The 57,671-nt window shown below is 36.8% G+C and carries 55 protein-coding genes and 2 tRNA genes (2 of these 57 running past the window's edge); 32 read left to right on the top strand and 25 right to left on the bottom strand.

Annotated features, from left to right (window positions below):
* On the top strand, positions 1–1,398 hold the 3' portion of the coding sequence (locus D778_RS08780) for an ABC transporter ATP-binding protein (RefSeq protein WP_007649787.1). 366 nt of this gene lie to the left of the window's left edge; the window shows 1,398 of its 1,764 coding nt (coding positions 367–1,764); the start codon falls outside the window, past its left edge; its stop codon occupies positions 1,396–1,398.
* Positions 1,399–1,433: 35 nt separating this feature from the next.
* Here the strand turns inward: D778_RS08780 and cdaA are convergent, their stop codons facing one another.
* The 3 genes from cdaA to folP are packed head-to-tail and all read right to left on the bottom strand — an operon-like array spanning position 1,434 to position 3,747.
* Positions 1,434–2,219: a diadenylate cyclase CdaA gene (cdaA, locus tag D778_RS08775; RefSeq protein ID WP_007649784.1), complete on the bottom strand. Its 786-nt coding sequence runs from the start codon at positions 2,217–2,219 to the stop codon at positions 1,434–1,436.
* Between the two features lie 35 nt (positions 2,220–2,254).
* On the bottom strand, positions 2,255–2,923 hold the full coding sequence (locus tag D778_RS14195) for a hypothetical protein (RefSeq protein WP_155949929.1): 669 nt from the start codon (positions 2,921–2,923) through the stop codon (positions 2,255–2,257).
* Positions 2,920–3,747 carry a dihydropteroate synthase gene (folP, locus tag D778_RS08765; protein ID WP_007649777.1) on the bottom strand — a complete coding sequence of 276 codons (828 nt, stop codon included), beginning with the start codon at positions 3,745–3,747 and terminating at the stop codon, positions 2,920–2,922. The genes D778_RS14195 and folP overlap by 4 nt, the downstream gene beginning before the upstream one ends.
* A gap of 149 nt (positions 3,748–3,896) precedes the next feature.
* Here folP and D778_RS08760 point away from each other — a divergent pair, with 149 nt between their 5' ends.
* The 6 genes from D778_RS08760 (at position 3,897) to D778_RS08735 (ending at position 8,717) form a co-directional block, all read left to right on the top strand.
* Positions 3,897–4,436, top strand: a complete 540-nt coding sequence (locus D778_RS08760; RefSeq protein ID WP_007649776.1) for a DUF1599 domain-containing protein — start codon at positions 3,897–3,899, stop codon at positions 4,434–4,436.
* Between the two features lie 66 nt (positions 4,437–4,502).
* Positions 4,503–5,597 carry a BT_3928 family protein gene (locus D778_RS08755; RefSeq protein ID WP_007649774.1) on the top strand — a complete coding sequence of 365 codons (1,095 nt, stop codon included), beginning with the start codon at positions 4,503–4,505 and terminating at the stop codon, positions 5,595–5,597.
* Positions 5,598–5,694: 97 nt separating this feature from the next.
* Positions 5,695–6,771 (top strand): ABC transporter permease, encoded by a 1,077-nt coding sequence (locus D778_RS08750; protein WP_040491930.1) that lies wholly within the window; start codon positions 5,695–5,697, stop codon positions 6,769–6,771.
* 7 nt (positions 6,772–6,778) lie between these two features.
* Positions 6,779–7,528 (top strand): triose-phosphate isomerase, encoded by a 750-nt coding sequence (gene tpiA / locus D778_RS08745; protein WP_007649770.1) that lies wholly within the window; start codon positions 6,779–6,781, stop codon positions 7,526–7,528.
* A 57-nt stretch (positions 7,529–7,585) separates the two neighbouring features.
* Positions 7,586–8,422: a 50S ribosomal protein L11 methyltransferase gene (gene prmA, locus D778_RS08740; protein WP_040491962.1), complete on the top strand. Its 837-nt coding sequence runs from the start codon at positions 7,586–7,588 to the stop codon at positions 8,420–8,422.
* A 19-nt stretch (positions 8,423–8,441) separates the two neighbouring features.
* Positions 8,442–8,717 (top strand): ATP-dependent Clp protease adaptor ClpS, encoded by a 276-nt coding sequence (locus D778_RS08735; protein WP_007649761.1) that lies wholly within the window; start codon positions 8,442–8,444, stop codon positions 8,715–8,717.
* Between the two features lie 27 nt (positions 8,718–8,744).
* Here D778_RS08735 and D778_RS08730 read toward each other — a convergent pair whose 3' ends face one another.
* The 13 genes from D778_RS08730 to D778_RS08670 all read right to left on the bottom strand — a co-directional run bounded on the left by D778_RS08730 (position 8,745) and on the right by D778_RS08670 (position 18,696).
* Positions 8,745–9,839 (bottom strand): mechanosensitive ion channel family protein, encoded by a 1,095-nt coding sequence (locus D778_RS08730; RefSeq protein WP_007649759.1) that lies wholly within the window; start codon positions 9,837–9,839, stop codon positions 8,745–8,747.
* A 269-nt stretch (positions 9,840–10,108) separates the two neighbouring features.
* The gene (locus D778_RS08725; protein WP_007649757.1) at positions 10,109–10,993 is read right to left on the bottom strand and encodes a pirin family protein; all 885 of its coding nucleotides are present in this window, start codon (positions 10,991–10,993) and stop codon (positions 10,109–10,111) included.
* Between the two features lie 11 nt (positions 10,994–11,004).
* A complete protein-coding gene (locus tag D778_RS08720; RefSeq protein ID WP_007649755.1) occupies positions 11,005–11,313 on the bottom strand; it encodes a hypothetical protein in 309 nt (102 codons plus the stop codon).
* 18 nt (positions 11,314–11,331) lie between these two features.
* A complete protein-coding gene (locus tag D778_RS08715) occupies positions 11,332–12,258 on the bottom strand; it encodes a ClpXP adapter SpxH family protein (RefSeq protein ID WP_040491928.1) in 927 nt (308 codons plus the stop codon).
* 57 nt (positions 12,259–12,315) lie between these two features.
* Positions 12,316–12,651, bottom strand: a complete 336-nt coding sequence (locus D778_RS08710) for a nuclear transport factor 2 family protein (RefSeq protein WP_007649752.1) — start codon at positions 12,649–12,651, stop codon at positions 12,316–12,318.
* Positions 12,652–12,666: 15 nt separating this feature from the next.
* Positions 12,667–13,035, bottom strand: coding sequence for a YceI family protein (locus D778_RS08705; protein ID WP_007649751.1), 369 nt, complete (start codon positions 13,033–13,035; stop codon positions 12,667–12,669).
* 232 nt (positions 13,036–13,267) lie between these two features.
* A complete protein-coding gene (locus D778_RS08700; RefSeq protein ID WP_007649750.1) occupies positions 13,268–14,782 on the bottom strand; it encodes a catalase in 1,515 nt (504 codons plus the stop codon).
* Positions 14,783–14,915: 133 nt separating this feature from the next.
* Complete coding sequence (locus tag D778_RS08695; protein WP_007649749.1) at positions 14,916–15,554, bottom strand: HdeD family acid-resistance protein; 639 nt, start codon at positions 15,552–15,554, stop codon at positions 14,916–14,918.
* Positions 15,555–15,639: 85 nt separating this feature from the next.
* Positions 15,640–16,458 carry a universal stress protein gene (locus D778_RS08690; RefSeq protein WP_007649748.1) on the bottom strand — a complete coding sequence of 273 codons (819 nt, stop codon included), beginning with the start codon at positions 16,456–16,458 and terminating at the stop codon, positions 15,640–15,642.
* A gap of 59 nt (positions 16,459–16,517) precedes the next feature.
* Positions 16,518–17,330 carry an SDR family oxidoreductase gene (locus tag D778_RS08685; RefSeq protein WP_007649747.1) on the bottom strand — a complete coding sequence of 271 codons (813 nt, stop codon included), beginning with the start codon at positions 17,328–17,330 and terminating at the stop codon, positions 16,518–16,520.
* Positions 17,331–17,658: 328 nt separating this feature from the next.
* Positions 17,659–18,180: a DUF488 domain-containing protein gene (locus tag D778_RS08680; RefSeq protein WP_007649745.1), complete on the bottom strand. Its 522-nt coding sequence runs from the start codon at positions 18,178–18,180 to the stop codon at positions 17,659–17,661.
* 233 nt (positions 18,181–18,413) lie between these two features.
* A tRNA-Arg gene (locus tag D778_RS08675) sits at positions 18,414–18,487 on the bottom strand.
* Positions 18,488–18,543: 56 nt separating this feature from the next.
* The gene (locus D778_RS08670) at positions 18,544–18,696 is read right to left on the bottom strand and encodes a hypothetical protein (protein WP_040491925.1); all 153 of its coding nucleotides are present in this window, start codon (positions 18,694–18,696) and stop codon (positions 18,544–18,546) included.
* A 118-nt stretch (positions 18,697–18,814) separates the two neighbouring features.
* On the opposite strand from D778_RS08670, the gene D778_RS08665 reads away from it, so the two are divergent.
* Positions 18,815–20,764, top strand: a complete 1,950-nt coding sequence (locus D778_RS08665) for an endonuclease (RefSeq protein WP_007649739.1) — start codon at positions 18,815–18,817, stop codon at positions 20,762–20,764.
* Between the two features lie 67 nt (positions 20,765–20,831).
* Here D778_RS08665 and D778_RS08660 read toward each other — a convergent pair whose 3' ends face one another.
* The 3 genes from D778_RS08660 to D778_RS08650 are packed head-to-tail and all read right to left on the bottom strand — an operon-like array spanning position 20,832 to position 24,452.
* The gene (locus tag D778_RS08660; RefSeq protein WP_155949928.1) at positions 20,832–22,646 is read right to left on the bottom strand and encodes a M56 family metallopeptidase; all 1,815 of its coding nucleotides are present in this window, start codon (positions 22,644–22,646) and stop codon (positions 20,832–20,834) included.
* Between the two features lie 4 nt (positions 22,647–22,650).
* Positions 22,651–23,022 carry a BlaI/MecI/CopY family transcriptional regulator gene (locus tag D778_RS08655; protein ID WP_007649737.1) on the bottom strand — a complete coding sequence of 124 codons (372 nt, stop codon included), beginning with the start codon at positions 23,020–23,022 and terminating at the stop codon, positions 22,651–22,653.
* A 2-nt stretch (positions 23,023–23,024) separates the two neighbouring features.
* Entirely contained in the window at positions 23,025–24,452 is a 1,428-nt protein-coding gene (locus tag D778_RS08650) for a serine hydrolase domain-containing protein (RefSeq protein WP_155949927.1), read from the bottom strand.
* 141 nt (positions 24,453–24,593) lie between these two features.
* On the opposite strand from D778_RS08650, the gene D778_RS08645 reads away from it, so the two are divergent.
* The 9 genes from D778_RS08645 to D778_RS08600 all read left to right on the top strand — a co-directional run bounded on the left by D778_RS08645 (position 24,594) and on the right by D778_RS08600 (position 37,256).
* Positions 24,594–25,544, top strand: coding sequence for a calcium/sodium antiporter (locus D778_RS08645; RefSeq protein WP_007649733.1), 951 nt, complete (start codon positions 24,594–24,596; stop codon positions 25,542–25,544).
* A 125-nt stretch (positions 25,545–25,669) separates the two neighbouring features.
* Positions 25,670–27,856, top strand: coding sequence for a glutamine synthetase III family protein (locus D778_RS08640; RefSeq protein ID WP_007649732.1), 2,187 nt, complete (start codon positions 25,670–25,672; stop codon positions 27,854–27,856).
* Positions 27,857–28,401: 545 nt separating this feature from the next.
* Positions 28,402–29,055, top strand: coding sequence for a Curli production assembly/transport component CsgG (locus D778_RS08635; protein WP_238307632.1), 654 nt, complete (start codon positions 28,402–28,404; stop codon positions 29,053–29,055).
* A 39-nt stretch (positions 29,056–29,094) separates the two neighbouring features.
* Positions 29,095–30,273, top strand: a complete 1,179-nt coding sequence (locus tag D778_RS08630) for an AIR synthase related protein (protein WP_007649730.1) — start codon at positions 29,095–29,097, stop codon at positions 30,271–30,273.
* A gap of 19 nt (positions 30,274–30,292) precedes the next feature.
* Positions 30,293–31,246 (top strand): DUF3078 domain-containing protein, encoded by a 954-nt coding sequence (locus D778_RS08625; RefSeq protein WP_007649729.1) that lies wholly within the window; start codon positions 30,293–30,295, stop codon positions 31,244–31,246.
* Between the two features lie 179 nt (positions 31,247–31,425).
* Positions 31,426–33,984: an adenosylcobalamin-dependent ribonucleoside-diphosphate reductase gene (locus tag D778_RS08620; RefSeq protein WP_007649728.1), complete on the top strand. Its 2,559-nt coding sequence runs from the start codon at positions 31,426–31,428 to the stop codon at positions 33,982–33,984.
* Positions 33,985–34,453: 469 nt separating this feature from the next.
* Positions 34,454–35,530: a peptide chain release factor 1 gene (prfA, locus tag D778_RS08610; protein ID WP_007649723.1), complete on the top strand. Its 1,077-nt coding sequence runs from the start codon at positions 34,454–34,456 to the stop codon at positions 35,528–35,530.
* A gap of 34 nt (positions 35,531–35,564) precedes the next feature.
* Positions 35,565–36,386 carry an orotidine-5'-phosphate decarboxylase gene (pyrF, locus tag D778_RS08605; protein ID WP_007649722.1) on the top strand — a complete coding sequence of 274 codons (822 nt, stop codon included), beginning with the start codon at positions 35,565–35,567 and terminating at the stop codon, positions 36,384–36,386.
* 72 nt (positions 36,387–36,458) lie between these two features.
* On the top strand, positions 36,459–37,256 hold the full coding sequence (locus D778_RS08600) for an ABC transporter substrate-binding protein (protein WP_040491922.1): 798 nt from the start codon (positions 36,459–36,461) through the stop codon (positions 37,254–37,256).
* 30 nt (positions 37,257–37,286) lie between these two features.
* Here D778_RS08600 and D778_RS08595 read toward each other — a convergent pair whose 3' ends face one another.
* Both D778_RS08595 and D778_RS08590 read right to left on the bottom strand, forming a co-directional pair.
* A complete protein-coding gene (locus D778_RS08595) occupies positions 37,287–37,487 on the bottom strand; it encodes a Lacal_2735 family protein (RefSeq protein WP_007649720.1) in 201 nt (66 codons plus the stop codon).
* Positions 37,488–37,758: 271 nt separating this feature from the next.
* Positions 37,759–38,466 carry a DUF4197 domain-containing protein gene (locus D778_RS08590; RefSeq protein ID WP_040491952.1) on the bottom strand — a complete coding sequence of 236 codons (708 nt, stop codon included), beginning with the start codon at positions 38,464–38,466 and terminating at the stop codon, positions 37,759–37,761.
* A 128-nt stretch (positions 38,467–38,594) separates the two neighbouring features.
* Here D778_RS08590 and D778_RS08585 point away from each other — a divergent pair, with 128 nt between their 5' ends.
* The 3 genes from D778_RS08585 (at position 38,595) to D778_RS08575 (ending at position 43,999) form a co-directional block, all read left to right on the top strand.
* Positions 38,595–42,041: a methylmalonyl-CoA mutase family protein gene (locus D778_RS08585; RefSeq protein WP_007649718.1), complete on the top strand. Its 3,447-nt coding sequence runs from the start codon at positions 38,595–38,597 to the stop codon at positions 42,039–42,041.
* Between the two features lie 228 nt (positions 42,042–42,269).
* Positions 42,270–43,010, top strand: a complete 741-nt coding sequence (locus D778_RS14190; RefSeq protein WP_007649716.1) for a hypothetical protein — start codon at positions 42,270–42,272, stop codon at positions 43,008–43,010.
* 458 nt (positions 43,011–43,468) lie between these two features.
* Positions 43,469–43,999 (top strand): transposase, encoded by a 531-nt coding sequence (locus D778_RS08575; protein WP_007649715.1) that lies wholly within the window; start codon positions 43,469–43,471, stop codon positions 43,997–43,999.
* Here D778_RS08575 and cas2 read toward each other — a convergent pair.
* The gene (cas2, locus tag D778_RS08570; RefSeq protein ID WP_007649714.1) at positions 43,996–44,301 is read right to left on the bottom strand and encodes a CRISPR-associated endonuclease Cas2; all 306 of its coding nucleotides are present in this window, start codon (positions 44,299–44,301) and stop codon (positions 43,996–43,998) included. The genes D778_RS08575 and cas2 overlap by 4 nt on opposite strands.
* Before the next feature lie 14 nt (positions 44,302–44,315).
* The gene (gene cas1, locus D778_RS08565; protein WP_007649709.1) at positions 44,316–45,200 is read right to left on the bottom strand and encodes a type II CRISPR-associated endonuclease Cas1; all 885 of its coding nucleotides are present in this window, start codon (positions 45,198–45,200) and stop codon (positions 44,316–44,318) included.
* A gap of 398 nt (positions 45,201–45,598) precedes the next feature.
* Here cas1 and D778_RS08560 point away from each other — a divergent pair, with 398 nt between their 5' ends.
* Together D778_RS08560 and D778_RS14850 are read left to right on the top strand one after the other, a co-directional pair.
* A complete protein-coding gene (locus D778_RS08560; RefSeq protein WP_007649708.1) occupies positions 45,599–46,138 on the top strand; it encodes a sigma-70 family RNA polymerase sigma factor in 540 nt (179 codons plus the stop codon).
* Between the two features lie 171 nt (positions 46,139–46,309).
* Positions 46,310–46,441 (top strand): hypothetical protein, encoded by a 132-nt coding sequence (locus D778_RS14850; RefSeq protein ID WP_007649706.1) that lies wholly within the window; start codon positions 46,310–46,312, stop codon positions 46,439–46,441.
* A gap of 126 nt (positions 46,442–46,567) precedes the next feature.
* Here D778_RS14850 and D778_RS08555 read toward each other — a convergent pair whose 3' ends face one another.
* On the bottom strand, positions 46,568–47,710 hold the full coding sequence (locus D778_RS08555; RefSeq protein WP_007649704.1) for an acyl-CoA dehydrogenase: 1,143 nt from the start codon (positions 47,708–47,710) through the stop codon (positions 46,568–46,570).
* Between the two features lie 90 nt (positions 47,711–47,800).
* Between D778_RS08555 and D778_RS08550 the strand changes: the two genes are divergently transcribed.
* From D778_RS08550 to D778_RS08515, 8 genes are all read left to right on the top strand, one after another.
* Complete coding sequence (locus D778_RS08550) at positions 47,801–48,868, top strand: anhydro-N-acetylmuramic acid kinase (RefSeq protein WP_040491948.1); 1,068 nt, start codon at positions 47,801–47,803, stop codon at positions 48,866–48,868.
* Positions 48,869–49,033: 165 nt separating this feature from the next.
* Positions 49,034–50,260 (top strand): Glu/Leu/Phe/Val dehydrogenase dimerization domain-containing protein, encoded by a 1,227-nt coding sequence (locus D778_RS08545; protein WP_007649699.1) that lies wholly within the window; start codon positions 49,034–49,036, stop codon positions 50,258–50,260.
* Between the two features lie 12 nt (positions 50,261–50,272).
* A complete protein-coding gene (gene nhaD / locus D778_RS08540) occupies positions 50,273–51,667 on the top strand; it encodes a sodium:proton antiporter NhaD (protein ID WP_007649697.1) in 1,395 nt (464 codons plus the stop codon).
* Between the two features lie 54 nt (positions 51,668–51,721).
* On the top strand, positions 51,722–52,423 hold the full coding sequence (locus tag D778_RS08535) for a MotA/TolQ/ExbB proton channel family protein (protein WP_007649696.1): 702 nt from the start codon (positions 51,722–51,724) through the stop codon (positions 52,421–52,423).
* A complete protein-coding gene (locus D778_RS08530; RefSeq protein WP_007649695.1) occupies positions 52,423–52,815 on the top strand; it encodes an ExbD/TolR family protein in 393 nt (130 codons plus the stop codon). The genes D778_RS08535 and D778_RS08530 overlap by 1 nt, the downstream gene beginning before the upstream one ends.
* Positions 52,816–52,821: 6 nt before the next feature.
* Positions 52,822–53,715 carry a hypothetical protein gene (locus tag D778_RS08525; protein WP_007649694.1) on the top strand — a complete coding sequence of 298 codons (894 nt, stop codon included), beginning with the start codon at positions 52,822–52,824 and terminating at the stop codon, positions 53,713–53,715.
* A complete protein-coding gene (locus D778_RS08520; protein WP_040491916.1) occupies positions 53,715–54,929 on the top strand; it encodes a bifunctional folylpolyglutamate synthase/dihydrofolate synthase in 1,215 nt (404 codons plus the stop codon). Before D778_RS08525 ends, D778_RS08520 begins: the two co-directional genes overlap by 1 nt.
* Before the next feature lie 65 nt (positions 54,930–54,994).
* A tRNA-Val gene (locus D778_RS08515) sits at positions 54,995–55,069 on the top strand.
* Positions 55,070–55,137: 68 nt separating this feature from the next.
* Here the strand turns inward: D778_RS08515 and D778_RS08510 are convergent.
* Entirely contained in the window at positions 55,138–55,989 is an 852-nt protein-coding gene (locus D778_RS08510) for an AraC family transcriptional regulator (protein ID WP_007649692.1), read from the bottom strand.
* A gap of 148 nt (positions 55,990–56,137) precedes the next feature.
* On the opposite strand from D778_RS08510, the gene D778_RS08505 reads away from it, so the two are divergent.
* On the top strand, positions 56,138–57,052 hold the full coding sequence (locus D778_RS08505) for a dihydrodipicolinate synthase family protein (RefSeq protein WP_040491946.1): 915 nt from the start codon (positions 56,138–56,140) through the stop codon (positions 57,050–57,052).
* A 104-nt stretch (positions 57,053–57,156) separates the two neighbouring features.
* Positions 57,157–57,671, top strand: the 5' portion of a protein-coding gene (locus tag D778_RS08500) for an aldehyde dehydrogenase (NADP(+)) (RefSeq protein ID WP_007649690.1). Its footprint extends 1,069 nt past the window's final position; only the first 515 of its 1,584 coding nucleotides appear in the window; its start codon is at positions 57,157–57,159; its stop codon lies beyond the right edge, outside the window.

Here is a 57,671-nt window from a genome sequence, read left to right as displayed (position 1 = left end):
GTTTTAATAACTAGGGCAGTTACTGATATGGAGCGTATTGCAGATGTTTTTGGCGAAGGGTTTTTTATGATTTTTAGGGATTTGCTAACCATGTTGGTAGTCTCCATTGTCATGCTATACATGAATTGGGAACTAAGTTTTATAGTCTTTTTAATGTTGCCACTAGTGCTATATGCAACCAGGTTGTTCCAAAAATACATGAAACGGGCTTTTGAAGAAGTGAGAACCGAAGTTTCAAATTTAAACTCTTTTGTACAGGAGCGTATTACCGGAATGAAAATCCTTCAGTTGTTTACAAGGGAAGAAACCGAATATAAAAAGTTTCAAGAAATAAACTCACGACATAAAAAAGGTTGGCTAAAAACGGTTTGGTACAACTCTATCTTTTTTCCAATTGCAGAGCTGTCTTCCTCGATAACCATTGGACTTATTGCTTGGTATGGCGGATTGAACACCGTTATAGACCAAACAGCCAGTCTGGGTGATTTAACGGCTTTTATCATGATGATACCAATGCTCTTTAGGCCTTTGCGTCAAATTGCTGATAAATTTAATACGCTGCAAATGGGAATGGTAGCAGCCAAAAGGGTTTTTAGGGTTTTGGAAACTACATCGCAAATTGATGATCATGGCACTTTGGAAGTTTCTCATTTCAAGGGTCATATTTCTTTTAAGGAGGTGCGTTTTAGCTATGTGGAAGACGAAGAAGTACTGAAAGGCATTTCTTTTGATGTGGAAGTGGGTGAAACAGTTGCCATAGTTGGAGCAACAGGAGCAGGAAAATCCACCATTATAAATTTGCTCAATAGATTTTACGATATACAAAAAGGAACCATTTGTATAGACGATATTAATATCAAAGAGATAAAACTGGCTTCTTTAAGGACCCAAATTGCTATTGTATTGCAAGACGTATTTTTATTTGCCGATACCATTTTAAGCAATATCACACTCAATAACCCAAACATTTCCTTAGAAGATGTTGAACAGGCAGCAAAAGATATAGGAATTCATGACTTTATTATGAGTTTGCCAAATGCGTATCATTACAATGTAAAAGAAAGAGGCGCCATGTTATCTTCTGGTCAAAGACAACTGATTTCTTTTCTAAGGGCTTATGTTACTAATCCAAGTATTCTGGTATTGGATGAAGCGACATCTTCAGTAGATTCTTATTCCGAACAACTTATTCAAAACGCCACCTATAAAATTACCAAAGGCAGAACATCCATAGTAATTGCACATAGATTGGCTACCATTAAAAAAGCAGATAAGATAATAGTTATGGATGAAGGAAAAATAGTGGAAATTGGCACACATCAAGAATTGCTTAAAATTGAAGATGGTTTTTATAGAAATTTATACGAAGTTCAGTTTTTAAAAGAAGAAGTGCTGTAGATTATAAAATTTAAAAAGTTACTTTTTATTAAAAACTAAGCCAAGTCTTTCTTGATAAGTTGTGTTAACTCTTGCATGTCCTTGAACATAATAAATTCACCATCCTTAAAATAAGAAACCTGGCCAGTTTCTTCGCTCACTACCAAAGCCAAGGCATCTGTTTTTTCTGTGATGCCAACAGCTGCCCGATGTCTTAAGCCAAACCGTTGAGGTAAGTTTTTTTCGTTGCTTACAGGCAAAATAACCCTTGTGGCCTTTACTATATTGTCAACCACTATAATAGCTCCATCATGCAACGGACTGTTTTTAAAAAAAATACTTTCTATAATGGGTTGTGTGATTTTTATACTCATTTCGTCTCCAGTGTTTACCAAAAAATCCAGATTGTTGTTGCATTCAAAAACAATTAGAGCGCCAGTTTTTGTGGAAGACATTTTGTTGCAGGCAGCAACAATGGCATCAACATCTGTTTTATTGTCAGTTTCGGTTTTTAGGAATTTAAGCTGTCCAAAGAATTTCCTGCGTTTGCTAAAATTGGTAGAGCCTACCATTAGTAAAAATTTCCTGATTTCCTGCTGGAAAACCACAATCAAGGCAATAAGCCCAACGCTCATAAACCCTCCCAAAATCTTGCTTAACATTTTCATCTGTAAGGCTTCGGTAAGAAGGTAAATAAAATATATAATCACGATACCAATAAAAATATTGATAGCCACAGTGCCTTTAACAAGCTTATATACATAATAGAGTAGAAGTGCTACAAGTAACACATCTATAATGTCTATAACAGTAAATTTTAATAGGTCGTTAAAAATTTCCAAGCGTTTGGTGTTTTGGTAAATTTAGCAAAATATAGTTAATTAAAGAGAAACTCATCGTTGGCAATTATTAGTTCCTCTTCTTTTAATTTATTTAATTTGGATTTAATACCAATATAGTCCTGAAAACTAAGTTTGTTGTTTAAAAATAATTGTAAGGTCTTTGTTTCGTTAAAGGATGGGAATAGACGTTTTAGGTCTTTTGAAAAAGTAACTAAAGTTGTTTTTAAAGTGTCAATATCCAAACCAATAACTTCTATGTTTAAAGGTGTTTGGCAAACCATAAGGTATTCATTGGGTTTTAAATTATGGTTTTCAGGTTGTTTTTCTTTGTAATATACATTTGTAAACTCAATAAAACCTAGGTTGTTGATACTGGTGTCATGACAGGTGTAATAATTCTTGGCAGCATCGTTTTTATGGATTTCTGCATTGCGCTTTTTGTCCTGCAAAAATTTAATCTTTGGAATTGCTTGTTTCAAGGTTAAGCGTTTGTCTACATTTACCAGCCAGTTTGTGGTACTTATAAGTGTCTTTCTGTTAAGTTCTATACTGTCTTTCTTGGTTTCATCATAAAACAAATAAGCTGGAGAGACATCAATAATTTCAGTGATGTCTGCTTGTTCCATCTCTGGAAGTTGTACTACTTTGTTGTTGTTACAGGATAAGAACAATAACAGGAATACGATATATAAATGTTTCATCATACAGCTTTTAGTTGGTTTAATAGGGTTACACATTCCATGGCTTCTTTAACGTCATGAACCCTTAAAATGGAGGCTCCTTTCTGTAGGGCAACTGTGTTTAAAACGGTTGTTCCATTTAGGGCATCTTTGGGAGCGTTTTTTAAAGTTTTATAAATCATGGATTTTCTGGAGAGGCCTGTTAAAATAGCTTTGTCCAGTGTTTTTAAAAGTTCCAGGTGCTTTAAAAGTTCAAAATTCTGTTCTGTGGTTTTTGCAAACCCAAAACCTGGATCTATTATCACATCTATAATTCCCAGGGCATGTGCTTTGGCAATTCTTTCAGAGAAATAGAACAAAATATCTTTCATAAGATTCTTGTAGTCGGTTTGCTGTTGCATGGTTTGTGGCGTCCCTTTCATGTGCATCATAATGTAGGGCACTTTAAGTTTTGCTATTGTAGGAAGCATGTTTTCATCCAATTTTCCGGCAGAAATGTCATTAATCAATGCAGCACCAGCTTCAATACCATGTTTGGCTACCTGACTTCTAAAAGTATCTATGGAAATTAAAATTTCTGGAAATTCTTTTATAATTAAAGAAATTATGGGCAGTAAGCGTTTTAGTTCTTCAGCTTCTTCAATATGTGTTGCATTTGGTCTGGAACTATAAGCGCCAATATCAACAAAAGTGGCTCCAGATTTCAACATGATATAAACTTGGGAAAGAATGTCGCTTTCGTTTTTGTATTTGCCACCATCGTAGAAGGAGTCTGGTGTCAGGTTTAAAATTCCCATGACTTTTGGAGTGGATAAATCAATGAGGTTGCCTTTGCAATTAATAGTCATATAAGTATTTCAAGTTCAAAATTAATAAAGCAAAATTAATATAATCACAATAAAACATTCGTGTATTCGTGACAAAATAAAAACATTCCTTAAGGAACTTTGAACTCTGAATTATTTAAGCGAAATTTACGCAAAATTCATTTTAATCCATGCAAGATACTTCAAAACAATACGACGCTGTAATAAAAACATGTAGAGACTTATTCATTAAAAAAATGAAGGATTACGGTAGTGCTTGGCGTATTTTACGTTTGCCATCGCTTAGAGATCAAATTTTTATTAAAGCAAAACGTATTCGTGGTTTGCAAGAAAACAAGGTGCAAAAAGTTAACGAAGGTCAAGAGAGTGAGTTTATAGGTATTGTTAATTATTGTGTAATGGCGTTGGTGCAATTGGAAAAGGGCGTGGTTGAGCAACCGGATTTTTCCATAGATGAAGCCATAAAATTATATGATGAAAAGGTGGCTGTAACCAAACAGCTTATGATGGACAAAAACCATGACTATGGCGAAGCTTGGCGAGATATGCTAGTTAGTAGTTTAACCGACCTGATTCTTCAAAAGTTACTGAGAGTTAAACAAATTGAAGAAAATAAAAGAGAAACTTTAGTGAGCGAAGGTCTTGAAGCCAATTATCAAGACATGATTAATTATGCAGTTTTTGCTTTGATTCATTTAAATAATAAATAAACAAATGTCATGCTGAACTAGCCTGCACTGAGCGCAGTCGAAGTGAAGCATCTCAAATATATAAACATGAAATACATAGTAAACATCAGTAGAATTTTAGTAGGCGTATTATTCATTATCTCAGGATTTGTTAAACTCAATGATCCCTTAGGGTTTTCGTATAAACTACAAGAATATTTTAGTGCAGATGTGTTGAACATTCCATTTTTGGAACCATATGCATTGGGGATTTCCATTTTTGTGGTCATTTTTGAAGTTATTTTAGGGGTTTTTCTGCTTATAGGTTACAAACCAAAATTTACAGTTTGGAGTTTGTTGGGAATGATTGTGTTTTTCACTTTCTTGACATTTTATTCAGCTTATTTCGAAAAAGTAAAGGATTGTGGTTGTTTTGGAGATGCCATTCCATTAACGCCTTGGGAAAGTTTTACCAAAGATGTTGTGTTGCTCATACTTATTTTAATCTTGTTTTTTGGCGTAAAACACATCAAACCTATTTTCAGTAAATTGGGTTTAACCGTTGTGGCTTTATTAAGTTTTATAGGTTGTTTATGGTTTGGTTACCATGTGCTGATGCACTTGCCATCTATAGATTTTAGAGCGTATGCCGTAGGCAAGAACATAATGGATGGGATGATTGTTCCAGAAGATGCGCCAAAACCTGTACAGGAATTTACTTGGACCTTTAAGGTGAATGGCGAAGAAAAAGAATTCGTTACCAATGGAAGCTACCCAGAAGTGGATGGCGAATATGTAGGTGTGGAAACCAAAATTATTGAAGAAGGATACGATCCTCCAGTAAAAGACTTTTCCATAGAAACCGAAGACGAAGATTTTACCGAATATTATTTGAATGAAGACCATCTCATAATGATCGTGATGTACAATCTGGACACTGCAGAAAAAGAAGGTGTGGTAAAATTAAAAGCATTTTCAGACGAAGCACTCAAAAAAGGGTATACCGTAATTGGGATGACAGCTTCAGGAGAAGAAGCCAAACAACGCATGAAAGACCAATACAAGCTTAATTTCGACTTTTTCCTTTGTGACGAAAAAGCCCTAAAAACAGTTGTTCGTTCCAGTCCAGGAATTTTAAAATTGCAAAAAGGAACGGTTATACAAAAAGTACATTGGAACGATCTGGAAGATATAAACCTTTAGTTTGTAATTTCAAGAAACAGTTTTCAAAAAAAATGCTAGAACTTGCGCCTTGGCAAAAGAGTTTTGGCTAATAACACAATAACAAACAACAAAGCGCCTGATAAGCTATATATTAAATAAAACCTTTTATGCTTTGCTCACTCTATTTGGAGTAGTTACTGTGATATTCTTTTTATTTAATGTACTTCCTGGAGATCCGGCACAAATGATGCTTGGTCAAAACGAAGACAGTGCACAATTGGAGCTCGTTAAGCAAAAATATGGTTTCGATAAACCCATTAGTACGCAGTATTTTTATTATTTAAACGATTTATCGCCAATCTCGTTTCATTCGCAAACAAAAACGGATTACACCTATTTAAGAGAAGGGAAATATTCAGCAATATCCTTATTTTCAATAGGAAATACAACAACTGTTATAAAATTACCTTATTTAAGGGAATCCTTTACCAAACAAGGCAAAAAGGTGAGTCAGGTGTTGGCAGAAACACTTCCAAATACCTTTGTGTTGGCAGTAAGTGCCATATGTATTGCCCTATTAATAGGTTTGGTATTGGGCGTGGTTTCGGCATTGTACAAAGATACTTGGTTAGACAAAGCCATTCAAATAGTTAGTACAATTGGTATGAGCGTACCTTCGTTTTTTAGTGCCATTTTATTTGCCTGGTTGTTTGGTTTTGTGCTTCATAAATATACCCATTTGGAAATGACAGGCAGTTTATACGAATTGGACGATTATGGCGAAGCCATGCACATTCAATGGAAAAACTTAATTTTACCAGCCATAGTTTTGGGCATTCGCCCTTTGGCTGTGGTTATTCAACTCATGCGAAATTCGTTGTTGGAAGTGTTCAATCAAGATTATATTCGTACAGCTAGGGCTAAAGGCTTAAGCGAGTTTCAAATTATTAGAAAACATGCCATTAAAAATGCTCTAAACCCAGTAGTTACTGCTATTTCTGGTTGGTTTGCCTCCATGTTGGCTGGAGCTGTTTTTGTAGAGTACATCTTTGGATGGAATGGTTTGGGGAAAGAAATAGTAAATGCTTTAAACACACTGGATTTACCAGTAATCATGGGTTCTGTGTTAATTATAGCCTTGTTGTTTATAATTATCAATATTTTTGTGGATATTATTTATGCTTGGTTGGACCCTAAAGTAACTTTAGAATAAAAGAATTATGAGAAAAAACATTGTTGCAGGAAACTGGAAAATGAATAATGATTTAGCTATGACAGAATCATTAATCACTGAACTTAAAAAGCAATCGCAAACGTCCAATGCTGAGGTCATGATTGCACCAACCTTTACAAATCTTTGGCATGCTTTTGAAGCCCTAAGACAATCAAACATTGAAGTTATTGCTCAAAACATGCACTTTGCCGAATCTGGTGCCTACACAGGTGAGATTAGTGCAGACATGCTTAAAAGTGTTGGTGTGCAAACCGTTATCCTAGGGCATAGCGAACGTCGCGCTTATTTTAACGAAACCGATGATTTGTTGGCTAAAAAAGTAGATGCAGCTTTAAAAAACAATATGCGTGTTATTTTTTGTTTTGGAGAAGAACTTGCTGATAGAAAATCGGGAAAGGAAGAAACTGTCGTGGAAGCCCAAATTAAACATGCCCTGTTTCATTTACAAGCAGATGCTTTTAAACATATTATTTTGGCTTACGAACCTGTTTGGGCTATTGGAACAGGTGAAACGGCAAGTCCAGAACAAGCTCAGGACATGCATGCTTTTATTAGAAAAACATTATCCAAAAAATATGGTGATGAAACAGCAAATACAGTTTCTATTTTATATGGTGGATCTGTAAAACCTGGTAACGCTAAAGAAATTTTTTCAAAACCAGATGTGGATGGAGGCTTGATTGGTGGAGCAGCATTAAATGCTGAAGATTTTTACAGCATAGTTAATGCTTTTTGAGAAACCTTGTGAAACTTTGTGATTCTGTTCGAATCTCTATGAAACTTAATAATGATTATGTCTAATACTATATATATTGGTTACTATTTTAAGGTAAATCCTTTGCGGCCAGCTACTGAAATTTTAATAGCTGAATTAGGTTATGCAGGCTTTGAAAGTTTTGTGGAAACCGAAGAAGGCGTGACAGCTTATATTCAAAAGGATGACTGGTATGATGCTATTTTAGAGGATATCCAGATTTTGAATTCAGAAGAATTTGAGATAAATTATTCATTTGAAGAAATAGAACAAGTAAACTGGAACCAAGAATGGGAAAAGAATTTCAGCCCTATTGTGGTTGAAAATGAATGTTCTGTTCGCGCGCCTTTTCATGAAAAACCTGATACAAAATTTGATATTGTTATAGAACCAAAAATGAGTTTTGGAACTGGTCATCATGAAACCACGCACATGATGATTCAACATATTTTAAAAAACGATTTTGATGGAAAATCGGTTTTGGATATGGGTTGTGGCACAGGGGTTTTAGCCATTTTAGCAGAAATGAAAGGAGCCAAGCCAATAGATGCCATAGATTACGATAATTGGTGTTATTTGAACAGTTTGGAAAATGTGGATCGAAATAACTGTAAACACATAACAGTATGTGAAGGAGATGCAAATCTATTGGAAGGGAGGTCTTACGATGTGATTATAGCAAACATCAATAGAAACATATTGTTAAATGACATGGAAGCCTATGTGAAAAGTTTAAATGCAAATGGCACCTTGTTTTTAAGTGGTTTTTATGTAGATGATATTCCGGTTATTGAACAAGCATGCAATAAACATCACTTAAAACTCGTTGAAACTATTGAAAAAAACCAATGGGTTGCTTTAAAATTTTTAAATTAGTAGTTTAAAAGGAATAGCCATGAGTACTAAAGAAAAAATACAAGAACAAGGTAGTGTTGATACTTTAGAACAAAAAAACAATGAGATTGTTTTATATAACGACGATGTAAACACCTTCGATCATGTTATTAACACTTTAATTTATGCTTGTGAACACACGCCGGAACAAGCCGAACAATGTTCCATAATTGTGCATTACAAAGGTAAATGTACAGTTAAAACTGGCGCATACAAAGAACTTGAGCCAAGGTGTTCCATGTTGTTGGATGCAGGTTTAAGTGCAGAAATAGTTTAAACTTCAAAATAAAATTCAAAAAAGACTTTATTCCTTAGCAGTTTTTTCGCTTTTCATAACAAGGGTTCTGTAAGGGAATGGAATTTCTATACCTTCTTTATCAAAACGTTTTTTTATGCTTTCCAATACATCACATCTTAAAGTAAAGGCATCGGAATAATTATTGGCCCAAGACCAGGCCCTTATAGTCATGGAAGAATCATTTAGTTGTGTCAAGGCCGTTTTTACTATTGGCAAACCTTCCATTTTCTCCAGCTCTGTTCGATTGTCTAATATCAAGGGATGATTTTCACATTCTTCCCTCATTATCTGTTTGGCCAAATCGATGTCACTATCATAAGAAATCCCTATTTCAATGCGTTCGCAACATTTTAACTCACCCAAATCATAATTAATCAATTTTTCTTTGTTAATTATGGAATTTGGAATTACAATCATCTTGTTTTCAAAATTTCTAATCACTGTGTGACGTAAAGTAATATCTGTTACTGTACCAACCATGGTGTCTGTCACTTTTACCCTGTCCCCAATTCTAAAAGGTTTAAAGGAAATTATAAACAAGCCTCCCACAAGATTGGACAGAGCTTCTTGCGACGATATACCTACAATTAGGGTTATGACTCCGGCACCACCCAAAGCCGTTTGTGCAACGCCTTTTAAGGAAGGGAAAGCCAAAAGACAAAGCATGCCCCCAATAAAATAGATGCCAGCAAGAACCACATATCTTAAAAACTTAAAACTGGTGGGATCGTGTTGATTTTCTATTTTTTTCTTGATATCTATCTTAAACCACAAATTAACCGTAGTTGCCACAATAATGGTAATGGCCAGGACAATGCCTATATAAAGAGCTGTTTTAAAGTTTTCTATAATTACCCCTTTGTTTTGGTTTTCAACAAAAAGATAACTTAATGCAATAATGCCCAAAACCAACCAAAGCGTGTTTAAGATTCTCTTTAATAAATTGGAAGCTCTAGGAGGATCGTTTGGAAACTTTCGTTTTTTTTCATTAATCAACCATAGGTGTAGTCTATTGGTTAAAATCCTTAAAGCAAATATTAAAGCAATTACAGTTATACTGTAAATAATATCTTGTTTGTGTGTTTCTATAAACTCTATCATATGGATAATTCCTGTGTACAAAATATAACAGATGACTAATTTATTCTTTTAATTTTGAATTTTAAATGTATTTAAATGCTTTTTACCTTTTAAAAATTTTCAAGATAGGTTTTAAATAAGTTGTTATTAAAATGTAACACTTCAACACATTATCCTGATCCAATAATTATTTAGAAGTGCATTGATTGAAATTTCAACAAATGTCACAGCAATTATTTAAAAAGCTTATTAAGGAACATATCTAAGGTAGTTTTGGATGTGCTTAGTGGTTATGCTCTTTTAATGCTAGGATACGGGATATATTCTGTGTTGTCTCCTTTAATTTTATCAAAGGCTTGATCTTTCCATTTTTGTTTGGCTTTTTCAATTAATTCTTTATCTGAAGCCACAAAATTCCAATCGATAAAGCGTTCTTCGGGAAAAGGCTCTCCTCCAAAAATATAAATGGTACTGTTCTCCTGAATTGTAAATTCGCAAAGAGTGCTGTCTTTTGCCACCAGCAATTGTTTGGGTTCATAAATGTTTCCCTCACTCTCAATGGCACCATTTAAAATATACAATCCAGCTTCACCATAAAGTGCATTACCAATATTTACCACTTGTTTGGTTTTACTTTTTATTTCTAGCATAAACAGGTTGCTAAAAATAGGTACTGGCGATTTTTTACCAAAAGCTTCGCCAGCCACTAGTTTAAACTGCAGGTCGCCATCGGTCCATGCAGGAATGTCTTTTTCTTCAATATGTGAAAATTGTGGCTCCATTTGCTCCAAATCTTTTGGCAAAGCCACCCAAATTTGCAAACCATGCATGTATAGTGGCGAGTCTCGCAGATACTCTGGAGTTCGCTCGGAATGTACAATTCCTTTTCCGGCTGTCATCCAATTGACAGCACCTGGTTTTATCTCTATTTCATTTCCAAGCGTATCGCGATGCATAATGCTACCTTCAAATAAAAATGTAAGTGTTGAAAGCCCTATATGTGGATGTGGCAACACATCAAAGTTTTGGCGCTCGTTTAATTTAACGGGTCCCATATGGTCAATGTAAATAAAAGGCCCAACCATTCGTTTTTGGCGAAATGGCAATAAACGTCCTACCATAAATTTACCAATATTGGCAGCTCGTTCTTCTATAATAAGTTTGATGTTTGACATACTATGTAAAATTATTTTTCTGGTCTATTGAGTTTCTGAACCAATTTAAACGATGCATAATCGGCATAAATACCATAGGCATTTACCAACAGGCCTTTTAATTTGCCATCTTTTGATGAAATGGCATATAAAACACTTTCATTATCCACATCAGACATTTCCTGAAACCGATGTTTTTCATCTATAAGGAACTCTTCAGGTTGCAATTGATTTTGGTTTTCGGCACATTCTATACAATCTTCTTTTATGTTGAAATTATAAGTGTAGCCTTTTTTTGTAAGATCATTGATGGCTTCGGATAGACTTGTATATTTTCCCATGTTTAAAGTTTTAAAAGTTTATTTTTTAATCTTCCACATTGCGCCATTTTTTGTGGTTATTTTACTTAAGCATCCTTTTGTTGAAAGGTCATTCAAAATTACTTCACTTTCGTTTCGTGGTGTTCCAGATAATTCAGCATATTCTTTTGCAGTAAGCGATGGATAAGTAGAAAACAAGGTTTCCCAGTTTTTGCTATATTCACTTTTTGTCGCGTTAGGGTTCAATTTTAAAATCGCCATTTCGTAAAACGCATAAGGTCTAGTGCCATAAACGGTTTCGGTATGGCCAGCTTGGTCTATAAAGAAAATTGTTGGGAATCCTCTGACGCCTAATTTCTTTCCTAATTTTAAATCTTCTGCAAAGGCTTCTTTTGCTTTACCCTCAAAATCGGTTTTTAATTGTTCCACATTAAGACCAACCTTCCTTGCTGCAGTTTCCAAGTGTTCCCATTTGGCTATATTTTTCTTTTTCAAGAAAACCATTTCCCTTATTTTCCGCATAAACAATTGGGCTTTGTTTTGGTCTTGATATTGTGCTGCCTTAAACGCTATGGATGGTGGATAGGAGGAATCCAAAGGGTCTTCCAGCCACAGGTCGCCATCAATAGGCATATCGTAATGCAGACTTACTTCGTCCCAATGGCTAGCCACATCTGATGGTTTGCCAATGCCTCCACTATTGTAACTCCAATCGGGCAATAAACCTCCCATTCTATACTCCATATCTATGGCATTACCATATTCCAATTTTAGTTTACGCAATTGTGGTTCAATTCCCCAACACGATGAACAAATGGGATCGGTATAATAAATGAGTTTTACTGTTTTATTTGCGGATTGTACTGTGTTCTTAGATGACGTATTGGTTGTTTCATCTGTTGTCTCACACATCCCAGTTTCTATATCGCATATAAGCGGATTATTATTTGTTGTTTCGTTATTCATGATTTTAGATTTATTTAGTCACCTCTTCCGAAGTTGCAAATTCTTCCATTTTTGTAATCAAATTGTTTTCAACGGTAGAAATCTGGGCCCAATCTTTTTTAGTTCCCTTCCAGATCGTTTCACTTTTTGATGTTCGCGTCCTAAGACCACAACCATATTGTCTTCAACGATATATTGAAGCGGTTCAAAATGGATGATTTCGGTTCTTTCCATAATATTATTATAAAAAGCCCTTACACCTTCCTTTTTCTCAAACCGTCCTTTCGGGATAATTTGTGTCCCATGATAAATCCAAACCGTATCGTCAGAAACGGTTGCTACAAATTTATCGGCATCACCACTGCTAAATGCAGCGAACATATTTTCCACTACTGTTTTTGCTGAATTTTTCATGTGTTTAGTTTTAAATTATTGTTTTGCGAATTGAAGGTGGACCACAATATTCACCTCTTTCCCAATCCCAGCAGCCGTTGGGTCGCAATCAATATCATAATCAAATCTATTGATGGTTGTTTCGGCCTTCATACCCAATTTTTCACCTTGTTGGTTCTTGGCGGTTCCACCATAATGCACGTTGAAAATTACATCCTTGGTAACGTTCTTAATGGTCAATTCACCATATAATAAATACACGTCGCCACCGTTTAAAAATGTTTTTATGGCAGCAAGGTTCATCAAGGAGATGGTGTTGTCGCTTTCCTCACCTAGGGTAACCGTTATGGTATTGTTTTCTTCTTTGTAGTTGCCAAAAATATCGGCTTTGTTTTCACAGAACAATGCATCGATTTTTCCGTTAAAGGCTGCTGGTAAAATTGATACATTTTCGCATTAAAAAACTTCTTCTTCATTTTAGATTTATTTTTGTTAGTACTAGTACTTAATAATCATGTAGCAGTTCCTGCTTCCATTTAAAATCTAAATTGACTAACAAAATCAGGAAAAAAGTAATTTACGGCTTTACCAGTGATATTTAAACGATATCAGTCATTATAGACAAAATTCTACGAGTCTATCCATTACTTGGTCTTGGTGCCCATTTATTATAAGGTGTCATATCGAAGTTATTAACTTCATCCATTGTTAAACCTAGTGCTTTTGCCACACCTTCTCCATATTCTGGATCGGCTTTAAAGCAGTTCCTGATATGTCGGATTTGAATAAATTTCTCTGCGCCACCAACTTGAGCAGCAGTATTATCAAACAATAATTGATCTTTACCATCGGCTTTGATAATACGGAACAAATCGCCTGGTTGTGTAAAGTAATCTTCATCATCATCCCTAAAATTATGTGCATAAGCCGTTCCGTCCAATTCCAAAGGTGGTTCTTTTGTATCTGGTTGCTCTTGCCATTCGCCGTAACTGTTTGGGTTGTAATGTAAAGTGCCACCATGGTTACCATCTACACGCATGGTGCCATCCCTATGATTGGAATGGTATGGACAGGTTGGTTTATTCACAGGAATTTGATAGTGGTTTACACCCAATCGATAACGTTGTGCATCGCCATAAGAAAACAAGCGTCCTTGCAACATTTTATCTGGAGAAAAGCCAATACCAGGCACAACATTTAATGGATTAAAAGCCGCTTGCTCCACATCTTGAAAATAGTTTTCCGGATTTCTGTTCAGTTCAAACTCTCCAACAGGAATTAACGGGAAATCCTTTTTAGACCATACTTTGGTTAAATCGAAAGGATGAAAACGGTAGGTCTTTGCTTCTTCTTCAGTCATCACTTGTACGTACATTTTCCATTTAGGGTACTCCTTTCTTTCAATAGCATCAAAAAGATCCCTTTGTGATGATTCTCTATCCATCCCAACTATTTTCATAGCTTCTTCATCAGACAGGTTTTCAATGCCTTGTTGTGATACAAAATGAAACTTTACCCAATGTCTTACATTATCTTTATTGATAAAACTAAAGGTGTGACTTCCAAATCCGTGCATATGTCGGTAACCTTTTGGAATACCACGATCACTCATGGTAATAGTCACTTGGTGTAACGATTCCGGTAGCAAGGTCCAAAAATCCCAGTTGTTATTGGCACTTCGTAAGTTGGTTTTAGGGTCGCGTTTTACAGCACGATTCAAATCTGGAAATTTCATAGGATCGCGAAAGAAAAATACAGGCGTATTGTTTCCTACCAAATCCCAGATGCCTTCTTCTGTATAAAACTTTAACGCAAATCCACGAATATCCCTTTCGGCATCTGCTGCTCCTCTTTCGCCTGCAACGGTGGAAAACCGACTGAACATTTCGGTCTTTTTGCCCACTCCGCTAAAAATTTTGGCTTTGGTGTATTTGGTAATGTCATGCGTAACAGTAAATGTACCAAAGGCTCCAGATCCTTTAGCGTGCATACGTCTTTCAGGAATGACTTCACGATCAAAATTTGCCATTTTTTCCAGAAACCAGGCATCTTGCATCAATAGAGGACCTCGTGGGCCAGCAGTTTGTACGTTTTGATTATCTCCAACTGGTGCTCCAGTTTGTCTTGTGAGTTTTGGTTTTTCGTCTTTCATTTTAAGTTGGTTTTAATTAATAATGAATGTAAGGTTCTGTTACTTTTAGCTTATAATATGTGATATTTTAGGTTGATTTTTCACAGAAAGCTTTAAAAACTTGCTGAACTGATATCTTTAGTTTTCATTTTTTTTAGTCGTCCCATTCGTCCCGAATCTCATCCATAAGGTCATCATAACGGGCTTTTAGTTCTGCTGAAATGGATTTAGACGATTTGTGGATTTGTCGTAACTGTAGACCTAAGTATATACTAAACAGTCCCGTGAACAAAAAGCTTAATGCCACTAAAACAACAACACTCATACCTGCAAATATGGGATTCCAAATAAGTATGAATGAAAAAACAATCCCTAGAATACCAAGAGCCAATAAAACACCCCAATTTTTACTGCCATATTTTTTTATATCCAAAGCAAAGCTAATGGCGGCAACCGAACGAAATAAAATGATAAAACCTATATAAAAAGCCAGCACACTAATGGATAGGGCAGGATGGATTAACAAAGATGTACCAACAATAAATGTAATGATGCCGAATGCCAAGGACCAACCCCAATTTTCCAATTGATGCCTGTTGGATATTGAAAAGATTATTTCCGACAAGCCACCAAATAAAAATGAAAGCGCAAAAAGAATGGATAAGGTCAATAATGAACCGGCTGGCGATAAAAACACAATGACGCTAACAATAACAAAAAATAATCCTACCAATACAGGTATATACCAATGTTTGATAGCTTCTTTAATAGATTTAAAAAATGTTGTTTCCATGGTTGTTATTTTAATACTTGTTAATTTGGTTATGATATGTGAACCTTTTCCTATTCTTTAAATAAAAGAAGAAACTGGTTCTTGATTACAGTTTAAAAGTTAGTACAGGACGTCTTGAATGGTTTGCAAGATTTTCAGAAATACTGCCTTTGATTAAATGATTTAAACCTTTTCTGGCATTTGTTATCACAACCAAGGCATCAGCGTTTGTTTCGTCTGCATATTGAATCACGCCATCTTCAATAGTATATCCAGCTATGAAGTCTACTTTATTCGATCCACCAGCCATTTTAAATTCTTCTGCTTTTCTTTTGAACTCTTTGGAGCTCAAGAAACCATTGTTAGGTCTGTTGACATATACAGGATGTACCTTGCTTCCTAATTTTGAGAGCAATTGGCTTGCTTTCTTATAAGCGTTTACGCTTTCTAAACTCATGTCTGTTGCCAATACCACGTTGTTGAGGTCGAAATCTTTAGGTTCGGTTTTAACAATTAGTACAGGTGTGCTGCTGTTTCGAACCATTTTCTCAGCATTGGATCCTGCAAAAATACCATCTTGAAGCGTTATGCCTTGTGAACCCATAATAATTAAGTCTGCATTTAATTCTTTGGCTACAGCGTCAACTTCTTTATAAACTTTATGTTTTTTTATTACAGGAATGACATTTATGCCTTCTAAATATTGCTTATCCAAAAAGGTTTCAAATTTTTTTTTGGCCAATGAAAGCATAAACAACATTTCATTTTTGCTTTCATTGCTGGAAATGGAAATTAAAGCATCAGACAATTCCAGCATGTGCAATACATGTAGGGTTGCATCGTGTTTTTTAGCTAATATGGCACCAGTTTGTAGTGCAAATTCTGATTGTTGTGAAAAATCAACAGGTATGATTATGTTTTTCATGGTACTATGTTTTGATTTTTATTTAATTAGTATTTAAGATTTGATTTATATTAATGAACTTAAGTCATTTTTTTAATGTTGTGAACAACGCCTCCATCCACCAAAATATCTGTACTTGTAATAAAACGTGCAGCATTGCTAGTTAGAAAGTAAATAACATCTGCAACGTCTTCTGGTTGGCCATTTCTTTTTAAAGGAGTGGCTTGTTTGATTTTCTCCATGCGTTTTGGATGTTCTTGTGCAGCTTTTAAAGCCATGGGCGTTTCAATGACTCCTGGAGAAACAGATACAATTCTCGCACCTTTTTCTCCCCATTTATTAGCGTTTTTAATTGTTAATAGTTGTACACCTCGTTTGACAAAGTTATACATCACGTCTGAATCATTGTTCACAAATTTGCTTACAATATCAAATGAATCTGATGCTTGTGGATTTACAAGGGCATCATCATATATTTCGTTGGGAGGCACAGTATGTGCCATCATGGAAGCTAATAAAACAGCTACCGAATCCTTTATGGCAAGCTTGTAAAAGGCATCCACTAAAAGTTCTGTCGCCACTAAATCTATGGTGTATACTTTTTTTAGATCCTTAACGGTTCCACTTACACCAGCCGTATGTATCAATGCTTTAAATTCGCCCTTGTTTGAAACGAATTGGATGAGTTTTTCTATGTCTTTTTTAGAGGTGATGTCACAGACAATCCCGGAAACATCAAATCCTTCTTTTGATAGATTTTCAACGGTTTCATTAACCTTGTCTTGCGAATAATCCGTTATAACCAAAGGGTGTTTTTTAAAAGCCCTTGCGCAAGCTTGGCCAATGCCTCCAGCGCCTCCTGTAATTACTATTTGTTTTTTTTGGATATTCATTGCATATTTTTTTGAGGGTTACTCCCTTATTAGGATTTTCTGGTTTCGTTTTACGTGATTTCTTATGTTGGGATTGTAATTTTTACAAACAGATCCATTTGGGTTTTTAGTTACAATTATTACATGTCTTAATAGATCCATTTTGATATAATTGATCACATTCAGGAAACTCTTACAATTTAAGACTTTTAATTAAGATAAGCTAACAAAAAAAGCCCTTTAGGAACTCTGGTAATTTAAAGGGGTGTTTTTTTAAAAGAAATAATTAAGGGTTAATTGACAGCCCACATTTTAAGTCCATCAAAGCTAAAAGGAAACAATAATTTGCTCAATGGTAACTTAATTGACCGTTTGTTATTTTTGCAGGTTGGGTATACGGGTGTTCGGTTTCTTTATCTAGTGCCATGATGTGCAGCACTTCCCACTTGTTGGCTTTTAAGGCATCGGAAATCATGGAACGATGGCAACGCCACCAAACAGCTTCAGAACACATGATGGCAGTTCGGTTTTTACTTGCCAAATTTTCAAGTTCTTTAAGTCCTGTTTTAAATTTTTCGGTGTCCATATAATCGGCATAAGCTCTAAAGGCTGGATGTTTCCACGCTGTGTTTTTCGATTCTGGATTCGCTTTTCTTCGTCCTCCCAAAGTCAACAAATGCTTGTAACTTATATCGTGTTCTTTTAATGTAACTTCCAATACTTCTTTATTGAAATGAGGAAATTTCCTGGATCCCGGAAATTGCCTAACATCTACCAATTGTTCAATTTTAAAGGCTTTAAGCATGTTAATGAATTCTTTCTCTGTTCTGGTAGAATGCCCTATGGTCCATATGGTTTTGTCTTTTTCCATGTCGCTTTTTACCAAATTTACGAATAGTTGTAATGGAAAGGAATTAATTAAAACTAAAGTCTTGTTAAAACGAGATTAAAAGAGCTGTAGCAATTGGATAGAACAAATGTGCATTTTTTCAAGAAGATTTCAAGATTAAATGAAGTCCTAGTTGGAAAGTTACCTTATGAAAACAATGCAACAAAAAAAACGCTCAAGGAACTTGGCGTTTTTTCTTAGGAATTGGTTTTTAGTGACCTCGACAGGATTCAAACCTGTAACCTTCTGAGCCGTAATCAGATGCGCTATTCAGTTGCGCCACGAGGCCGTTTTTGAGGATGCAAATATATTCCTTTTTTAGTTAAACCTCAAAAAAAACTTGAATTAATCCAATGCGTTTTTGGTCACATATAATTTCCAGCCAAAAATGGCCATCTGGAATTTGCTTGCTTTGCTTAAATCCAAACCTTGTTTCGTGAAACTTGGAAGTAAGATTTTATTCAGTTTTGCTAAAAGTTTAAAGAATTTCTTTTTCATAATGGTACAAAGATACATTCCTATTTTTTATCCTAAAAATGTTAAAATTAACCAATTAATAATTTAGAAAACAATATATGGGCAAAGAGTTCTTTACATTTGCTAAAATTTTCCCTACATGAAACAATTAATTACTTTACTAGGATTCCTGTGTTTTTCACACCTAACCTATGCACAAGTGGTCATTAACGAACTGGATTGTGATACCCCTGGAATTGACGATCAAGAATTTGTTGAATTAAAATCTGATGCCCCAAATGCCTCATTGGATGGTTATGTGCTTGTGTTTTTTAACGGGTCTACTTCCGGAGCAGACTCCAGTTATTTTACCATCGATTTAGATGGATATACCACAGATAATAATGGACTTCTTTTAATTGGAAGCGATACTGTAACTCCTTTTCCGCAATTGCTTATTGCAGCCAATGTCATTCAAAATGGAGCAGATGCTGTGGCTCTTTACACTGGGGACGACACAGATTTTCCTGAAGGCACCTTAGCCACACAGGCAAATTTAATAGATGCCTTGGTTTACGGAACTAACGATTCTGATGATACCGAACTTATGGCGCTTTTGGGCGTTTCCGAACAAATAAACGAAGGTCCAGGCAACAATACCAACTCCATACAGCGAAATAACGACGGCAGCTATTTTGTGGGAACACCAACTCCAAGATTGTTAAACGATGGGAGTGGAGAGGTTTATAATGCTATTTCCATAAGTACATCCCAATCACAATATAACGAAGGCGACGTTTTTGATATCGTGTTTACAGCTCAACAAAACGTGACCTCAGATGTTGTGTTTAGCATTACTTTGGATTATTTTGGGTTCAATACATCCGATTTTACGGGAAACACCACACTTACCATTCCAACTGGACAAAATTCGGTGACTACCACTATTACTTTAATTGACGATACAATTGATGAAGGTGATGAAGAAGCACTTGTAAAGTTTTCAAGTTTACAGTGGCCATACATTCCGTACAACAATTTTTTAAAGCTTCGGGTGGTGGATAACGATTTTACGGTTGCACCTTTTGGGACACCTATAAATCCAACTTATGGCAATGTTTCCAGCACACAACCCAATGACTATTACAGTAGTTTGGATGGGTTATCCGATGTGGCTTTGCGTCAAGCATTGCAGGATATTGTAGCCAATCCAAATGTGGTTAGGGCTCAAACTTATGCCGATGTTATTGATATTTTAAAAGAAGCAGACCAAAACCCAGCAAACAGCAATCAGGTATGGTTGGTTTATTTGGAACAAGGAAGACCAAAATTGGATTTTCAAGTCACTTCTGATAATACAGGAACTTGGAATAGGGAGCATACCTTTCCCAGGTCCCGAGCTGGATATTACAGTATTGAAGAAGATGAAATTGCCGATGGTGTGGATGTGTTTTGGGAAACCAAAGCAGATTCCTTACGTCATGGCAATTCCGATGCACATGGTATTCGAGCCGTTGATGGACCTGAAAACAGCAGTCGTGGCAATCAGTTTTATGGACAATATAATGGACCAACTGGAACGCTAGGTAGTTTTAAAGGCGATGTGGCTAGAGGTGTGTTTTATTTGGCAGTACGATATAACGGATTGGAAATTGTTAATGGCTATCCAGAAGGCATGGTAGGACAATTTGGCGATTTACAGCTCTTATTGGATTGGCATAGGAATGATCCTCCAGACGATTTTGAGATGAACAGGAACAATGTCATTTATAATTGGCAATTTAACAGAAACCCTTTTATAGATCAGCCGGATTTGGTGGAATATATTTGGGGGAATATGGTTGGTGAAACTTGGGAACAGAATTTGAGCGTAGAACAGACACAAGAATTAAAAATTAGCGTTTATCCAAACCCAACTCAAGGTAAGCTCTATATTAGTGGCATTGTCCAAGAAACAACCATAGAGATATTTTCAGTGGATGGCAGACAATTAATGACTAAAGACATTTCGGGCAATACTTATATTGATTTAGATTTTTCAAGTGGCTTATACCTATTGAAAATGGCTTCAGAAGGAAAAACAGTTGTTAAAAAGGTCTTGATAAAATAAACTGATTGAGAAGACAAAAAAATCCCAAACCTAAGCTTGGGATTTTTTTATACATTTATTTTTTGTTTTACTTTTTGGTGGTTATCTCAACCACACCATCTTTGGCTTTTTCCCCATAAGCTTCTATGGCTTTATCGCCTTTTAACACATTTACATGGGCAATGATATTTGGGTTTATTTTTTCCATTTCATCTTTGGTTATTTCTTTTCCATCAAGAATAAAAAGAGGTGTTCCGTTGTCACTGGAAATAAAAAAACCTTCTTTTTCTTTCAGTTTCAAAACCTTTACTTTTTGATTCGCACTTGGATCATCTGAGGTAATTTTCAGGTTGTCCACATCTTCATCAGAACTTGTTATTTTTACTTTATAGGTTCGCTCTTTGTTGCCATTTTCACCTGAGGTCCAATTTACTTCGGAATCTTCTTTTGTAACCCAGATGGTTTTACTTGTTAAGCTCCCATCGGTTTCAAATTCAATCACATCCTCATCATCAGAAAGCGTAACTATCTCAATGGTTCTATTGCCTTTTTTAAGGGTTTTAACTTTGGCGTCATCGCTAATAAACATTACGTTTCCATCTTGTTCCACATCTAATTCCACTTCTTTTTCAAGGCCATCTTTTGTTTTGTAAACAAACACATTTTCACTGTCCTTTTCGGTATCTATTTCGGTGATTTCGCCATCTTTGGAGATAAAAACCATTTTTTGTTCCATAGAGTTTGAAGATGCATTGCCAATGGCAATATGATCGCCATTTTTTTCAAAACTAATTTGAATAGGGGCAATGGCTTTTTCTCCATTTAGGTTGTACTTGGCACTGGAATTATTGGATTTCACATCTATTTTTATGGCGATAATCTCTCCAGAGGTATTGCGTTTTACGCCTTTAAACTTTAAGATCAATCCTTTTTTTGAAAGTTGATTTTTAATCTCTTCCAAGTCGGAATCAGTAAAATCCTTGGTAATTACAACCACTTCCTGTGTTGGTTTGGTTGTGTAGTCTAAAGTGTTTAAAGTGTGATTTTGCGTGGCATTTACAAACACTTTTTTTGTGTTGAAGCTCATTAAAAATAAAGCCAATAGAGGAAGGACGATGCCTAATTTCCAGGTGTTTGATCTGTTTGATTTTGATTTGTGTAACATAACGATTCGTTTTTTGATTAATGAATTATAAAAATTATTGGTAACAACCAATGGATGATTTGTGATGGACGCTTTAAGTAATAAACGCTGATAGCTTTTTTTGCATTGGGATTGTTTTTGAGCCTTAAAATCTGCTATAAATTCCTGGTTTTGCTGTATTTCTTTTTTGTACAGCCAACAAATGGGATTAAACCAGAACACCACACAGCTTATTTGGGCAAGTAAAACATCTATGGAATGATATTCCTTGGCATGTGCTTTTTCATGGGAAATAATATGTGATAATTCTTCTTCCCGAAATTGATTTGGGTTGAATACTATCCACTTAAAGAATGAAAAGGGAGCCATGTTGTTAGTAGTCTCAACAAAGGTGAAACCGTTTTCTTTTTTCTGTTTATGAGTTCTTATCAAGGAAAATAACGAGGTGAATTCCACAATCAATTTTCCTAAAAAAAATGCCAGTCCCATAACATACAACCATGTAATGATTTTAGAAATGTTAAATAGATTGCTTGTGTTTTGAGGGTTGGTTTCTACCATCAAAACATTTTCTGAAAAAGCCATAGGCATATATTCCACATACACAGGAATAACCATGAAAGGTAAAAGACTGGCCATTACCAATCCAGACAATAAAAACCATCTGTTGGCATTGAAAAATGTTTCTTTTTCCAAAAACCATTTGTAACAAACATAAAATATGCACAAAACAGCTGAAGCTTTAATGAAATATTCCATGGTTTTATTTTTTATGGTTTGGGTTTTTCTCAATTAAAGCTATAATTTCCTTAAGTTCCTTGACACTAATTTTTTCTTCTTTGGCAAAAAAGGATACCACATTTTTATAAGAACTGTTAAAGTAATTTTCAATGGCAGTACTCATAAAGCGTTTTTTGTATGCCTCCTTACTGATTAAGGGGTAATATTGATGTGTCTTTCCATACGCTTTGTATGCCACAAAGCCTTTTTCTTCCAAGTTTCTAATAATGGTTGAAAGCGTGTTGTAATGTGGCTTGTCATCTTTTATTTCTGCAAGAACATCTTTTACGAAAGCTTTTTCCAGCTTCCATAAAATGTGCATGATTTCTTCTTCTTTGTTTGTGAGTTTCTGCATGATTATTTTTTAAGGTCTTTTAATGCGTTTTTTGCTGATTCTAAATTTGGTCTTATTGTTAATGCTTTTTCATAAGCTTTAATAGCTTCCTCTTTCTTACCTGACTCTGCAAGTGCTTCGCCATAACTGTCCCAACAATTAGCTATGTCAGGAAATAGTTGTGTATTCAACTTAAATAATTTAATCGCTTTGTCAACATCATTGGCTTCATATAAATAGGCGTAGCCTAAAGCATTTATAATAATATCTTTTGGGTCTTTAGGATGGAAGTTTATAGTGAGCTCTTCAAAATTTGCTTTTACAAAATCAGCTCCATTTTTATTGAAAGCCTCTCTAACATTTTGTATGGCTGGTGCTTGAGGTTTATTTGGTGTTTCTCCTCTTGTTAAAGCTAAAATATCCAATGCTATATGTTCTGCTACTGGTTCATCCATATTGGCAAATACAATAATTGTGAAGTCGTTGCTTACAACTTGATAAAGCGCTGTATTAAAACCTTCAAAACCACCAGCTGATCCTGTTGCTTTACCATCAGGTAACTCTTTTAAATAGTTGAAAAAAGAATCGTTAGATTTTGCTTCTTCACTCAAAAGCAAATCATCATAATAATAAGATCTGTAAAATGTCATGATGTCTTCAGTGGTTGATAAAAACCCACCATCAGGATTTGGAATATCTTGCAAAGGAGCAGATTCATCCAATTCGCCAAGTGGTGTGTAATAATAACCATGAGCAATCCTATTTTCTAAACCACTAAAGTCATTTAAATAGGTGTTTTTTAAATTTAGAGGTTTAACGATGCGTTCGTTTACATTATCAAAATAGGATTTGCCAGATACTTTTTCAATGACAGCACCTAATATAACATAGCCTAAGTTTGAGTAATCTTGTTCTGTTCCAGGTTCAAAATTTAAGTCGTATGATTTAGCGCGTTCAACAATAGCATTAAGTTTTCGCTCATTTAGTGGTAAATCAAAATAATTGCGAGTGTGATAATCTGCAAAGCCTGATTCATGGTTGAGTAAATGATTAATAGTAATCTTATTGGCATTTGGATCTTTAAATCCAGGAATATATTGAGTGAGCTTGTCATCTAAATTAAGCTTGCCTTCTGCAACCAATTGTTTTACTACAATAGAGGTGAAGGTTTTATTCATGGAGCCAATATCAAATAGCGTATTAATAGTGTTTGGTGCTTTAGTTTCCCTGTTTGCTAAACCATAGGCTTTATGAAATTGTATGTTTCCTTTTTCAGCAACTAATATGATGCCTGAAAAAATTCCTAAGTCTATATAGTCTTGAACAACAGCTTCTATGTTTTTTGATAGTTCTGCGGAGTCTTCCTTATTTGCTAATTCCTGTTTGTTTTCTTTGTTTTTGCAACCTATTAACATTAAAGATAAAAGAAGTATAACTGTATATGATTTCATAATAAGATATGATTTTTGATTGATGTTCCAAACTTATAACTATTTTTATAGTTATACAACTATTGATATAGTTATTTAACGAAATTTTTAGTTTTCATTAACTTTTCGTAGGAAATGTTATCTTCGCGAAAAATTTAGTTTATGAGTTTAGTTTGGATAGTGCTTGGGTTGGTTTTATTGGTTGTTGGAGGGGAGTTTTTAGTACGGTCTTCTGTATCGCTCTCATTTAAATTCAACATCTCAAAGTTGGTTATAGGTATGACGGTTGTATCCTTTGCAACTTCTGCACCAGAACTTTTGGTAAGCTTACAGGCAGCTTTGGATGGTTCTCCAGATATAGCTTTGGGAAATGTTATTGGGTCCAACATTGCCAACATTGGTCTGGTTTTGGGGATTACGGCTATTATTTCCCCTTTGTCCATAAGCGAGGATTTTTATAAATTGAATTGGCCCATGATGATGCTCCTGTCCATTGCACTATATTTTATTTTGAAAAGTGGATTGATTATCAATTTTACTGAAGGTTTGTTGTTGTTTGTGTCTCTTATCGTGTTCCTTTATATATTGATCAAACGCTCCAAGGAAAAAGATACAGTGGACATTGAAGAAGTAGACGATGCCTTGCAAAAAACATCCAATTTTAAAATAATAGTTTGGTTGTTAATTGGTGGTTTTGCACTTTATTTTGGAAGTGAATGGTTGGTATTAGGGGCTAAGGACCTGGCTTTGTCTTTTGGAGTGAGCGAACGTGTAATCTCTGTAACCATGGTAGCCATAGGTACCAGCGTTCCTGAACTCGCAGCATCGGTAATAGCTGCAGTAAAACAGGAAAAAGCCATTTCTCTTGGGAATTTAATTGGATCCAACATTTTTAATATAGCATCTGTTTTGGGCCTAACGGCCATGATCCATCCAATTGCTTTAGACAGTCAGAAACTATTGACTAACGATATTTTCTGGATGATTGGATTTGCAGCTATTTTAATTCCTTTTATGTTATTGCCTAAAAAATTTGAAATAGGAAGGCTTAAAGGGTTTTTTATTTTCGGAGCTTATTTGGTTTTTATTTATTTGACCTTTACAGGCGAATAATAGGGTTTAAGGTTAAATTTTAGGTAATTATTATAGTTGACCCCTAATTTTTTAGGGGTTATTTATTTGTAAAAACATTTTTTTTATAACTTTGCCCTCAAATATTCAAAACTAACAAACAAATTATGTCAACTTTAAGATTTCACGCTATTAAGAAGTCCCTTAATAAGAAGCCCATTAAAATAGAAGAAAAGGAACGACGTTCCAATATCTTTTGTGCCAATGTTTTTAATGAAGATAAAATGCGTCAATACCTTACCAAAGAAGCATTTGTAAGTGTTATGGATGCCATTGTCAATGGCACCAAAATAGATAGGGTTGTGGCAGATCATATTTCAACAGGTATGAAAGAATGGGCTATTTCCAAAGGGGTTACACATTATACACACTGGTTTCAACCTTTAACGGGAGCAACTGCAGAAAAACATGATGCTTTTTTTGAACCTATAGGTAATGGACGTGCCATTGAAAAGTTTGGTGGAGGCCAGTTGGTGCAACAAGAACCGGATGCTTCCAGTTTTCCTAATGGAGGTATTAGAAACACCTTTGAAGCGCGTGGCTATACAGCTTGGGACCCTACATCCCCAGCCTTTGTTTATGGAACCACTTTATGTATTCCAACTGTGTTTGTTGCTTATACAGGAGAAGCTTTGGATTACAAAACCCCTTTGCTGCGTGCTTTACAAGCTATAGATAATGCAGCTGTTGAGGTATGTAAGTATTTCGATAAAAATGTTAAAAAGGTCAATGCCTCATTAGGATGGGAACAGGAATATTTTCTAATAGACAGAGGATTGGCTGCTTCAAGACCAGATATCCAATTAACCGGCAGAACCTTGTTGGGACACTCTTCAGCAAAAGGACAACAGTTGGACGATCATTATTTTGGTACCATTCCTAATAGGGCCATGCAGTATATGAGAGATCTTGAAACAGAATGTATGTTGCTTGGGATTCCAGTTAAAACCAGACATAATGAAGTAGCGCCAAATCAGTTTGAGTTGGCTCCAGTTTATGATGAAGCTAACTTGGCTGTTGACCACAACTCCTTATTAATGGATGTGATGGATAAGGTGGCAGAACGCCACGATTTCAAAGTCTTGTTCCACGAAAAGCCTTTTGCTGGTGTAAACGGTTCGGGAAAACACAACAATTGGAGTTTGAGCACCAATACAGGTGTTAACTTGTTGGGTCCTGGAAAAACGCCTATGAGCAACCTTCAGTTTTTAACCTTTTTCATAAACACCATTAAGGCTGTTCATGATAACGAAGAATTGGTAAGGGCTTCCATAGCATCTGCTAGTAACGACCATCGATTGGGGGCAAATGAGGCGCCTCCAGCTATCATTTCAGTTTTTATTGGCGAACAATTGACCAATGTGCTGGACGAATTGCAAAACGTTACCAATGGGAAATTGTCCCCAGAAGAGAAAACAGATTTAAAACTGAATGTGGTTGGCAAAATCCCTGAGATTCTATTGGATAATACTGATAGAAATAGAACCTCGCCTTTTGCATTTACAGGTAACAAATTTGAATTCAGGGCAGTAGGTTCTACGGCAAACTGTGCTAATCCAATGACCGTTTTAAATACCATTGTGGCAAACCAGTTAATTGAGTTCAAAAAAGAAGTGGATAACTTAATAGACACAAAAGGCCTAAAGAAAGACGAAGCTATTTTTAACATTTTAAGGGAGTATATTAAAAAGTCCAAAAACATTTTGTTTGAAGGCAACGGTTATGGTGAGGCTTGGGAAAAAGAAGCCAAGAAAAGAGGCTTAAGCAACCATAAAACCACACCAGAAGCCTTAAAAGCCAAAGTTTCCAAAAAAACAATCAAGATTTTTGAAGATTTGGGTGTGCTGAACAAGGTAGAATCCCTTTCAAGATACGAGATCGAGATGGAAGAATATGTTTTGCATATTCAAATTGAAGGACGTGTGTTGGGCGATATTGCCAGAAACCATGTGGTTCCAACTGCTGTTAGATATCAAAACATGTTAATAGAAAACGTAAAAGGCTTAAAGGAAATTTATGGCAACGATTTCAAGAAATTTGCAAAACAACAAATGACCTTGATTGAAGAAATCTCTGGGCATATAGAATCCATAAACTCCAATGTCACCAAAATGATAAACGAGAGAAAAACAGCCAATCACATAGAAGATATAGATAAAAAAGCGGATGCGTATTGCAATAAGGTAAAACCTTTGTTCAACGAGATTAGGTATCATTGCGATAAATTGGAATTACTGGTGGATGATGAGCTTTGGCCACTTACAAAATACAGGGAATTGTTGTTTACCAACTAACTTTTCTTTTGTTAAAACACATACATTTTAAAAGTCCTGGGAAACAGGACTTTTTTGTCTTAAATAATCACGATGTCGTTTATCTGATTTAATTTGTAAGTTAACGAAAAGTTCACTTATGGCTCTTGAAATAGGCTGCTTTTTAGTACTTTAGCAGAGCTATTAATCAATTATACAAATTAACATGAAAAGGCTCATTATAAGTGTTCTTATGCTTATGGCTGCAACCTTTATATTTTCACAAAGAAACAGTGAGAAGCATAAGGATAACGCTCAGAAGGATTTAATCGTTCATCAACAAACAAAACTTTTAAAATAACGTTGCTTTTTTTATTTTAAGCAATTGCTTATTTAAATATTGACCTTTTAATTAAGGTTTTCCAAGCACTGATTTTTTTTCAGATATTTTTCTTGAAAAATCAGTGTTTTTTTATGGAATAAAATCAGTGTTTTGTTCAAGCTTTCTTAAAAACGGCTAAGTAATTGATTATTTGCTATATTGCAGCGATAAATTGCTAGATGGCAATTCTAAAATATTTTAAAAAATGAAGAAAAGACAACTTCAAGTCCAATGCTTGTTTATACTGTTAATTGGATTGAGTGGTTTCAATGGATGGGCTCAAAAAAAAGCTGTTTTAAAACAGGAGTTCCATAGCTTAAGAGGGAATAACGTAGTGGATGTGGCTATTGGGTCCTCGGTTCCAAATGGGGACTATGCCAATGCCATGTTTGAAATTTATATGCACCTTGGTTATAAGAGATACATCATCCCTTATTTAAATGTCAACCTAAGCTATAACAAATTCAATTTGGCTTATAAAGATGTATTGAACGAAGGCTTTATGTCTTTTGATGTCAATTTGGAAACGACCTTATTCCCCTACAGCAGGTTTTCACCTTATGCTTATATTGGTGGAGGTTTGAATGCTGCGAACTATTTCGATCAAACTGCTGCTAAAATGCAGGGAGGCTTGGGGTTGGAATACATTGTGACAGATAAAATAGGTGTTAAGTTGTATTCAGATTACAATTATGTTTATAGCGATGAGTTGGATGGCAGGATTTATGGGGAATCGGACGATGTGTATTGGAGAATGGCCCTTGGGCTGAATTTTTACTTTGGAGGTTCTAAAAGAAAAGTTAAAACTAATGAAAACGAGCCTACAATCATCAATTCCAATCCCATTATTAACAAATAAATAAATAACTATTCTTACTTTTGCCCTCAAACCACTGTCATGAGCGAAGAAGTAAGCAAAAGATATGCGCAAAGAGGTGTTTCTGCCTCAAAAGAAGATGTACACAAGGCTATAAAAAACATCGATAAAGGGCTGTTTCCCAAGGCTTTTTGTAAAATTGTTCCAGACTATTTAACCCATGATGATGCATACTGCTTGGTCATGCATGCCGATGGTGCAGGTACCAAAAGTTCTTTGGCCTATATGTACTGGAAAGAAACCGGAGACTTGTCGGTTTGGAAAGGAATTGCGCAAGATGCACTTATCATGAACGTGGACGATTTACTGTGTGTGGGCGCAACAGACCATATCATGCTCTCTTCAACCATTGGAAGGAATAAAAACCTGATTCCTGGTGAGGTTATTGCTGCAATTATCAATGGAACGGAAGAACTTATTTCAGAATTAAACTCTTTTGGTGTGACTATTCATTCAACAGGAGGCGAAACTGCCGATGTTGGTGATCTGGTTAGGACCATTATTGTGGACTCCACGGTTACGGCCAGATTAAAGCGCAGTGAGGTTATTGATAACGCCAACATAAGACCAGGGGATGTTATTGTGGGCTTGGAGTCTTTTGGACAAGCTTCATACGAGAAAAGCTATAATGGAGGTATGGGCTCCAACGGATTGACCTCTGCAAGACACGATGTGTTCCACAAGTATTTGGCAGAAAAATACCCAGAAAGTTACGATGCTTCAGTCCCTGATAATTTAGTGTATTCCGGACAAGTAAGGCTTACAGATGCTGTAAAGGATTCGCCCATAGATGCCGGAAAATTGGTGTTGTCGCCAACCAGGACTTATGCACCAATTATAAAAAAAATATTATCCAAACATCAAAGTAATGTCATTCATGGCATGGTGCATTGCAGTGGTGGGGCACAAACCAAGATTCTCCATTTTATAGATAAACTTCACGTTGTAAAAGATAATATGTTCCCTGTTCCTCCGTTGTTTAAGCTTATTCAGGAGCAATCCAAAACAGATTGGAAGGAAATGTATCAGGTGTTTAACTGTGGCCATCGTATGGAGTTGTATGTGTCGCCCGAAGTTGCTCAGGACATCATTGATATTTCAAAATCCTTTCAAGTGGATGCTAAAATCATCGGTCGTGTTGAAGCTTCTGAAAAAAAGAAACTTACTATCAATAGTGAGTTTGGAGTGTTTGTTTATTAGTTTTTTAAAAATCAGATTCATGAAAAAGTTTTTGTTCATTGTATCTTTCATTAGTTGCCAATTTGTTTTTTCTCAACCAGATTCATTGTTTTTCAAAACAGAAGATATCACCATACCAAAATGGACCCATAAAAATAAAGCCAGTGCGCTTATAAGCGAGGTTGCTTTTGTTAATTGGAACGCAGGAGGAAGTAATTCCATTTCTGCCTTGTTCAATTTTGAAAGTATCTTAAAATACAGGTACAAACACTTAATTTGGCAAAGTATTTTGATTTCCCGATATGGAATCAATAAACAAGAAAATCAAGGCTTGAGAAAAACAGACGATATTTTGGATGTCAGTTCTACTTTAGGTTATAAAAAAAACGAATACAGCAATTGGTTTTTTTCTTCAAGGTTTAATTTTAAAACACAGTTCACAAAAGGGTACAACTATCCAGACGATACCAATGTGCTGTCCAGATTTATGGCTCCAGGTTATCTGTTTATAGGTGGAGGCATGGAATATGGAAAAAATATAGAAGAACTCTCAATCTATTTTTCCCCTTTAACCATGAAAACCACCTTTGTATTGGATGACAAGCTGGCAAATGCTGGGTCATTTGGTGTTGCGCCAGCAGTGTATGATGACGAAGGAAATTTGGTGCAAAAAGGAGAACGCGTTAGAAACGAAATAGGCATTCTTTTAACCAGTGTGTATGAAAGGGAGATCTTTCAAAATGTCTTGCTTTCCAATTATGTAAGTTTTTATACAGATTACTTAAATGAATTTGGAAATATTGACGTTGATTGGCAAATTAATTTCGATTTTAAGGTGAACAGTTTTATAAAAGCCAATTTTGGGTCGCATCTTAAATACGATAACGATGTAAAAACAATCGTGGAAACAGATGTTGAAGGTGACTATGAAACCGTAGGAGCCTTGGTGCAATGGAAGCAAATCCTTGGTGTTGGAGTGGTTGTTGACTTTTAACTTAAAATAAAAAATTTGTTAACTTTTTATTGTTAATAAATTTTTAAACACCTAAAAAACAATACGTTACATTTTTTTCTTGTAAACTTTATGATTTTAATCATGTTTTAAGTGCTAAATTTTTGTTTAATTTACATGAAATTAGAAAAACAAAAATATTTTAAAACAAGACCGAAAAAATGAGTGTACAAACCCAACCAAAAGTGCTTCCTACAACCTATTCACAAGACGACGCCTTTGAAGCTTCTGTGAAATATTTTAATGGAGACGATTTAGCTGCTCGCGTATGGATCAATAAATACGCCTTAAAAGATTCTGAGGGCAATTTATACGAACTGACTCCAAACGATATGCATAGGCGAATTGCAAAAGAAATTGCAAGAATCGAGTCGCGTTACCCAAATCCATTGTCCGAAGAGACCATCTTCGACTTAATTAAAGATTTTAAATACATCGTACCACAAGGAAGTCCTATGGCTGGAATTGGTAATCCTTACCAAATAGCTTCGCTTTCCAACTGTTTTGTTATAGGAAACGAAGGCAATTCCGATTCCTATGGTGGTATCATGAAAATTGATCAAGAACAAGTACAACTTATGAAACGTCGTGGAGGTGTTGGTCACGATTTGTCTCACATTCGACCTAAAGGCTCTCCTGTAAAAAACTCGGCGTTAACTTCAACAGGTATCGTGCCTTTTATGGAACGTTATTCTAATTCAACAAGAGAGGTTGCGCAAGATGGTCGTCGTGGAGCGCTCATGTTATCGGTGTCTATCAACCATCCGGATTCCGAAGATTTTATAGATGCTAAATTGGAACAAGGTAAAGTTACTGGAGCCAATGTTTCGGTTAGAATTGATGATGAATTTATGAAGGCTGTAAAAGCTAATTCAACCTATACTCAGAAATATCCAATATTCAGCAGCAACCCTAAGTTTTCAAAAACCATTGAAGCCAATAAGCTTTGGAAAAAAATTGTTCACAACGCATGGAAATCGGCAGAACCTGGTATTTTATTTTGGGATACCATCATTAAGGAATCGGTTCCAGATTGCTATGCCGATTTAGGTTATAAAACCGTATCCACGAACCCTTGTGGCGAAATCCCATTGTGTCCTTATGACTCTTGCCGATTGTTGGCCATGAACTTGTTTTCGTATGTTGAAAACCCGTTTACGGATAAAGCTACTTTTAACTTCGACTTGTTTAAAAAACACATTCATGTGGCACAACGCATCATGGACGATATTATCGATTTGGAATTGGAGAAAATCGATGCCATTATCGCTAAAATAGATGCTGATCCAGAATTGGATGAAGTTAAAGCGACCGAAAGAAACCTATGGTTGAATATTAAAACCAAAGCCAACGAAGGTCGTAGAACCGGAATTGGTATTACTGCCGAAGGTGATATGTTGGCAGCTTTAGGTATAAAATACGGAAGCAAAAAAGGAAATGCCTTTTCTGTTGAAGTACATAAAACCCTAGGGATAGAAGCCTATAGAGCATCTGTTTACACTGCAAAAGATAGAGGGGCATTTGCCATATTCGATGCTGAACGTGAAAAAAACAATCCGTTTATTCAACGTTTAAAAGAGGCTGATGATAAGTTGTATTACGAAATGTTGGAGCATGGACGCAGAAACATTGCGCTTTTAACGATTGCGCCAACAGGAACAACCAGCTTAATGACACAAACGTCTTCAGGAATTGAGCCGGTATTTATGCCAGTTTACAAGCGTAGAAGAAAAGTTAATCCTAACGATAAAAATGTACGTGTGGATTTTGTGGATGAGGTTGGGGATTCTTGGGAAGAGTATGTGGTGTTTCATCACAGATTCAAGCAATGGATGGAAGTTAACGGCATAGCTACCGATAAGAATTACACTCAGGAAGAACTCGATAAAATAGTTAAAAAATCCCCTTATTACAAAGCCACTTCCAACGATGTGGATTGGATGAGCAAAGTAAGCATGCAAGGTGCTGTGCAAAAATGGGTGGATCACTCCATCAGCGTGACTATCAATTTGCCTAATGATGCAACTGAAGAATTGGTAGGTAAATTGTACTTAGAAGCTTGGGAAGCAGGTTGTAAAGGAGTAACTGTTTATAGAGATGGTTCCCGTTCAGGTGTATTGATTTCCAACGAAGAAAAGAAAGAAGATGAGCAACAAGAAACCTTAACAGCCTTCCCTACAAAAAGGCCACAAGTTTTAGAAGCTGATGTGGTACGTTTTCAAAACAACAAGGAAAAGTGGATTGCCTTTATAGGTTTGATTGATGGTAAACCTTACGAAGTATTTACTGGTTTGGCTGATGATGAAGATGGTATTTTAATACCACGTTGGGCAAACAATGGCTTGATCATTAAAAACAGAAACGAAGACGGAACATCGCGTTACGATTTTCAATATCAAAACAAAAGAGGTTACAAAACCACTATTGAAGGCTTGTCGCATAAATTCAATCCAGAATATTGGAACTATGCCAAATTGATTTCAAGTACCTTGCGTCATGGAATGCCAATTGATAAGATAGTCGATTTAATCAATAGCCTGCAACTGGATAGTGAATCCATCAACACCTGGAAAAATGGTGTGGTTAGAGCGTTAAAGCGTTATGTGGAAGATGGAACACAAGCCAAAGGGCAAACCTGTACCAATTGTAGTTCAGGGAATTTAATTTATCAAGAGGGTTGTTTAACTTGTAAGGACTGTGGTTCTTCTAAGTGTGGATAATCACATATATAGAATTTAATGGTATAAGGGAGGTTGTTTACAGCTTCCCTTTTTTTATATAAATGCTTTTATGAAAGAAAGATACGCAATCATGATCAGAACGTCAATTATAAATATTGCGCAGAAAAGTTTTAAAGTTGAAATGCCAAGGTTGTTGTAAAAAATCAATTTGCGTTTGGCATGGGTTTCGTTTATCAAGTACCACAATAAAATGGTTAAAAACAGTTTGGTGAGTATGGCAGGAACAAGTTGGGGATTTGCAAACGTGATCACGATATTAATTGCAAACGACCAAATAAAATAGGGTTTGTAAAATAACCATATGGCTCCAAAACGCTGCATCATGGTATAAAAACGACTTTTTTTTGAAAATATTTCCTAAGAAATGATAGAGGCTAAAATTCAGGAATTTAAAAAATTCCAAAATCCATAAATTATCGTATTTTTGGCACACAATTTAGAATGGTACATGTTAGATAAATTACAAATAGTAAAGCAACGTTTTGATGAGGTTAGCGATTTAATCATCCAACCAGATATTATTTCAGATCAAAAACGTTATGTGGAGTTAAATAAAGAATACAAAGATTTACGTGTGTTAATGGACAAACGTGAGCAGTATATAACCCTTACCGAGAACTTAAAAGAAGCTGAGGACATTATTTCTGATGGAAGTGATCCCGAAATGGTGGACATGGCCAAAATGCAATATGAGGAGGCCAAAGAAGGGATTCCGAAATTGGAAGAAGAAATAAAACTCCTTTTAATACCCAAAGACCCTGAAGATTCCAAAAATGCCGTAGTTGAGCTACGCGCAGGAACAGGAGGAGACGAAGCCAGTATATTTGCAGGCGATTTATTTAGAATGTACACCAAATATTGCGAAAGCAAAGGATGGAAAGTGGATACTGTGGATTTTAGCGAGGGCACCAATGGTGGGTTCAAGGAAATTCAGTTTGAGGTGACTGGCGAGGATGTTTATGGCACCTTGAAATTTGAAGCAGGTGTGCATCGTGTACAGCGTGTGCCACAAACAGAAACCCAAGGACGTGTGCATACAAGTGCTGCTACTGTTATGGTGTTTCCGGAAGCTGAAGAGTTTGATGTGGAAATCAACCCAAAAGATGTACGAATAGATTTTTTCTGTTCGTCTGGACCAGGAGGACAGTCGGTGAACACAACCTACTCGGCTGTGCGATTAACACATATTCCCACAGGATTGGTGGCTCAATGTCAAGACCAAAAATCACAGCATAAAAACAAAGAAAAAGCGTTTAAGGTATTGCGCTCCAGATTATACGATATCGAGCTGGCCAAAAAGCAAGCCGAAGATGCTGCCAAACGTGGCTCTATGGTAAGTTCAGGAGATAGAAGTGCCAAAATTAGAACTTACAATTATCCTCAAGGACGTGTTACAGATCATAGAATTGGTTTAACCCTTTACGATTTGCAAAATATAGTAAATGGAGACATACAGCGTATAATAGATGAGCTTCAGTTGGCTGAGAATACAGAAAAGTTAAAAGCAAATACAGATATTATTTAAAACCTGGCCTCTTAATTGAGGCTTTTTTTATAAGATGACAACACAGCAACTCACAGAACAAATCAGAAAAAAGAAATCCTTTTTGTGTATTGGATTAGATGTTGATTTAAACAAGATCCCTCAACATCTATTGCAGGAAGAAGACCCTATTTTTGCTTTTAACAAAGCCATTATAGATGCCACACATCAGTTGTGTGTGGCTTACAAACCCAATACTGCCTTTTACGAAGCTTATGGGTTAAAAGGATGGAAATCTTTAGAGAAAACCATTCAATATCTCAATGCAAATTATCCAGAAATCTTTACGATAGCAGATGCCAAAAGAGGCGACATAGGAAATACCAGCAGCATGTATGCCAAGGCTTTTTTTGAAGATTTGGGCTTTGACAGTGTCACGGTAGCTCCTTATATGGGCAGGGATTCAGTTGAGCCCTTTTTGGCTTTTCATGACAAGCACACCATTATGTTGGCCTTAACGTCCAATGCAGGCGCATTCGATTTTCAAACGCTAAAGGTCAATAATAAAGAATTATATAAAGAAGTTCTTGAGGTGTCTAAGACCTATAAAAACTCTAGGAACTTGATGTATGTGGTTGGAGCAACCAAAGCCACGTTTTTAGCAGACATTAGAAAGATTGTTCCAGATAGTTTTTTGTTGGTGCCAGGAGTTGGTGCTCAAGGTGGAAACCTTCAGGATGTCTGTAAGTATGGATTAAACAAACATGTTGGCTTACTTATAAACTCTTCTAGAGGCATCATTTATGCTTCCAATCAAACGGATTTTGCTCAAGCAGCTGCAAACAAAGCCAATGAGCTTCAACAGGAAATGGAAGTGATTCTCAACAGTCAATCCTAGAAGTGATAATGACGTGGGATTTTTTTTGTTTAATTAAGAGATTGGCACAGAAAAATTTAAATTTTATTCGCAATGACAATAGTGGACCAACTAAATAGAACAATTCAAATAATGCATGTCCCAAAACGGATTGTGTCTTTAGTGCCATCCCAAACAGAATTGTTATGCGATTTAGGTTTGGAGCCTTCCCTTGTAGGCATTACAAAATTCTGTGTGCATCCAAAACACTTACTCTCCGACAAGCAGGTGGTTGGAGGTACCAAACAGGTGCATTTCGATAAGATAAAAGCGCTTCAGCCAGATATCATTCTTTGCAACAAGGAAGAGAATACCCAAGAAATGATAGAGGTTTTGGAGACCATAGCTCCCGTTCATATTAGCGACATTCATACCCTTGAAGATTGTTTGGAATTGATACACATGTATGGCAACTTGTTTACAGTGGAAGATAAAGCAGGGAAACTAGTTGCAACCATAAAACAGGAACGACTAAAATTCCAGGAGGATATCAAGGGCTTAGCTCCATTAAAAACTGTTTATTTTATTTGGAAACATCCATGGATGGTAGCCGCAAACCACACCTTTATCAATAACTTGATGCAGGAAGCTTTATTTGAAAACCTGTTTCAAAACTTAGAGAGGTATCCAGAGATTGATTTGGATAAAGATATCGATGGGCAGGTTGAAGTTATCATGCTTTCAACAGAGCCATTTCCGTTTAAAGATTCGCATGTAACAGATATGAAAAACAAGTTTCCCCAGGCAAAGGTGTTATTGGTAGATGGCGAATTGTTTTCTTGGTATGGTTCTAGATTGGCAAAATCTTTTGAATATTTTAAAGCGCTAAGGTTTGAATCTTTAAAAGGATAAAGACTTTTAGCACTTAAAAAAAACAAGTAATTACAACAAGCGTTGTTTGGCAGGTTCCCTGTTTAGATACTTTAACCTGTTCAGTTTGTTTAACAACTTGATGGCTTTAAATTCCGAAATGTCGCTCAAGGCACAATCTGTTTCGCGTAGGTTGTATGCCTGCTCAATGAGTTGTTTGTAACGATTCTGTAACTTGATTTGGTTTTGTCTGATTTTGTTTACATTTTCCATTGCTCACACCTTTGAATAATAAATATATTTAAAATTATATAAATCAGCAAGTTAACAATGTGTTAATTTTGTGTTTTGTTAATAAAAAAAAATCGATTCAAGTAGAATCGATTTTTTTAACTAACTAACTAACTTAATTCAAATTCTCCACAAGACGCGTGAAATTTTCTTTTTTGAAATAAAATCAATACAAAGATGGTGTTTTTTACGAGGTTTTATGTTAGCTAAATATCAATAAAACTTAAAGTTTAAATTAATGCGATAATGCCGATTAATCCTGAAGGGCAAAAACCTGTTTCAGTAAATTGGTGGTCCTGGAAGTGTATTTGGTTCTAATCTCTTTTTCTTCCACGGCAATCATTTTGTAAACCCCTTTTAAGGCTTCTTGAGTCACATAATCGGTTAAATCTGGGTTTACATTGGATGTAAATGGAACAGCGTTGTACTTATTGATTAAATTGGACCAGATTTGATCGGCTCCCACTTTTTGAAACGATGCGTTTATAACCGGATGGAACTCGGTATATAACGCTGCTTCTGTTTTGCCTGCCAAATAGCGTGTAGCGGCATCGTCATTTCCCAATAGAATGGTTTTGGCATCGGCAAAGGAGATGTCTTTTACAGCGTTTACAAAAATAGGGGTAGCAGTGGCTACGGCATCTTCGGCTGCACGATTCAAGACTTTCAAGCCTTCATCTGCCAAGGATCCCAGTCCAATATCTCGAAGGGTCTTGTCTACTTTTTGCAACTCTTCCGGGAGTAGGATTTTCACTAAGTCGTTTTTATAAAACCCATCTGTTTGGGTAAGTTTGCTTACTTGTTTTTCTATGCCTTGATCCAAGGCTGCGCGTAAGCCAGCTGCAATCTCGGTATTGCTGATGGTTGAGGTGCTTTCCGGTAATTGGTTGACAGCCTCTTGTAATTCGGCACAAGAGAACAGAGTCATACATACTAATAAAACTGTACATTTTTTAATCATGGTATCTTTTTTTGACAAATATACCATGATTGATTTTAAAATACCATAAAAGATTATAAACTCAAACTAATATGGTGGTTTTATTGAATATTGCTTAAATTTGTGCCACTAAAAAAATAAGATTTTATATGAAGCCTATAGCACCTTATACACCCAAACATAAAGTACGAATTGTAACTGCAGCCTCCTTATTTGATGGGCATGATGCCTCTATAAACATCATGCGACGCATAATACAGGCAACAGGTGTGGAAGTGATTCATTTGGGACATGACAGAAGTGTTGATGAAGTTGTAAACACTGCCATACAAGAGGATGCCAATGCCATTTGTTTGACGTCTTACCAAGGAGGACATAATGAGTATTTTAAATACATGTACGATTTGTTGAAGGAAAAAGGTGCTGAGCATATCAAGATTTTTGGTGGTGGAGGCGGTGTTATTTTACCATCGGAAATCAAAGAGTTGATGGATTATGGGATTGCCAGGATTTATTCTCCAGACGATGGCAGGGAAATGGGTTTGCAGGGCATGATTAATGACTTGGTTGCCCAATCCGATTTTGCAGTAGGTGATCACTTAAACGTAGAGCTGGAGGAGCTTCAAAAGAAAAACCCCAAAGCCATAGCCCGTGTTATATCTTCGGCAGAAAACTTCCCTGAGGTTGCCAAGGGCACTTTGGAACAGATACATGACAAGAATAAGAACTCCAAGACACCCGTATTGGGCATTACAGGAACAGGTGGTGCTGGAAAATCGTCTTTGGTAGATGAATTGGTGAGACGTTTTTTAATAGACTTTCCAGAAAAAACTGTTGGTTTAATTTCTGTGGATCCCTCCAAACGTAAAACAGGAGGCGCACTATTGGGAGATAGGATTCGCATGAACGCCATAAACAACCCTAGGGTTTATATGCGTAGTTTGGCTACCAGACAATCCAATTTAGCCTTGTCCAAATACGTTCATGAAGCCGTGGAGGTATTGAAAGCAGCTGCGTACGATTTGATTATTTTAGAGACTTCAGGTATCGGGCAAAGTGACACGGAAATTATAGAGCATAGTGATGTTTCCTTATATGTAATGACTCCGGAGTTTGGTGCAGCCACCCAATTGGAAAAGATTGACATGCTGGATTTTGCCGATTTGGTAGCCATCAACAAGTTTGATAAACGTGGGGCTTTGGACGCTTTACGCGACGTGAAGAAACAATATATGCGTAACCATCAATTGTGGGAAGTGAATCAGGACGAACTACCGGTTTTTGGAACCATTGCTTCGCAATTCAATGATCCTGGAATGAATACGCTTTATAAAGCAGTCATGGATACCTTGGTGGCAAAGGCTGATGCCGATTTAAAATCGACCTTTCATATTTCCGATGAAATGAGCGAAAAGGTATTCGTGATTCCACCTTCAAGAACACGCTATCTGTCTGAAATAGCTGAAAACAATCGTAATTACGATAAAAAAGCGTTGGAGCAAGTGGAAGTAGCTCAAAAGTTGTATGGGATTTATAAAACCATAGAATCTGTTTCCAATGTCATTGGAAATGAAGCGAAGCAATCTTTTCTTGACAAGAATGGGTTGAATAGTAATGGGATCCTTCGCTACGCTCAAGATGACAGTGACAAAGACTTTTTGAGCTTGTTGCTTAAAGAATTTGACCGTGTGAAATTGGATCTAGATCCTTACAACTGGGAAGTGATAACTGGTTGGGATGATAAAGTGAACAAATACAAAAATCCTATTTACTCATTTAAAGTAAGGGATAAAGAAATAAAAATTGAAACCCATACGGAATCCCTGTCCCATACACAAATTCCAAAAGTGGCTTTGCCAAAATACCAAGCTTGGGGAGATATTTTAAAATGGTGTTTGCAAGAAAATGTACCAGGGGAATTTCCATATGCTTCAGGCTTGTATCCATTTAAGAGAACAGGCGAAGATCCAGCCAGAATGTTTGCTGGTGAAGGAGGTCCAGAGCGTACCAACAAACGGTTTCATTATGTAAGTCAAGGCATGCCTGCCAAGCGTTTGTCTACAGCTTTTGATAGCGTTACCTTATACGGAAACGATCCGGATTTGCGACCAGATATTTACGGAAAGATAGGAAATGCAGGAGTGTCCATTTGCTGTTTGGACGATGCCAAAAAACTGTATTCAGGCTTTAATTTAGCAGATGTGATGACCTCTGTTAGTATGACCATTAATGGTCCAGCACCTATGTTATTGGGCTTTTTTATGAATGCAGCTATAGACCAACAATGTGAGCTTTACATTAAAGAGCATGGATTGGAACAGGAGGTTGAAGCAAAAATAGCAGCCTTATACAAGGAAAAGGGTACAGAAAGACCCAAGTATCATGGAAAACTACCGGAAGGGAACGATGGCTTGGGCTTGATGCTTTTGGGGGTTACTGGCGATCAAGTGCTTCCGGAGCAAGTATATCAAGAGATCAAAACCAAAACCATAGCACAGGTAAGAGGAACGGTTCAAGCAGATATATTAAAAGAAGACCAGGCGCAAAACACCTGTATATTCTCTACGGAATTTGCATTGCGTTTAATGGGTGACGTTCAGGAATATTTTATAGAACATAACGTGCGTAACTTCTATTCGGTTTCTATTTCAGGATATCATATAGCCGAAGCAGGAGCCAACCCAATCACGCAATTGGCTTTAACCTTATCCAATGGGTTTACCTATGTGGAGTATTATTTAAGTAGAGGGATGGACATCAATAAGTTTGGTCCAAACCTATCCTTCTTTTTCTCCAATGGTATTGATCCGGAGTATGCTGTTATAGGACGAGTTGCCAGGAAAATTTGGGCCAAGGCCATGAAACATAAATATGGTGCCAATGAGCGTGCTCAAATGCTTAAATATCATATCCAGACATCAGGACGTAGCTTGCATGCCCAAGAAATTGACTTTAACGATATTCGTACCACGCTACAGGCCTTATATGCGATATACGATAATTGCAACTCCTTGCACACCAATGCCTATGATGAGGCCATTACCACGCCAACCGAAGAATCTGTGAGACGTGCCATGGCCATTCAATTGATTATCAATAAAGAGTTAGGTTTGGCTAAGAACGAAAATCCATTACAGGGCTCTTTCATCATAGAGGAGTTGACCGATTTGGTAGAGGAAGCCGTATTGATGGAATTTGATAGGATTACCGAACGTGGAGGGGTTTTAGGTGCTATGGAAACCATGTATCAACGCAGTAAAATACAGGAAGAGAGTTTGTATTACGAAACCTTGAAACACAATGGTGAGTTTCCGATTATTGGTGTGAACACGTTTTTGAGTTCGAAAGGATCTCCAACGGTATTGCCTGCAGAGGTTATTAGAGCTACCGAAGAAGAAAAGCAGCTACAAATTAAAACCTTGGAGAATTTGCATAAAACCTATGATACAAAGGCCTTGTTGAAAGACCTTCAGCAAAAGGCGATTCATAACGAAAACATTTTTGAAGCCTTGATGGACGTTTGTAAGGTATGTTCTTTAGGAGAAATTACTACAGCTTTATTTGAGGTTGGAGGACAATACAGACGCAATATGTAAGAGAAGTAACATAATTATTATATGAAAGTCCCGGGAAGTTTCCTGGGATTTTTTTTGGAGCATCTGTAAGTAAAAGTCGATATAAAGTCGGCATATAGTCGACATATACTCGGTATATATACGGTTTATATTTGTAATAAGATAGTTTTAAATTTGATATATATTTCACGTATATATTTGATTTTTAAGGATTTTATACTAACTTTATTGAACTAAACAATATATATTATGGCAACGTATCGAGGTATTATATTTATTAAAGGGACTATAGGTGGTATTAATTTTTACGATCGTTTGGGCAAACCTACGCTAAGGGAAGGAGGAGGAGGTTTTACCAGAGAAGCTATTAAAAATAGTCCGAGAATGGTTCGGGTTCGTGAAAACAATGATGAATTTTCTGAAGCTTCACGGACCAATAAATATTTTAAGCGTTCCATAAGGCCTTTTACAATAGGGTATAAAGATGGTACCTTACATAGTAGGTTGATGCAGTTGTTTACAAGGATCAAGGATGCGGATCTGGTTTCCAAGCGAGGTGAGCGTCAGGTATCATTAGGCATGGCAACCGATACAGGGAAACACTTGTTGCAGCATTTTGTGTTTACACCCAAACGGCCCAATTTATTTCCCTGTAACTATGAATTTGATTGGAACAGCTTGACTTTACATGTTACTGGATTTCAGGCAGCTCATGCCGGTTTTCCAAAAGAGGCCTCTTATATGGAAGTGCTTTTGGGGTTGATACGTTTTGATTTTGAAACCAAAAGCTATACGCAGGTGATAGAAGCTCCTTTGATCCTAGAACGGGATTATATGGGAGATGCTTTTAGTATACCTGTGTCTGCACTGCCAAGTGGTACTGGAACAGTGTTTGCCATAGCTCGTGTGGCGTTTTACCAAATGGTAAATGGCGAAGGCTATATGTTGTCTGGAGGACATGCTTTTGGGGTCCAGGTTGTTGGGATTTAGGTGTTTTATTTAATTTGTTAAATTGAGAGGTATCTCTATTTAATTGGGCAGTTCTTTTTATTTAAAAGAGCTGTTTTTTTTTATGAGAATGGCTTTTTAGGACAGCTCACGAGCTTTAAGGGATAGCTCACGAGCTTTAAGAGGATAGCTTTCGAGCTTTAATAGGGCAGCTCGCGAGCTTTAAGCGGACAGCTCACGAGCTTTAAGCGGACAGCTCACGAGCTGTCCGTACGGGGAATTTAAATAAAATTTGTGAATCATTTTTAAATATCTGATTTTGAAAGGCATTATATAAAAATTTTAAAAGGGTGAGATATTTGGGCATGTTCTCGAGCTTTAAGAGGGCAGCTCACGAGCTTTAGGCGGACAGCTCACGAGCTGTCCGTACGGGAATAATTTTTTATATTTATTATTAATCTTTTTTAAATTTTAATTTGAAGCGCAGAAAACGAAATAGAATGAAGGGATTTGATTATTCCAGTGATAATCTATATTTCGTCACTATTTGTGTGAAGGATATGTTATGTTGTTTTGGTGAGGTTGTGGAGATGGATTGTGATGGAATGGGGGCAGGTCGCGACCTGTCCGTACGGGATGGCCTGGAAAATCATGTTGAAATCAATTATGTCATGAAATTAAATCTTTATGGTTTAATTGTTCAAGAGCGTTTAGGTTGGTTGCCTGTTCAATATCCTTATGTGGCTATCCACAATTCTGTCATCATGCCAAATCATTTGCACCTAATCCTTGAAATAGATAGTTCAAGTGTTTCAAAAGAAATAAAAATTAAATCTTTATCTAGCCTTATGGGAGCTTTTAAGACAACGGCTTCTAAATTAATACATGAAACAGGTTTTTTGGAGTTTGCCTGGCATCGCTCTTTTCACGATCATATTATTAGAGATGATAAAGCATATAAGAACATCCATGCCTATATTGATGAAAACCCCAAAAACTGGTTTGAGGATGATTTGTTTCGTTCGGTTTAAAATAGTTCCAGTTGTGTTGGTTGTGGTTCTTTGGGCACCTCGGCTCTTCCCCAAAAATTCATAATGTTTCCAAATTGTTTATCGGTTATTCTTAGCACGCTTACTTTGCCCAAAGGAGGCAATAAGCGCTTGATGCGTCTTTCGTGCACATCTGCACTTTCACTGCTGGCACAATGGCGCATGTAAACAGAATATTGCATCATGGTAAAACCATCCTTTATTAAGTTTTTTCTAAATCCAGCTGCATTGCGTCTGTCTTTAGGAGTATCGGTAGGTAAATCAAAAAATACAAATAGCCACATAACTCTATAAGCGTTTAACTCCATAATTCGGGATATTTAATTTTCTTTCTATTGCCAGCATAACATTGTTGTAAGGAACTGGCTGTTTTTTGCAATGCAACCATTAACGGGCTTTTTTCTTTTTTAAAATAAACCGTTCTGGTAAGTATCTGGAGGAGCTCAGACTTTATTGGTGTTGTAAGGTTCTGTTCATCATCTTGCTGCATGATTAGATAAACAGCTTCGTCCACTATGGGTCTAAAAGGTTCCATGATATCATCTGCCAAGGCAAAAGCATTGTATTTACTCTTATGGTGGATGCCTAAGGTATTTAGCAAACCGCTACCAGATAAGGCTCTAGCAGTAGCAGCCCTTAAAATGGCATAACCATAATTAAGAAAATTGTTTGGGTAAGCTCCAAAGCGTTCCCTTTTAAAATCGTGTTCAAAAAACGATTTCCAATAGAAACTGGCAGCTACTGCTTCCATATTTGAGGAATCTCCACTTAACACTTTGGATTCCAAAAATTCAAAGGTGTTTTTTTTGTTGGTTATTCGGTTCAATAAGATGCCTTGATTTTTAATCTTTCTCTTAATGGTTTGTTGCCATAATTGTTTTTTTAAAGGCATACTGGCATTTATTTGATGTTTAAACATTTCTTGTTGAATATGATGGCTATTTAGGTTTAGGAACATGCCATTGGGAAGATGTGAGGTATTGCAAATAATTACAGAAGTGTTGTTTTCCACAAGTAGGTTTAAGGCTGGGATGCTTACATATGTTTCGGGATTGTCTATTACCAAAAACCCTATATCTTCAATGGGAATACTCGCTTCACGTTTTTCGGTTTTTATATGAAGTTGTAGATTTTTACAAGTGACTTTGCTTTTTTGTTCTATTAAAACGGACTTTTTTAACATTGCTTTTTATTTATAATATAGATACAGATAGTTTTTGTAAAAAAATATTTCTTTATAAGGTTGATTTTTGAGGTAAACTGTCAGACTATGAAGATTTTACCGATGAATTGCGTGTGCTGATAGATAGTTTAGCAGAAATGGATTGAAAAAAATGGCATCCATTTTGCATCTTTTTTACTTGTGCCACGTCTATTATATAAACTTTAAAACATATACCATGAAACAAACAGCATGTACCTGCAACTGCGAAGGTTGTAGCAGCGGAACTTGTAAAAACTGCACTTGTGACAATTGTACTTGTGCGCATTGCAACTGTTAAGATTTGCTAAATAAGAATGAAGCAGCAACTATTTTAGTAATTTTATGCTAAAGTAGCTGTTGCTTTTAATGTTATAAACATGACCACCCAATACATTTGGAATTTATATGCCGATGATGTGAAACACTTTATTTTAAGTAAAGTGCAGGATGATTTTGTGGCAGATGATTTGTTGCAGGATACCTTTATAAAAATCCATACCAAAAAAGATAGTTTGAAAGACGCATCCAAATTGAAGGCTTGGGTGTTTTCTGTAGCCAGATATACGGTTTTGGATTATTTTAGAAAACACAAGTTGGTTGCCAGTGATAACGACACAGAGGTGGTTTATCCAGAAGACACTTCAGAACACACAGAAGCCGACTGTTTGCATGGTATCCTTAAAAGCCTTCCTAAAAAATACAAGCTCCCTTTATACCTGTCTGATATAAAAGGTTTAAAACAACAGGAAGTTGCTGCCCAGCTAGACTTGCCCTTGGCTACAGTTAAATCTCAGATACAACGTGCCAGAAAGCAGATAGCACAAGGATTTATGGATTGTTGCGACTTTAAAATGAACGACCAAGGTTATTTGGTTGGTGAAATAAAAGATAAAAAAGACTGCAAGGTCTGCCATTAATCCTATTAATTTTATTACTATCCGTTTTGATTTTTAAAGGATGGATTTCGTCTTATTTTTTTGTAAGTGGGTGTTTTTTAGGGTAATAAATTTGCTGTTGGGCTAAAATATTATTAAGACATTTTTTCTCTATGTAACTTTAAGTTGACTCATTTTATAAACACTAGGATTATGGAAGCAACTTTAAATTACAGTTTTAAAAGACGGTCTGAAAATCATTTGGACTGGTTATTGAACATCATTAAATCTGAAAAATACCACGAAGCAGATAGTTACATCCTTCCCTTGAATAAGGCTAGTTAGCTTGTATGCGTTTCGTTGGATTTCGCGAAAGGCATTTTATCAACACATAAAAAAAAAGTCCAAACCATGGTTTGGACTTTTAAGTATTTTCTTGTTATTTACTTTGATTTTTTACAAAGAAGACATTTAGTCTTTTAAGATGCCTCTTGAGATTACAATTTTCTGTATTTCTGAAGTACCTTCATAGATTTGTGTGATTTTGGCATCACGCATTAAGCGTTCCACATGGTATTCTTTAACAAAACCGTTACCACCATGAATTTGCACGGCTTCAACTGTATGTGTCATGGCTACTTGTGATGCGTACAGCTTGGCCATGGCACTGGACATATCGTAATTGTTGCCTTGGTCTTTGTCCCAAGCAGCTTTCATTACCAACATTCTTGCAGCTTCAATTTCTGTGGCCATGTCTGCCAACTTAAAAGCAATGGCTTGATGGTTTGAAATTTCTGTTCCGAAGGCTTTGCGCTCTTTGGAGTATTTTAGAGCCAGTTCGTAAGCGCCAGAAGCTATCCCTAGGGCTTGCGCTGCGATTCCTATTCTACCTCCAGAGAGTGTTTTCATGGCAAATTTGAACCCAAAACCATCTTCTCCAATTCTATTTTCCTTAGGGACCTTTACGTCGTTAAACTGTAAGGTATGGGTATCGCTACCTCTAATGCCCAACTTATCTTCTTTTGGTCCAATATCAAAACCAGGCATGCCTTTTTCAACTATAAATGCATTGATGCCTCTATGGCCTTTATCTCTATCTGTTTGGGCAATTACCAAATAAACATCTGCACGTCCGCCATTGGTGATCCAGTTTTTTGTACCATTTAAGATGTAGTGGTCCCCCATGTCTATGGCAGTGGTTTTTTGTGAGGTTGCATCGCTACCAGCTTCAGGCTCACTTAAACAGAAAGCACCAATAACTTCACCTGTAGCCAATTTGCTAAGGTATTTTTGTTTTTGTTCTTCAGTTCCAAAAGCCTCCAGGCCATAGCACACCAAAGAATTGTTTACAGAAACCATTACGGAAGCCGATGCATCAATTTTAGAAAGTTCTTCCATGATCAACACATAAGAAATGGCATCCATTCCAGAGCCACCATATTTAGGGTCTACCATGATGCCCATAAAACCCAATTCGCCCATTTTGCGAACCAAGCTATCTGGAAACGTTTGTGTGTTATCTCGTTCTATCACACCAGGAAGTAGTTCGGTTTGCGCAAAATCGCGAGCAGCATCGCGTATCATGATGTGTTCTTCGGTAAGGTTAAAATCCATAGTTTCTTGTAATTGTAGTATTATTTAAAAGTGCACAAAGATACTTTTTTATTGGCATTTTTTCAAAACGGATTGTTATTTTTACAGGATATGAATAAAACCCAATATCGCGTTGTAGGAGTTATGTCTGGAACCTCTTTGGATGGGGTGGATTTGGTGGCTGCTTCGTTTAGCCTTGATGATGGTTCCTGGACTTACCATATAGAGGCTGCCCATACAGAGCCTTATTCTGCCTATTGGCAAGCTGTATTGAAGGATTTGGTATCTCAATCCATGGAAGATTTACAGCAGATAGATAAAGATTACACCGAGTATCTGGCAGGCTTTATTCAGGATTTTATAGCTGCCAACAAGCTCAAGGCGCTTGATGCTGTTTGTTCGCACGGGCATACTGCCTTGCACCAACCCGAAAAGGGCTTGACCTATCAAATTGGGAATTTACCAGAGTTGTATGAACTTCTTCAGTTGCCTGTGGTGTGCAACTTTAGGGTCCAGGATGTAGCTTTGGGAGGGCAAGGGGCTCCTTTGGTTCCCATAGGTGATGCTTTGTTGTTTTCCGATTATGATTTTTGTTTGAATTTGGGAGGCTTCGCCAATGTCTCCACCGAAAACCAGCAACAGCGTATTGCGTACGATATTTGTCCAGTGAACATTGTATTGAACCACTATGTGTCTTCATTGGGATTGGCCTATGACGATCAAGGCCAGATAGCTTCCACAGGGGACATTCATCAAGAGTTGTTGCAGCATTTGAACGGGTTGGAGTTTTATAAGAAGGAAGCTCCAAAATCTTTGGGGTTGGAATGGGTGAAACAGCAGGTCTTTCCTTTAATAGATAGTTTCCAGTTGCCCATAGCGACTGTTTTAAGGACCTTTGTGGAACACATAGCCACACAAATAGCGACCGAACTGAATAAAGCTCAGGAGGCAACCGTCTTGGTTACGGGAGGAGGCGCTTACCATCGTTTTTTAATTCATCAAATTCAAGCCAGGACCTCCAACAGTTTGGTGGTTCCAGACAAGGCCTTGGTAAATTTTAAAGAAGCCCTGGTATTTGGGTTTTTAGGGGTTTTAAAACTAAGAGGAGCCGTCAACTGCCTAAGTAGTGTGACAGGAGCAAAGCAGGACCATAGTTCCGGAATCATTTTTAATCATTAAAATTATTATAATTTTAATAAGAAAGGCTATTTGTTTTTTATATTTGTTTTCACATTTAATAATTAACCATCCGAATGAAATATTGTCTCATTAAAAGTTCACTTATTATGTGTGGTTTTAATTTTTCAATTTTCTTCAATTGATTTAAAAAATGACTCTCACCAGATGAAAGACCTTCTTCAAAAGTACGAAGCCAAAGAACCAGAAATAATTTTTAATTGGAAAGACCCAGAAACAGATGCCGAAGGGTGGACTGTGATAAACTCCCTAAGGGGAGGTGCAGCAGGAGGAGGCACGCGTATGCGCAAAGGTTTGGATATGAATGAGGTTTTGTCTTTGGCAAAAACCATGGAGGTAAAATTTACCGTGTCCGGTCCTGCCATAGGAGGCGCCAAATCCGGTATCAATTTTGATCCAAAAGATCCACGGAAAAAAGGGGTATTGGAACGTTGGTACCAAGCCGTTTCCCCCTTGTTGAAAAGTTACTATGGAACAGGAGGGGATTTGAATGTGGATGAAATCCATGAAGTGATCCCTATTACTGAAGAAAGTGGGGTTTGGCATCCACAGGAAGGGGTTTTTACGGGACATTTCAAACCTACAGAAGCCGATAAGATAAACCGAATTGGCCAGTTGAGGCAAGGGGTTATCAAGGTTATTGAAAACCCGAACTTTTCACCCAGTGTTAAAAGAAAATATACCATAGCGGATATGATTACAGGTTTTGGGGTTGCCCAAGCCGTAAAGCACTATTATGACATCTATGGGGGCACTGTTGTAGGAAAGAAGGCCGTGATTCAAGGTTTTGGGAACGTAGGAGCAGCAGCCGCTTTTTATTTGGCACAAATGGGTGCCAAGGTGGTTGGGATTATAGATATTACAGGAGGCTTGATACGTGAAGAAGGGTTTACTTTTGAAGAAATCACCGATTTGTTTTTAGCCAAAACAGGGAATACGCTGGTTGCAGACCAGGTAATCCCTTTTGATGAGATCAATGAAAAGATTTGGGGCATGCAAACTGAAATATTTGCTCCTTGTGCAGCCTCCCGATTGATAACCAGACAGCAAATAGACCAAATGATAGATAGTGGCCTGGAAGTGATTTCCTGTGGTGCCAATGTGCCTTTTGCAGATAAGGAAATATTTTTTGGACCCATTATGGAGCATACAGATAAGCGCGTAAGCTTGATTCCAGATTTTATTTCCAATTGTGGAATGGCTCGTGTATTTGCTTATTTTATGGAAGCTCGTGTTCAAATGACCGATGAAGCCATTTTTAACGACACTTCGAATACCATTAGAAAAGCCATTCAAAACGTATACAATCAAAACAATTCTAAAACCGATATCAGCGAAACTGCATTCGAAATTGCACTTAGCCAACTTATTTAACAGTTCATTTTTATGGAAACAATCATCATATTAGTATTCGTACTGGGCTATTTGGCCATTACTTTAGAACACAACTTAAAAATAGATAAACTTATTCCTGCTTTGGTTATGATGGCCATTTGTTGGGCTTTAATAGCTTTGGGGCTGGATCATTTTACCCAATGGTTCGATTCTGCACAACATAGTTTGTTGGAGAATTTTGGGTTGTTGAACCATGAGGAAAAGATGCATTTAATGGAAGAGACCCTCTTGCACCATCTGGGTAAAACAGCTGAAATATTAGTCTTTTTATTGGGAGCCATGACCATAGTTGAAATTATAGATTATTTTGACGGCTTTGCTACCATAAAGAGCTTTGTGAAAACAAAAAGCAAGAAACGCATTTTATGGATTTTTGCTTTTTTGGCTTTTTTCCTTTCGGCCATTATCGATAACCTAACAGCCACCATTGTACTTATATCCATATTACAGAAACTGGTACACGACAGAAATTCCCGTATTTGGTATGTAGGTTTAATAGTTGTAGCAGCCAATGCTGGAGGAGCTTGGTCTCCAATTGGAGATGTAACCACGACCATGTTGTGGATAGGGAAGAAGGTTACAACAGGACATTTGTTTGTATACTTATTTATACCTTCTTTATTGTGTATGTTGGTACCTACGTTTATTGCCTCATTCCTTCCGGTTTTCAAAGGGACATTTGAGCATGTGGAAGAAGATACCGATAAGCCAAAAAGCAAATTTAGCGCAACCATGTTATACTTAGGGTTGGGAGGTATTGTTTCTGTGCCAATTTTTAAAACCATTACCCATTTACCTCCTTATGTAGGCATGATGTTGGCTTTGGGCGTTGTGGCCATTTTTGCAGAACTGTACAGTAACTCTAAATTTGCCTTGTCTTTTGATACGGATGAGAATGCCGACCACCAAGGGCATCACAGTCCGGTGCATGCGTCTTTATCCAAAATAGAATTGCCAAGTATCCTTTTCTTTTTGGGGATATTAATGGCAGTTGCAGCCTTGGAATCTTTAGGAATCTTGTTTGGTTTTGCAACCAGTTTGCAAGAGCATATGCCTATGTTGGGAACCGAGTTGCATCATGAGGGCGTTTCGGATTTAGTGGTGTTGTTATTGGGTGTAGGCTCGGCCGTTATAGACAATGTGCCATTGGTAGCAGCTAGTTTGGGTATGTTTTCGGAACCTATTGATAATGAATTGTGGCATTTTATTGCCTATTCGGCAGGGACGGGAGGAAGTATGTTGATCATTGGATCGGCAGCAGGAGTAGTTGCCATGGGAATGGAAAAAATAGATTTTTTCTGGTATTTGAAAAAAATCTCTTGGTTGGCTTTGGTAGGCTTCTTGGTAGGGGCCGTAGCCTTTATGTTTACCAGAACCATTTTCTAATTATAATTTAAAGCACAAACAAACGTTATTAACGTAATAATAGAATAAAAACATATGATACATTTATTTTTACAAGACGCACAAGAAGGAACCGAGTTGCTTAACGATGGTGAATCTGTAGAAAAAACCTTGTCCATTATCGAGTTGATAACGAGTGGAGGAACAGCTGGAATGATCATTATTACCATCTTGTTTGTGTTGTTGATTGTTGCCACTTATATTTATTTTGAACGGTTATTTGCCATCAAGGCAGCTTCCAAAATAGATGCCAATTTTATGAACCAGATCAAGGACCATGTCTCCAATGGGAAAATAGATTCTGCACAAATGTTGTGTGCCCAGGTAAATTCGCCTGTATCCAGACTTATTAGTAAGGGCATTACGCGAATAGGGAAACCTTTGGAAGATATCAATACTGCCATTGAAAATGCCGGTCGTTTGGAAATTTACAGTCTGGAAAAAAATGTGAGTGTTTTGGCAACCATTTCTGGGGCAGCGCCTATGATTGGGTTTTTAGGAACCGTAATAGGGATGATCCTTTCCATTTTTGAAATAGCCAATTCAGGAGGGCAAATAGACATCAAGCTTTTAGCCGATGGTTTGTATACCGCCATGACCACAACCGTTGCTGGATTGATAGTTGGGATTATAGGTTATATAGCCTACAATCATTTGGTGGTTAAAACAGATAAAGTAGTGTATCAAATGGAAGCGAATTCCTTAGAATTTTTAGATCACTTAAACGAACCTATTTAATGAATTTAAGAGGAAGAAATAAAGTCACGCCAGAATTCAATATGTCGTCCATGACAGATATTGTATTCCTGTTGCTTATCTTTTTTATGTTGGCTTCCACGTTGGTAACTACCAATGCCATAGATATTTTGTTGCCAAAGGCCAGTGGAAAAACCGAAAATAAAAAATCGGTTGCCGTGAGCATTAAAAAAGACCTGACCTATTATATCGATCAAAAACGAGTAGGGGAAAGCATGCTGGAGTCTGAACTTATAGCTGTTTTATCCAACGAAGAAAAGCCGACTTTGGTTTTAAGGGCAGAAAAATCTGTTCCTGTGGAACATGTTGTAAAGGTGATGGATATTGCCAATAGAAACAAATTCAAGGTCATTTTGGCTGTAAAACCAAATTAGAGTTAGATGAAGTATTTTGAAACCATACACGAACGTAATTCAGCGAAATTAACAGCCCTTATTGCTGTATTGATTATTTTGTTGTTGTTTGTGGTTGGTACGCAATATATGGATCCACCAGAGGAATATGGTGTTGCCGTTAACTTTGGAACCACAGATTTTGGCAGTGGCGATGTACAACCAACAAAGCCAGTTAAGTCGGAACCAAGGGAAGTAAAGGAACAGCCTCAGGAAACGGTAAAACAGCCGGAACAAAAGCAGCCAGAGGCAGCAGTATCCAAGACCAAGGTCGAAGATGTTTTAACTGCAGATAACGAAGAAGCCATAGCCATAAAAAAACAGAAAGAGGCTGAGGCAAAAGCAAAACAAGTGGCAGATGCCAAAGCCAAGGCGCAGGCAGAAGCAGAAGCAAAGGCTAAAGCAGAAGCTGATAGAATAGCCAAAGAGCAAGCTGAGAAAGAAGCTAAAAAGAAGAAGCTGGACGCGTTAATAGGAGGTGTCAGTAAGTCGGAAGGCCAAGATACTGGAGGCGAAGGCAACGATAACAAAGCAGGAGATAAAGGGCAGTTGGATGGCGATCCGTATGCTGCAAGTTATTTTGGGGAGCCAGGTTCTGGCATTGGAGGTGTAGGTTACGGATTAAAAGGGCGTGGAGCTCCTACAAAAAAAGTCTATAAGCAAGATTGCAATGAATCTGGTATGGTTATCGTAAAAATCGTTGTCAATAGAAATGGCGATGTTATTGAAGCCATTCCGGGTGTTAAAGGCACTACCAACACAGCTGCCTGCTTGTTGGAGCCAGCAAAAAAAATAGCCTTATCCCATAAATGGCGCGCAGACAATAAAGCACCAGCCAAACAAATAGGCTTCGTAAAGGTAAATTTCAATTTAGGGCAATAATGACATATCAAGATACTGTTAATTGGATGTTCTCCAAACTTCCAATGTATCAACGACAAGGGCAATCGGCCTACAAAGCAGATTTAAAAAATTCCCTTTTATTAGCCGAACATTTAAACAATCCGCAACAACACATTAAAACCATCCATGTAGCAGGTACCAACGGGAAAGGGTCTACCAGTCATATGTTGGCTTCCATTTTACAGGAAGCAGGTTATCAGGTAGGCTTGTTTACTTCGCCACATTTAAAGGATTTTAGGGAACGCATTAAAGTAAATGGCAAAGTGGTAAGCAAAGCCTTTGTTGTTGGGTTTATTAAAAGGAACAGCCGTTTTTTGGAATCCCGGAATTTATCTTTTTTTGAAATGACTTCAGGGATGGCCTTCGATTATTTTAAGGAGCAACAAGTAGATGTGGCCGTTATAGAAGTTGGCTTGGGAGGCAGGTTGGATTCCACCAACATTATCACACCAGTAGTTTCGGTTATTACCAACATTGGTTTGGATCATACCCAATTTTTGGGAACTAGCTTAGAACAGATAGCATCTGAAAAAGCAGGTATTATCAAGCCACACCTGCCAGTGGTTATAGGAGAAACGCAGGAGGCAACCAAACACGTTTTTAAAGAGGTGGCAACCAGGCAGCAAAGTGATATTTATTTTGCAGATGCTTTGATCCAAGAGGTGTATCCAAGCGATTTAAAAGGAAGCTATCAACAAAAGAACATCAAAACCGTACTACAAACCATACAGGTTTTAAAGAGCAGCTTTTCAGTTTCTGAACAGCAAATAAAAAAAGGCTTATTGCATGTTGTAAAAAATACCGGTTTGCAAGGTAGGTGGCAAGTGCTTCAAGAGTTGCCCAAAATTATTTGTGATACTGCCCATAATACAGAAGGTTTAAAATACATAGTAAAACAGTTGGAAGAAGAACCGTTTCAACACTTGCATGTGGTTTTTGGAGTTGTAAATGATAAGGATTTGGGAGGTATTTTAGACCTATTGCCTAAACAAGCCACTTATTATTTCTGTAAACCGAATGTTCCAAGAGGTATGGATGCCGATTTATTGGCAGAGGCATTTTTAAAAGAAGGGTTTGTGGGCAATAGCTATCTAAGTGTAAATGAAGCATTCATGGCAGCCAAAAAGGAAGCCACGAACAAGGATTTGATTTATGTGGGAGGCAGCACGTTTGTGGTAGCAGAAATAATTTAATTTTTTTTTCAAAAAAGCTTTTGCAATATGGAAAACTAATTTATATTTGCAATCCAATTACGAAAGGGCGCGTAGCTCAGTTGGTTCAGAGCACCTGGTTTACACCCAGGGGGTCAGGGGTTCGAATCCCTTCGCGCCCACTTTATATAGAAAATCCACACTTTTAGTGTGGATTTTTTTTATTCCAGCAACAACTCTTTTAGGAGCTTTATTGAAACGCGTTGTTTTTTTTGAAACTCAAGGGTGTTTCCTGTTTTACTTTTTTAAACTGTCTGTTGAAATTTGAGATGTTGTTAAAGCCCACTTTATATGCCACATCGGAAATGGTATGGTTTTTTTTGGACAAAATGAGTTTACAGGCATGTTCTATGCGCAACTCGTTTAAAAATGCCCCATAGGTTTTGTTGGTATATTTCTTAAAGTATTTGCAAAAAGCATTCTTGGTCATGTTTGCTACATTGGCAACAGCGTCCAAGGTTATGTCTTGGTGGTAGTTGTTCATGGTATAATCAAACACATCCCTTAAACGTTCCCCTTCAACAACCGAATAATTTTTTTCATAAATAAAAGAGGAGAGACTTTTGTAATCGCTATTTACAACATGTTTTAACAATTGCATGAGGATGATAAATCTCTCCAATTTCGTGGCTGTCTCAATGTCGTTAAACAGCGCAATTATTTTTTCGTGATTGGAAGTCACTTTAAAACCTTGTTTGGCTCTATTGAAAAACACTTGTAACTCCATAAGTTCTTCCAATTCAAAAAAGGTCTTTCCAAAACTGGTTTCCGTAAAGAATAAAGAAACCATGTGTGATTGTTGATATTGTTCTTGATCGCTTTGAAATACGTGTGGAACTTGACTGCCAATAACCAACACATCGCCAGGCTTGTAATAATTGATACTGTCGCCCACAATAAGAGTGCCTTCACCTTCAACGATATGACTCAATTGGATTTCTTCATGTTGATGAAGTTTATCATAAAAGAAAGCTTCTTTATCCACTTGATAAATTAAGGCGGCCAATTCAGGTTTGGGGATTTTAAATGGAAGGACTTTCATCTTATATAATTTAATACACATACAAAATTAAGCTAATTATGTGTTAATTAATAATAAATGGATAATATAATATTATAACTGGATAAATATGGGTTATATAACTACAGGTTTCCAAATTAATTTTGTATTAACAAAAAACACAGAAATTATGAGTATTCAATGGAAAGGCGTTATGCCAGCAGTTACAACCAAGTTTACAGAAACAGACGAATTGGATTTAAACATGTTTGAAGTTAATATTAAGGCCCAACTGGAAGCCGGAGTTCATGGCATTGTACTTGGAGGAACTTTAGGGGAAGCGAGCACCTTACTGGACGAAGAGAAACGCCAGTTAACGCAAGCCACTGTAGATATTGTAAAAGGGCAAGTGCCTGTTTTGATAAACATTGCAGAGCAAACCACCAAAGCCGCCATTCATGCTGCGCAAAAAGCAGAAGATGATGGAGCCAATGGTTTGATGATGTTACCACCTATGCGCTATAAATCTGGAGATAGGGAAACCGTGGAATACTTTAAAGCTGTGGCCAATAACACGTCGTTGCCAATTATGGTCTATAACAATCCTGTGGATTATAAAATTGAAGTGACAATGGACATGTTTGAGGAACTGTTAAAATGTGACAATATTGAAGCTGTAAAGGAATCGACAAGGGATACGACCAACATTACACGAATCAAAAACCGTTTTGGCGACCGATTAAAAATCATGACAGGAGTAGATACCATAGCCCTTGAGAGTTTGTTATTGGGAGCTGACGGTTGGATAGCTGGTTTGGTTTGTGCCTTTCCTGCAGAAACAGTAGCTATTTATAAACTTCAAAAAGCAGGCAGGCTAAAAGAAGCTTTAGATATTTATAGATGGTTTATGCCTTTGTTAGAGTTAGATATAAACCCTAAATTAGTACAAAATATAAAATTGGCAGAAGTAGCCACTGGAATTGGAACGGAACATGTTCGTGCACCAAGGTTGCCTTTAATAGGTGATGAACGCCAGCATGTTTTAAAAGTGATTGAAGAAGGTGTAAAAAACAGACCCACACTTCCAGATTATAAAAACATTTAAAACAAATTATTAATAATTAGGTTTTGTTATTTCGCAGGTGTTGTGGAATTCAAAATTTAAATCAATAAAAAGATTCCTGTCTTTACAGGAATGACATAAATCTTATGATATCAGGAAAAAATTATATTGGGAATCAATTAACTGCCACAGGAACCAAAACATATAAAACGTTTAATCCACAGTTACATATTGAAAACCAGCCTGTTTATACTGAAGCGACCAAGGAGGAGATAAATGCAGCCGTGACTTTAGCTTCTCAAGCATTTAAAACTTTCAGAAACATTTCTGGGGAGCAGAAAGCGGCCTTTTTAAATGCGATAGCAGACGAAATCATGGCACTGGACTCCGAATTGATTGCAACATATTGTTCCGAAACCGGTTTGCCAGAAGGACGTGCCATGGGAGAAAGAGGAAGAACGGTAGGGCAATTGCGATCTTTTGCCGAGTTGGTCCAGGAAGGGTCTTGGGTTGAAGCCACCATAGACACGGCCCAGCCAGAACGGCAACCCATGCCAAAATCGGATATTAGAAAAATGATGGTGCCTTTGGGGCCAGTGGTTGTATTTGGAGCCAGTAACTTTCCCCTGGCCTATTCAACTGCTGGTGGAGATACGGCTGC

The organism is Xanthomarina gelatinilytica (genome assembly GCF_000348685.1).
In the GTDB taxonomy this organism is placed as follows: domain Bacteria; phylum Bacteroidota; class Bacteroidia; order Flavobacteriales; family Flavobacteriaceae; genus Xanthomarina; species Xanthomarina gelatinilytica.
The sequence above is the reverse complement of the archived record's forward strand: the minus strand, read 5'-3'. Positions and strand labels throughout refer to the sequence as shown.

Coding starts and splice junctions, on each gene's coding strand:
- pyrF (WP_007649722.1), top strand. CDS start 35,565: ATGACAACACAGCAACTCACAGAACAAATCAGAAAAAAGAAATCCTTT.
- D778_RS08655 (WP_007649737.1), bottom strand. CDS start 23,022: ATGCAGAAACTCACAAACAAAGAAGAAGAAATCATGCACATTTTATGG.
- D778_RS08700 (WP_007649750.1), bottom strand. CDS start 14,782: ATGAAAGACGAAAAACCAAAACTCACAAGACAAACTGGAGCACCAGTT.
- D778_RS08645 (WP_007649733.1), top strand. CDS start 24,594: ATGAGTTTAGTTTGGATAGTGCTTGGGTTGGTTTTATTGGTTGTTGGA.
- prmA (WP_040491962.1), top strand. CDS start 7,586: ATGTCTAATACTATATATATTGGTTACTATTTTAAGGTAAATCCTTTG.
- D778_RS08550 (WP_040491948.1), top strand. CDS start 47,801: ATGAATAAAACCCAATATCGCGTTGTAGGAGTTATGTCTGGAACCTCT.
- D778_RS08555 (WP_007649704.1), bottom strand. CDS start 47,710: ATGGATTTTAACCTTACCGAAGAACACATCATGATACGCGATGCTGCT.
- cas1 (WP_007649709.1), bottom strand. CDS start 45,200: ATGTTAAAAAAGTCCGTTTTAATAGAACAAAAAAGCAAAGTCACTTGT.
- D778_RS08690 (WP_007649748.1), bottom strand. CDS start 16,458: ATGAAAAACATAATCATACCTGTTGATTTTTCACAACAATCAGAATTT.
- D778_RS08535 (WP_007649696.1), top strand. CDS start 51,722: ATGATACATTTATTTTTACAAGACGCACAAGAAGGAACCGAGTTGCTT.
- D778_RS08670 (WP_040491925.1), bottom strand. CDS start 18,696: ATGAAAAAGAAATTCTTTAAACTTTTAGCAAAACTGAATAAAATCTTA.
- D778_RS14190 (WP_007649716.1), top strand. CDS start 42,270: ATGGCAACGTATCGAGGTATTATATTTATTAAAGGGACTATAGGTGGT.
- D778_RS08590 (WP_040491952.1), bottom strand. CDS start 38,466: ATGATTAAAAAATGTACAGTTTTATTAGTATGTATGACTCTGTTCTCT.
- D778_RS08640 (WP_007649732.1), top strand. CDS start 25,670: ATGTCAACTTTAAGATTTCACGCTATTAAGAAGTCCCTTAATAAGAAG.
- D778_RS08720 (WP_007649755.1), bottom strand. CDS start 11,313: ATGGGAAAATATACAAGTCTATCCGAAGCCATCAATGATCTTACAAAA.
- D778_RS08505 (WP_040491946.1), top strand. CDS start 56,138: ATGAGTATTCAATGGAAAGGCGTTATGCCAGCAGTTACAACCAAGTTT.
- D778_RS08600 (WP_040491922.1), top strand. CDS start 36,459: ATGACAATAGTGGACCAACTAAATAGAACAATTCAAATAATGCATGTC.
- D778_RS08545 (WP_007649699.1), top strand. CDS start 49,034: ATGAAAGACCTTCTTCAAAAGTACGAAGCCAAAGAACCAGAAATAATT.
- cas2 (WP_007649714.1), bottom strand. CDS start 44,301: ATGTGGCTATTTGTATTTTTTGATTTACCTACCGATACTCCTAAAGAC.
- D778_RS08660 (WP_155949928.1), bottom strand. CDS start 22,646: ATGGAATATTTCATTAAAGCTTCAGCTGTTTTGTGCATATTTTATGTT.
- D778_RS08665 (WP_007649739.1), top strand. CDS start 18,815: ATGAAACAATTAATTACTTTACTAGGATTCCTGTGTTTTTCACACCTA.
- D778_RS08650 (WP_155949927.1), bottom strand. CDS start 24,452: ATGAAATCATATACAGTTATACTTCTTTTATCTTTAATGTTAATAGGT.
- D778_RS08685 (WP_007649747.1), bottom strand. CDS start 17,330: ATGAATATCCAAAAAAAACAAATAGTAATTACAGGAGGCGCTGGAGGC.
- D778_RS08735 (WP_007649761.1), top strand. CDS start 8,442: ATGAGTACTAAAGAAAAAATACAAGAACAAGGTAGTGTTGATACTTTA.
- D778_RS08695 (WP_007649749.1), bottom strand. CDS start 15,554: ATGGAAACAACATTTTTTAAATCTATTAAAGAAGCTATCAAACATTGG.
- D778_RS08755 (WP_007649774.1), top strand. CDS start 4,503: ATGAAATACATAGTAAACATCAGTAGAATTTTAGTAGGCGTATTATTC.
- prfA (WP_007649723.1), top strand. CDS start 34,454: ATGTTAGATAAATTACAAATAGTAAAGCAACGTTTTGATGAGGTTAGC.
- D778_RS08620 (WP_007649728.1), top strand. CDS start 31,426: ATGAGTGTACAAACCCAACCAAAAGTGCTTCCTACAACCTATTCACAA.
- D778_RS08760 (WP_007649776.1), top strand. CDS start 3,897: ATGCAAGATACTTCAAAACAATACGACGCTGTAATAAAAACATGTAGA.
- D778_RS08710 (WP_007649752.1), bottom strand. CDS start 12,651: ATGAAAAATTCAGCAAAAACAGTAGTGGAAAATATGTTCGCTGCATTT.
- D778_RS08510 (WP_007649692.1), bottom strand. CDS start 55,989: ATGAAAGTCCTTCCATTTAAAATCCCCAAACCTGAATTGGCCGCCTTA.
- D778_RS08595 (WP_007649720.1), bottom strand. CDS start 37,487: ATGGAAAATGTAAACAAAATCAGACAAAACCAAATCAAGTTACAGAAT.
- D778_RS08625 (WP_007649729.1), top strand. CDS start 30,293: ATGAAAAAGTTTTTGTTCATTGTATCTTTCATTAGTTGCCAATTTGTT.
- D778_RS08520 (WP_040491916.1), top strand. CDS start 53,715: ATGACATATCAAGATACTGTTAATTGGATGTTCTCCAAACTTCCAATG.
- D778_RS08525 (WP_007649694.1), top strand. CDS start 52,822: ATGAAGTATTTTGAAACCATACACGAACGTAATTCAGCGAAATTAACA.
- D778_RS08560 (WP_007649708.1), top strand. CDS start 45,599: ATGACCACCCAATACATTTGGAATTTATATGCCGATGATGTGAAACAC.
- D778_RS08725 (WP_007649757.1), bottom strand. CDS start 10,993: ATGTCAAACATCAAACTTATTATAGAAGAACGAGCTGCCAATATTGGT.
- D778_RS14850 (WP_007649706.1), top strand. CDS start 46,310: ATGGAAGCAACTTTAAATTACAGTTTTAAAAGACGGTCTGAAAATCAT.
- nhaD (WP_007649697.1), top strand. CDS start 50,273: ATGGAAACAATCATCATATTAGTATTCGTACTGGGCTATTTGGCCATT.
- tpiA (WP_007649770.1), top strand. CDS start 6,779: ATGAGAAAAAACATTGTTGCAGGAAACTGGAAAATGAATAATGATTTA.
- folP (WP_007649777.1), bottom strand. CDS start 3,747: ATGACTATTAATTGCAAAGGCAACCTCATTGATTTATCCACTCCAAAA.
- D778_RS14195 (WP_155949929.1), bottom strand. CDS start 2,923: ATGATGAAACATTTATATATCGTATTCCTGTTATTGTTCTTATCCTGT.
- D778_RS08575 (WP_007649715.1), top strand. CDS start 43,469: ATGAAGGGATTTGATTATTCCAGTGATAATCTATATTTCGTCACTATT.
- D778_RS08635 (WP_238307632.1), top strand. CDS start 28,402: ATGAAGAAAAGACAACTTCAAGTCCAATGCTTGTTTATACTGTTAATT.
- D778_RS08730 (WP_007649759.1), bottom strand. CDS start 9,839: ATGATAGAGTTTATAGAAACACACAAACAAGATATTATTTACAGTATA.
- D778_RS08680 (WP_007649745.1), bottom strand. CDS start 18,180: ATGGAAAAAGACAAAACCATATGGACCATAGGGCATTCTACCAGAACA.
- D778_RS08530 (WP_007649695.1), top strand. CDS start 52,423: ATGAATTTAAGAGGAAGAAATAAAGTCACGCCAGAATTCAATATGTCG.
- D778_RS08585 (WP_007649718.1), top strand. CDS start 38,595: ATGAAGCCTATAGCACCTTATACACCCAAACATAAAGTACGAATTGTA.
- D778_RS08630 (WP_007649730.1), top strand. CDS start 29,095: ATGAGCGAAGAAGTAAGCAAAAGATATGCGCAAAGAGGTGTTTCTGCC.
- D778_RS08715 (WP_040491928.1), bottom strand. CDS start 12,258: ATGAATAACGAAACAACAAATAATAATCCGCTTATATGCGATATAGAA.